This window comes from Paenibacillus turpanensis, assembly GCF_011421635.1.
GTDB classification, from domain to species: domain Bacteria; phylum Bacillota; class Bacilli; order Paenibacillales; family YIM-B00363; genus Paenibacillus_AK; species Paenibacillus_AK turpanensis.
Genome location: NZ_WTLI01000016.1, coordinates 57,672 through 115,342 on the forward strand (window position 1 = coordinate 57,672; position 57,671 = coordinate 115,342).

General features: G+C 50.4%; 55 protein-coding genes and 1 other annotated feature (2 of these 56 cut by a window edge). Of the genes, 53 read left to right on the forward strand and 2 right to left on the reverse strand.

Translation table 11 applies throughout. The annotated features are described in order from the left end of the window. Positions 1-16, forward strand: partial view of a class I SAM-dependent methyltransferase gene (locus tag GQS10_RS15530; RefSeq protein ID WP_166243791.1) — the final stretch only. It extends 1,142 nt beyond the left edge of the window; only the last 16 of its 1,158 coding nucleotides appear in the window; its start codon lies beyond the left edge, outside the window; it ends in the stop codon at positions 14-16. 37 nt (positions 17-53) lie between these two features. On the opposite strand, the gene GQS10_RS15535 is transcribed toward GQS10_RS15530, so the two are convergent. Next, positions 54-287: a DUF2626 family protein gene (locus GQS10_RS15535; protein WP_166243793.1), complete on the reverse strand. Its 234-nt coding sequence runs from the start codon at positions 285-287 to the stop codon at positions 54-56. 261 nt (positions 288-548) lie between these two features. Here GQS10_RS15535 and GQS10_RS15540 point away from each other — a divergent pair, with 261 nt between their 5' ends. From GQS10_RS15540 to GQS10_RS15730, 39 genes are all read left to right on the forward strand, one after another. After that, positions 549-1,178 (forward strand): RsfA family transcriptional regulator, encoded by a 630-nt coding sequence (locus tag GQS10_RS15540; protein WP_166243795.1) that lies wholly within the window; start codon positions 549-551, stop codon positions 1,176-1,178. A gap of 114 nt (positions 1,179-1,292) precedes the next feature. Beyond that, a complete protein-coding gene (locus tag GQS10_RS15545) occupies positions 1,293-2,267 on the forward strand; it encodes a 2-dehydropantoate 2-reductase (RefSeq protein ID WP_166243797.1) in 975 nt (324 codons plus the stop codon). Then, entirely contained in the window at positions 2,264-2,650 is a 387-nt protein-coding gene (locus GQS10_RS15550; RefSeq protein WP_341805081.1) for a DUF3397 domain-containing protein, read from the forward strand. Before GQS10_RS15545 ends, GQS10_RS15550 begins: the two co-directional genes overlap by 4 nt. Positions 2,651-3,219: 569 nt before the next feature. Beyond that, entirely contained in the window at positions 3,220-4,893 is a 1,674-nt protein-coding gene (locus GQS10_RS15555) for a peptide ABC transporter substrate-binding protein (RefSeq protein ID WP_166243799.1), read from the forward strand. 95 nt (positions 4,894-4,988) lie between these two features. Then, complete coding sequence (locus GQS10_RS15560) at positions 4,989-5,909, forward strand: ABC transporter permease (protein ID WP_166243801.1); 921 nt, start codon at positions 4,989-4,991, stop codon at positions 5,907-5,909. 5 nt (positions 5,910-5,914) lie between these two features. Then, positions 5,915-6,835, forward strand: coding sequence for an ABC transporter permease (locus tag GQS10_RS15565; protein WP_166243803.1), 921 nt, complete (start codon positions 5,915-5,917; stop codon positions 6,833-6,835). Positions 6,836-6,846: 11 nt separating this feature from the next. Continuing rightward, a complete protein-coding gene (locus tag GQS10_RS15570) occupies positions 6,847-7,887 on the forward strand; it encodes an ABC transporter ATP-binding protein (protein ID WP_166243805.1) in 1,041 nt (346 codons plus the stop codon). Then, positions 7,880-8,836: an ABC transporter ATP-binding protein gene (locus tag GQS10_RS15575; RefSeq protein ID WP_166243807.1), complete on the forward strand. Its 957-nt coding sequence runs from the start codon at positions 7,880-7,882 to the stop codon at positions 8,834-8,836. The genes GQS10_RS15570 and GQS10_RS15575 overlap by 8 nt, the downstream gene beginning before the upstream one ends. Positions 8,837-8,969: 133 nt before the next feature. After that, the gene (locus GQS10_RS15580) at positions 8,970-9,200 is read left to right on the forward strand and encodes a hypothetical protein (RefSeq protein WP_166243809.1); all 231 of its coding nucleotides are present in this window, start codon (positions 8,970-8,972) and stop codon (positions 9,198-9,200) included. A 160-nt stretch (positions 9,201-9,360) separates the two neighbouring features. Continuing rightward, positions 9,361-11,022, forward strand: a complete 1,662-nt coding sequence (gene bshC / locus GQS10_RS15585; RefSeq protein WP_166243811.1) for a bacillithiol biosynthesis cysteine-adding enzyme BshC — start codon at positions 9,361-9,363, stop codon at positions 11,020-11,022. A gap of 27 nt (positions 11,023-11,049) precedes the next feature. Continuing rightward, a complete protein-coding gene (locus GQS10_RS15590) occupies positions 11,050-12,312 on the forward strand; it encodes an adenosylhomocysteinase (protein ID WP_166243813.1) in 1,263 nt (420 codons plus the stop codon). Between the two features lie 319 nt (positions 12,313-12,631). Further along, positions 12,632-13,069, forward strand: a complete 438-nt coding sequence (mraZ, locus tag GQS10_RS15595) for a division/cell wall cluster transcriptional repressor MraZ (RefSeq protein ID WP_166243814.1) — start codon at positions 12,632-12,634, stop codon at positions 13,067-13,069. 45 nt (positions 13,070-13,114) lie between these two features. Beyond that, positions 13,115-14,074 (forward strand): 16S rRNA (cytosine(1402)-N(4))-methyltransferase RsmH, encoded by a 960-nt coding sequence (gene rsmH, locus GQS10_RS15600; RefSeq protein ID WP_166243816.1) that lies wholly within the window; start codon positions 13,115-13,117, stop codon positions 14,072-14,074. 42 nt (positions 14,075-14,116) lie between these two features. Continuing rightward, positions 14,117-14,632 (forward strand): cell division protein FtsL, encoded by a 516-nt coding sequence (locus GQS10_RS15605; RefSeq protein WP_166243818.1) that lies wholly within the window; start codon positions 14,117-14,119, stop codon positions 14,630-14,632. 12 nt (positions 14,633-14,644) lie between these two features. Further along, the gene (locus GQS10_RS15610) at positions 14,645-16,918 is read left to right on the forward strand and encodes a penicillin-binding transpeptidase domain-containing protein (protein ID WP_166243820.1); all 2,274 of its coding nucleotides are present in this window, start codon (positions 14,645-14,647) and stop codon (positions 16,916-16,918) included. Between the two features lie 100 nt (positions 16,919-17,018). Next, positions 17,019-18,965: a stage V sporulation protein D gene (locus tag GQS10_RS15615; RefSeq protein ID WP_166243822.1), complete on the forward strand. Its 1,947-nt coding sequence runs from the start codon at positions 17,019-17,021 to the stop codon at positions 18,963-18,965. 47 nt (positions 18,966-19,012) lie between these two features. Further along, positions 19,013-20,503 carry a UDP-N-acetylmuramoyl-L-alanyl-D-glutamate--2,6-diaminopimelate ligase gene (locus GQS10_RS15620; RefSeq protein WP_166243824.1) on the forward strand — a complete coding sequence of 497 codons (1,491 nt, stop codon included), beginning with the start codon at positions 19,013-19,015 and terminating at the stop codon, positions 20,501-20,503. Then, on the forward strand, positions 20,500-21,891 hold the full coding sequence (locus tag GQS10_RS15625) for a UDP-N-acetylmuramoyl-tripeptide--D-alanyl-D-alanine ligase (protein ID WP_166243826.1): 1,392 nt from the start codon (positions 20,500-20,502) through the stop codon (positions 21,889-21,891). Before GQS10_RS15620 ends, GQS10_RS15625 begins: the two co-directional genes overlap by 4 nt. 41 nt (positions 21,892-21,932) lie before the next feature. Beyond that, positions 21,933-22,880 carry a phospho-N-acetylmuramoyl-pentapeptide-transferase gene (gene mraY, locus GQS10_RS15630; RefSeq protein WP_207952302.1) on the forward strand — a complete coding sequence of 316 codons (948 nt, stop codon included), beginning with the start codon at positions 21,933-21,935 and terminating at the stop codon, positions 22,878-22,880. Positions 22,881-22,883: 3 nt separating this feature from the next. Next, positions 22,884-24,284 (forward strand): UDP-N-acetylmuramoyl-L-alanine--D-glutamate ligase, encoded by a 1,401-nt coding sequence (murD, locus tag GQS10_RS15635; RefSeq protein ID WP_166243830.1) that lies wholly within the window; start codon positions 22,884-22,886, stop codon positions 24,282-24,284. Positions 24,285-24,353: 69 nt separating this feature from the next. Beyond that, positions 24,354-25,451, forward strand: a complete 1,098-nt coding sequence (spoVE, locus tag GQS10_RS15640; protein WP_166243832.1) for a stage V sporulation protein E — start codon at positions 24,354-24,356, stop codon at positions 25,449-25,451. Positions 25,452-25,458: 7 nt separating this feature from the next. Then, the gene (murG, locus tag GQS10_RS15645) at positions 25,459-26,571 is read left to right on the forward strand and encodes an undecaprenyldiphospho-muramoylpentapeptide beta-N-acetylglucosaminyltransferase (RefSeq protein ID WP_166243834.1); all 1,113 of its coding nucleotides are present in this window, start codon (positions 25,459-25,461) and stop codon (positions 26,569-26,571) included. 118 nt (positions 26,572-26,689) lie between these two features. Then, entirely contained in the window at positions 26,690-27,595 is a 906-nt protein-coding gene (gene murB / locus GQS10_RS15650; protein ID WP_166243836.1) for a UDP-N-acetylmuramate dehydrogenase, read from the forward strand. 15 nt (positions 27,596-27,610) lie between these two features. After that, entirely contained in the window at positions 27,611-28,906 is a 1,296-nt protein-coding gene (gene murA, locus GQS10_RS15655) for a UDP-N-acetylglucosamine 1-carboxyvinyltransferase (protein WP_166243838.1), read from the forward strand. 97 nt (positions 28,907-29,003) lie between these two features. Then, the gene (locus tag GQS10_RS15660; protein WP_166243840.1) at positions 29,004-29,819 is read left to right on the forward strand and encodes a cell division protein FtsQ/DivIB; all 816 of its coding nucleotides are present in this window, start codon (positions 29,004-29,006) and stop codon (positions 29,817-29,819) included. Positions 29,820-29,979: 160 nt separating this feature from the next. Then, positions 29,980-31,215, forward strand: a complete 1,236-nt coding sequence (ftsA, locus tag GQS10_RS15665) for a cell division protein FtsA (protein ID WP_166243841.1) — start codon at positions 29,980-29,982, stop codon at positions 31,213-31,215. Between the two features lie 24 nt (positions 31,216-31,239). Continuing rightward, complete coding sequence (gene ftsZ / locus GQS10_RS15670) at positions 31,240-32,355, forward strand: cell division protein FtsZ (RefSeq protein ID WP_166243843.1); 1,116 nt, start codon at positions 31,240-31,242, stop codon at positions 32,353-32,355. Positions 32,356-32,569: 214 nt separating this feature from the next. Further along, positions 32,570-33,493 carry a sigma-E processing peptidase SpoIIGA gene (spoIIGA, locus tag GQS10_RS15675; protein WP_166243845.1) on the forward strand — a complete coding sequence of 308 codons (924 nt, stop codon included), beginning with the start codon at positions 32,570-32,572 and terminating at the stop codon, positions 33,491-33,493. Positions 33,494-33,549: 56 nt separating this feature from the next. Next, complete coding sequence (gene sigE / locus GQS10_RS15680; protein WP_166243847.1) at positions 33,550-34,272, forward strand: RNA polymerase sporulation sigma factor SigE; 723 nt, start codon at positions 33,550-33,552, stop codon at positions 34,270-34,272. Between the two features lie 74 nt (positions 34,273-34,346). Next, positions 34,347-35,129, forward strand: coding sequence for an RNA polymerase sporulation sigma factor SigG (sigG, locus tag GQS10_RS15685; protein ID WP_166243849.1), 783 nt, complete (start codon positions 34,347-34,349; stop codon positions 35,127-35,129). 160 nt (positions 35,130-35,289) lie between these two features. Then, complete coding sequence (locus GQS10_RS15690) at positions 35,290-35,595, forward strand: YlmC/YmxH family sporulation protein (protein ID WP_166243851.1); 306 nt, start codon at positions 35,290-35,292, stop codon at positions 35,593-35,595. 55 nt (positions 35,596-35,650) lie between these two features. Continuing rightward, a complete protein-coding gene (pgeF, locus tag GQS10_RS15695; protein WP_341805082.1) occupies positions 35,651-36,496 on the forward strand; it encodes a peptidoglycan editing factor PgeF in 846 nt (281 codons plus the stop codon). 5 nt (positions 36,497-36,501) lie between these two features. Then, positions 36,502-37,212 carry a YggS family pyridoxal phosphate-dependent enzyme gene (locus GQS10_RS15700; RefSeq protein ID WP_166243855.1) on the forward strand — a complete coding sequence of 237 codons (711 nt, stop codon included), beginning with the start codon at positions 36,502-36,504 and terminating at the stop codon, positions 37,210-37,212. A gap of 52 nt (positions 37,213-37,264) precedes the next feature. Continuing rightward, positions 37,265-37,699: a cell division protein SepF gene (locus GQS10_RS15705; RefSeq protein WP_166243857.1), complete on the forward strand. Its 435-nt coding sequence runs from the start codon at positions 37,265-37,267 to the stop codon at positions 37,697-37,699. 7 nt (positions 37,700-37,706) lie between these two features. Next, positions 37,707-37,994: a YggT family protein gene (locus GQS10_RS15710; protein WP_166243859.1), complete on the forward strand. Its 288-nt coding sequence runs from the start codon at positions 37,707-37,709 to the stop codon at positions 37,992-37,994. A 29-nt stretch (positions 37,995-38,023) separates the two neighbouring features. Beyond that, positions 38,024-38,800 carry a YlmH family RNA-binding protein gene (locus GQS10_RS15715; RefSeq protein ID WP_166243861.1) on the forward strand — a complete coding sequence of 259 codons (777 nt, stop codon included), beginning with the start codon at positions 38,024-38,026 and terminating at the stop codon, positions 38,798-38,800. Between the two features lie 75 nt (positions 38,801-38,875). Then, positions 38,876-39,355, forward strand: coding sequence for a DivIVA domain-containing protein (locus tag GQS10_RS15720; protein ID WP_166243863.1), 480 nt, complete (start codon positions 38,876-38,878; stop codon positions 39,353-39,355). 157 nt (positions 39,356-39,512) lie between these two features. Then, positions 39,513-39,759 (forward strand) — a binding site (T-box leader). A gap of 103 nt (positions 39,760-39,862) precedes the next feature. Further along, complete coding sequence (gene ileS, locus GQS10_RS15725) at positions 39,863-42,631, forward strand: isoleucine--tRNA ligase (protein ID WP_166243944.1); 2,769 nt, start codon at positions 39,863-39,865, stop codon at positions 42,629-42,631. Positions 42,632-42,715: 84 nt separating this feature from the next. After that, on the forward strand, positions 42,716-42,991 hold the full coding sequence (locus tag GQS10_RS15730; protein WP_243735206.1) for a DUF5665 domain-containing protein: 276 nt from the start codon (positions 42,716-42,718) through the stop codon (positions 42,989-42,991). Here GQS10_RS15730 and GQS10_RS15735 read toward each other — a convergent pair. After that, a complete protein-coding gene (locus tag GQS10_RS15735; protein ID WP_166243867.1) occupies positions 42,988-43,749 on the reverse strand; it encodes a TraR/DksA C4-type zinc finger protein in 762 nt (253 codons plus the stop codon). The genes GQS10_RS15730 and GQS10_RS15735 overlap by 4 nt on opposite strands. Before the next feature lie 160 nt (positions 43,750-43,909). On the opposite strand from GQS10_RS15735, the gene lspA reads away from it, so the two are divergent. The 13 genes from lspA to GQS10_RS15800 form a co-directional block, all read left to right on the forward strand. Then, positions 43,910-44,437, forward strand: a complete 528-nt coding sequence (gene lspA, locus GQS10_RS15740) for a signal peptidase II (RefSeq protein ID WP_166243869.1) — start codon at positions 43,910-43,912, stop codon at positions 44,435-44,437. A 3-nt stretch (positions 44,438-44,440) separates the two neighbouring features. Next, the gene (locus GQS10_RS15745; RefSeq protein WP_166243871.1) at positions 44,441-45,388 is read left to right on the forward strand and encodes an RluA family pseudouridine synthase; all 948 of its coding nucleotides are present in this window, start codon (positions 44,441-44,443) and stop codon (positions 45,386-45,388) included. A 112-nt stretch (positions 45,389-45,500) separates the two neighbouring features. Then, complete coding sequence (locus tag GQS10_RS15750) at positions 45,501-46,736, forward strand: LL-diaminopimelate aminotransferase (protein ID WP_166243873.1); 1,236 nt, start codon at positions 45,501-45,503, stop codon at positions 46,734-46,736. A gap of 419 nt (positions 46,737-47,155) precedes the next feature. Beyond that, positions 47,156-47,698: a bifunctional pyr operon transcriptional regulator/uracil phosphoribosyltransferase PyrR gene (gene pyrR / locus GQS10_RS15755; RefSeq protein WP_166243875.1), complete on the forward strand. Its 543-nt coding sequence runs from the start codon at positions 47,156-47,158 to the stop codon at positions 47,696-47,698. Next, positions 47,698-48,609 carry an aspartate carbamoyltransferase catalytic subunit gene (locus GQS10_RS15760; RefSeq protein ID WP_166243877.1) on the forward strand — a complete coding sequence of 304 codons (912 nt, stop codon included), beginning with the start codon at positions 47,698-47,700 and terminating at the stop codon, positions 48,607-48,609. Before pyrR ends, GQS10_RS15760 begins: the two co-directional genes overlap by 1 nt. 57 nt (positions 48,610-48,666) lie before the next feature. Beyond that, positions 48,667-49,965 (forward strand): dihydroorotase, encoded by a 1,299-nt coding sequence (locus GQS10_RS15765; protein ID WP_166243879.1) that lies wholly within the window; start codon positions 48,667-48,669, stop codon positions 49,963-49,965. A 25-nt stretch (positions 49,966-49,990) separates the two neighbouring features. Beyond that, positions 49,991-51,166: a carbamoyl phosphate synthase small subunit gene (locus tag GQS10_RS15770; RefSeq protein WP_166243881.1), complete on the forward strand. Its 1,176-nt coding sequence runs from the start codon at positions 49,991-49,993 to the stop codon at positions 51,164-51,166. Then, positions 51,153-54,362, forward strand: a complete 3,210-nt coding sequence (carB, locus tag GQS10_RS15775) for a carbamoyl-phosphate synthase large subunit (protein WP_166243883.1) — start codon at positions 51,153-51,155, stop codon at positions 54,360-54,362. The genes GQS10_RS15770 and carB overlap by 14 nt, the downstream gene beginning before the upstream one ends. 26 nt (positions 54,363-54,388) lie before the next feature. Beyond that, the gene (gene pyrF / locus GQS10_RS15780; protein ID WP_166243885.1) at positions 54,389-55,120 is read left to right on the forward strand and encodes an orotidine-5'-phosphate decarboxylase; all 732 of its coding nucleotides are present in this window, start codon (positions 54,389-54,391) and stop codon (positions 55,118-55,120) included. After that, positions 55,117-55,779 carry an orotate phosphoribosyltransferase gene (gene pyrE, locus GQS10_RS15785; RefSeq protein WP_166243887.1) on the forward strand — a complete coding sequence of 221 codons (663 nt, stop codon included), beginning with the start codon at positions 55,117-55,119 and terminating at the stop codon, positions 55,777-55,779. Before pyrF ends, pyrE begins: the two co-directional genes overlap by 4 nt. Positions 55,780-55,930: 151 nt before the next feature. Beyond that, a complete protein-coding gene (locus GQS10_RS15790; protein WP_166243889.1) occupies positions 55,931-56,221 on the forward strand; it encodes a hypothetical protein in 291 nt (96 codons plus the stop codon). A gap of 116 nt (positions 56,222-56,337) precedes the next feature. Next, positions 56,338-57,066, forward strand: coding sequence for an ABC transporter ATP-binding protein (locus GQS10_RS15795; RefSeq protein ID WP_166243946.1), 729 nt, complete (start codon positions 56,338-56,340; stop codon positions 57,064-57,066). Further along, positions 57,002-57,671, forward strand: the 5' portion of a protein-coding gene (locus GQS10_RS15800) for an efflux RND transporter periplasmic adaptor subunit (protein ID WP_166243891.1). Its footprint extends 479 nt past the window's final position; the window shows 670 of its 1,149 coding nt (coding positions 1-670); it begins with the start codon at positions 57,002-57,004; the stop codon falls past the right edge of the window. Before GQS10_RS15795 ends, GQS10_RS15800 begins: the two co-directional genes overlap by 65 nt.

The window sequence follows — 57,671 nt, forward strand, 5'->3', positions numbered from 1 at the left end:
AGGCGTTTTCCGTTGACGGAAGCGCCTTTTACCATTCCCACAGGAATATGAAATTAATGAACGGACATTTGGAAAAAGGACCAGTACGTAAAGCCTGTGAATGAGAGAACCATGTACCCCCAGAACAGTAAAACGTACGTGCGTTCGGACAAATTCATATACCCTAGAACGAAGAATGCGGCTGTTTGGAAGAAGAACAAAAGCGCCATTTGCGTCATTCCTCCGGCAAGAGCCATAAGGCCGATTACCAGTGTCCAAAAGCCGAGTACCCGAAACATGCGTGCCACTACCCCACGCCTCCTCTCATCGTGCCCTTTTACATCAACTAACTTTCATTATAACGCCGAGCGTACATACTGTAAACCTAGCCTTGTGACGAAAATGCAAACTTTTCATATCCTAGTGTTTCCTGTAGTGCAGCTCACTATGTATGAGTTTTTAGGAATGTGGCAATACAAAATAGTATGAAATAGATTCTATGAAAATCATTTTAAGCATAGAGTAATTTGGAAAGAGTTGTTGAACATATGGATTTGGGAGGTTTAAACATGTCTGCAGTAAGACAAGATGCTTGGACAGCAGAAGATGATCTGATTTTAGCGGAGGTGACACTGCGGCACATCCGGGAAGGCAGCACTCAGCTTGCCGCGTTTGAAGAAGTGGGGGAACGCATTGGACGCACGGCGGCGGCATGCGGGTTCCGCTGGAACAGTGCGGTCCGGAAAAAATACGAGGCTTCAATCCAAATTGCAAAATCCCAGCGTCAAAAGCGCAATCAGTTGAAGAAAACGGTTGTCGTTTCGGGACTCGCAATCGCGGAAGCGGATGAGGCTGCGGAAGATCAAATGTCTGAGGATTCGATTTCCGTCGATGCCGTAATCCGGTTTTTACGGCAGTGGAAATCGACGAATCAAGAACTATATCGGCAGGTCCGCCAGTTGGAAAAGGAGCTGCGGGATAAGGATGAAGAGCTCGCGGAGCTTCAAGCGGAAAATGAGAAGCTGAGACGCGAGGTCAACAACGCGGAAAGCGATTACCGCCATATTAACGAGGATTACAAGGCGCTGCTGCAAATTATGGATCGCGCTAGAAAGATGGCTTTTTTAGTGGAAGAAGACGAAGAATTGAAAGCGAAGTTTAAGATGGATGCAAACGGCAATCTTGAGCGTATCGAGTAGACTGCCACCTGCTCCCGGAAAAGATCCCCCGAAGATGCTGAACAGGCAGCTTGAATCGGGGGATCTTTTGCATGCTGGTAGAACATGGTATAGTGAAAGAAAGGAGGTGGGCGGGTGGCTGTAACCGTTGTTGGCGCCGGATCGATCGGGCTGCTTGTCGCTGGTAAGCTTTCGATGGCCGGCGAAGACGTTGTCGTTATTACGAGAACTAAGGAGCAGGCGGAGCGGTTAAACCGCGAGGGCATCACCTTGATCGACGAAGGAAGCCGCTTTGCGGCAGGCCAAGCCGAGGCATTCTCCCTTAAGGAAATGGACAGGCTTCCTCCTAGCGAGTGGATTATTATTACAGTGAAGCAGAAGCATATCACCGACCGGTTTGCGGCGGCAATCAGCGCTGGGTGCACCGAGCAGACGCGCGGTGTAGTTTGCTTTCAGAACGGCATGGGGCATCTCGAAAAAATGAGAGAACTAATTCCGGAACATCTCCTGATCTCGGCTGTAACAACCGAGGGCGCTCGCAGAGTGAATGAGGTGTCGGTTGAGCATACGGGAAAAGGCGGCACACAGCTTGGCTTTGCAGCATCGGTTTTGGACAAGCAGCAGGAATTGCGGTTATCGCAGCTTGAAGCCATGCTGGTGAAGGCCGGATTTACAGCGCATATTAACCGGCACATTGAAGCTGCAATCTGGGAGAAGCTGGCCGTCAACGCAGCAATTAACCCGGCCACTTCAATCCTTCAGGTATCGAATGGGGAGCTGCTGTTATCGAAACGACTCAAAGAATGGATGAGCCGTGTAATTGAAGAGGTTTGCTTGGTCGGCCGCAAGGAAGGGGTATTCCTTGACGTAGACCAGCTTTTAAGTCGAACGCTCGAGGTGTGCCGGTTGACATCGGCCAATCGTTCTTCTATGCTGCAGGACCGGCTGAGAAGTCAATCGACTGAAATAGATTGGGTGAACGGAGCGGTCGTTCGGCTGGCACATAAGCATGGCCTTCAGGTTCCTTATAACGAAGCCTGTATGCTGCTAGTAAAGGGATTTGAAGAGATCAATGAGAGAGAAGAAGAGGGGGAGGGGGGAGAGCAGTGATACAAATATTTTCTCAAGTGTATGCGTTTCTTGCAGCGCTGCCGTTTATCCCATTCGGGTTGGCGTGGATTATCGCTTACGCTGCCCTGAGGAACCGAAGATCTTCTATGCTGCTGGCAATGGATATTACCGTTATTTTTCTAGTAGGGGCGGTTACGGCTTTATTCAACGACGTTTTTTCCTCCGGCTTTGGTTTTTATTTGCTGCTGCTTCTGTTTCTCATCATATTTGGTTTGCTAGGGAATGCGCAAATGAGGTTAAAAGGGCGGTTTCACCCGGCCAAAATCCTAAAATCGATTTGGCGGCTTGGTTTTTTTGCGCTGTGCGGGGCCTATGTATTGCTATTGATTGTAGGGATTACCCTCCAGATGGGGGAGCAGTAACCTTTATTCCCAATATGGGTTGCTCCTCCTGAATGAATCTCTTGGACATTGTTCCATTCGAATATCCTTCCCTAAACCCATCCTTGTGATTTCCTTTTTTTCTGCGAAAATGCTTTTCTGTAATAAAATCATGGGATTCGATATAAGCCTATAACAATGAGAAAACGTTTCCAATTTTATCGAGCAGGTGAATTCAATAATTTGCCATGACAAAGTCGATAAAAAAACTATGGATTTTATTAACCTACGGTTGTATAATTGACTTGATTTATGTATTAAAAGCGCTTACATTCCGAACAATAGATAAGCCTAAAAATGGATAAAGGGCTTTCAATCAAAATCTCAGTAAACACGGCTGTTTTCTAATGTTTTTTTCGGGATTAATTAAACAATGGTTATTGCAAGTCGGCAACAGTTGTTGTAAGATAATCCACATGAAAGGTCTTTGTTAAGAAATGTTACATATCCATAACAAGGATCTTAGCCTCTCTATCGGGTCTATGGCAGTGCGCAAGCAAGCCTTTACCATAATTGTTATTTAACTTGGTTTTATTAGAAGGAGGATGTCCATGAAGGCAAAAACATGGCTGAATGCTACATTGACGCTTGCGGTAGCAGGTTCGTTGGTGGCGGGCTGTACAACAACAGGGGATAATGCGGGGGAAAAAGCTGGAGAGACAAAACCGGCTGATAACACATCTGCAAAGAAAGAGACAGTCGTTAACACGTACATTAACGGCGAAATTCCGACAATTGACCCGACAATTGCAAAGGACAGCGCATCCAGCTGGGTGCTTGACCACGTTTTCGAAGGTCTCTACTTCCAAGACAAGGACGGCTTGAAGCCGGGCCAAGCGAAAGAAGTTAAAGTTAGCGACGACGGCCTCGTGTACACGTTCACGTTGAAAGATAACCTGAAGTGGTCTAACGGGGATCCGGTAACGGCAGCGGATTTCGAATTCTCTTGGAAACATGTTTTGAATCCGAAGACGGCTTCCGAATACGCATATCAAATCGCCGATTATATTAAGGGCGGTAAAGAATACAACGGTGCGGACTCTAAGCTTAGCGAAGCTGAAATGAACAAGCTGCGCGATGCTGTGGGAGTTAAAGCGCAAGACGAGAAGACGCTTGTCGTTACACTTGCAAGCCCGACTCCATACTTCCTGCAGCTTACTTCGTTCTATACGTACTACCCGGTAAATAAAAAGGTTGTTGAAGCGAACCCGAACTGGGCTGCTGAGGCTTCGACTCATGTTGGTAACGGTCCGTTCAAGGTTACGGAATGGGGCAAGGATAAGCGCCTAGTTGTTCAGAAGAACGAAAACTACTATAACAAAGATGCAATTACGGCAAGCGAAGTAGTTTGGAATAACATCACTGATGACAACACTGCATGGCAAATGTTTACAGCCGGTGATTTGAACGTTTACCGTTCGGTAACGCCTGCAGCGGTTGATCAAGCGAAAGCAAGCGGCGAGCTTGTTGTTACTCCTAAGCTTTCTACTTACTTCTACCGTATCAATGTGAACAAGGCGCCGTTCAATAATGCAAAAGTGCGTAAGGCGCTTGCAATGGCGATTGAGCGTCAGCCGATCATCGATAACATCTTGAAAACTGGTCAAAAGCCGGCATTCGCATTCGTATCCCCAGGGATTCAGATGGGCGGCAAAGACTTCCGTGATGGTGAGCCTGGATACTTCAAAGAAGACATGGCTGAAGCGAAGAAGCTGCTTGAAGAAGGTTTGAGTGAATTGAACCTGACTTCGATGCCGAAGTTCACTGTGAGCTACAACACGAACGAAGGCCACAAGAAGATCGCAGAAGCGATTCAAGAAATGTGGAAGAAAAACCTTGGCGTAGAAGCGACACTGGAAAATATCGAGTGGAAGGTATACCTCGACAAAGTACAGAAGCTTGACTACCAAATTGCTCGCGCTGGCTGGATCGGTGACTACCTTGACCCGATGACGTACATTGATATGTTCGTAACCGGCGGTACGAATAACGAAACAGGCTGGAGCAATGCGAAGTATGACGAGCTTGTAGCTGCAGCGAAGAAAGAGCAAAAAGAAGATGTTCGTATTCAGCTGTTCCGCGACGCAGAGAAAATCTTGATGGACGAAATGCCGATCATCCCGATTTATTTCTACACTTCGGCGAACGCTTATAAGACCAACCTGGAAGGGTACTACTCTCCTGCAAACCGTGAACCGATCTTCCGCTACGTTACTTCTAAATAATAGGCTGTAACTACGCATGAGGTATGCCGGCACATGCCGGCATACCTCATGTTTCTAATGAAAAACGTTGAAAGGCATAAGAAAGGGGTTGTTTTATGACTTCGTTCATCGTTAAGAGGGGGATTAATGCGCTGCTGACGATATTGGTGATTATCACGCTCACCTTTATGCTCATGCACCTAGTTCCCGGCGGGCCTTTCACGGGCGAGAAGCCGGTACCCCCAGCTGTATTGGAAAACTTAAACAAGTACTATCATTTGGATGAACCGCTTTGGAAGCAATATTTGCGTTATGTAGGCTCGCTGCTGCAGGGTGATCTTGGACCTTCGTATAAGTCCCAGACACGCGATGTAAATCAAATGCTTGCCGATACTATGCCGGTATCAATTCAATTAGGTTTACAAGCTCTCATTGTTGCGGTTATTGGCGGATTATTTCTTGGTATAATCGCTGCATTATATCACAACAAAATTCCTGACCGCTTTGCAACGATTCTTGCGGTTGTTGGAACAGCCGTGCCAAGCTTTGTAGTGGCTACGCTGATGATTAAGTTTTTAGCGGTCGAGCTCAAATGGTTCCCGATCGCACAGTGGAAAACCTGGAAACACACGGTCATGCCAACAATTGCATTGGCCGCCTTGCCAATGGCGCAAGTGACCCGGTTAATGCGTTCCAATATGCTGGAAGTGTTGAACCAAGATTATATCAAAACAGCGAAGGCAAAAGGCTTGGCGAGGGTTACTGTTATCGTACGTCATACAATCCGTAATGCGATTTTGCCTGTTGTCACGATTCTTGGTCCAATTACAGCGAATCTCTTAACAGGCACCTTTGTTATTGAAAAAATATTTTCTATTCCTGGGGCCGGAAAAATGATCGTTGAAGGGATCGGAAACCGGGATTATCCGGTTATTATGGGTACGACGGTCGTTTACGGGGTGATGCTGGTCATCATTTTGTTTATCGTTGACCTGCTGTATTCCTTAATTGACCCTCGAATTAAATTGAAGGGGTGAAACGGATGTCGCTCGATATCAACAAAGGGATGTTTACGCCCGTGTCAAAAGATACCGACAGCGAGAGAATCGTTCGCCCGAGCTTGTCGTATTGGCAGGATGCTTGGCGTCGGCTGAAGAAAAACAAGATAGCTATGGCATCCCTTTTTCTTATTATTACACTTGGGCTGCTCGCGATATTCGGACCATATATGCGTCCGTTCTCGTATTCGGACCAAAGTTTTGCCGATGCGAACAAGTGGCCTTCGTTGGTACACTGGTTCGGCACGGATGATCTCGGCCGCGACTTGTGGGTACGGGTATGGATGGGTGCTCGTTATTCGTTGTTTATTGCGATTATGGCTGCAACGATTGACCTCATTATTGGGGTTATCTATGGCGGGATTTCCGGTTATAGGGGCGGAAAAACCGATAATATCATGATGCGTATCGTTGAAGTGCTATATGCGATCCCTTACCTGCTCGTTGTCATTTTGCTGATGGTCGTAATGGGGCAAGGGCTTCTTACGATTATTATTGCACTTGGTTCACTGGGCTGGATGGGGATGGCGCGTTTGGTGCGCGGCCAAGTTATGCAGCTCAAGGAGCAGGAGTTTGTATTGGCTGCTCGTACGCTGGGCGCAAGCAACAACCGTATTCTCTTTAAGCATCTCGTTCCAAACACATTGGGCGTTATTATCGTTAATATTACGTTTACAATTCCGAGTGCGATTTTTGCCGAAGCCTTCCTATCGTTTTTAGGGCTCGGTATTCCGGTGCCGAAGGCGAGTCTAGGTACGCTTACGAATGATGCCTTAGCGAGCCTTATCACGGGACACACTTATCAAATGTTTATTCCGGCTGCAGTCATCTCGCTGATCATGCTGGCGTTTAACCTGCTTGGCGACGGTCTGCGCGACGCACTCGACCCGAGAATGCGTAAATAAGGAGGTGTGCCATGACGAAATCATCTACACAACCGATTCTCGAGGTGAAAAACCTTGAAGTATCGTTTCAAACGTATGCTGGTGAGGTGCAAGCGGTTCGCGGTGTCACCTTCACTTTGAATAAAGGCGAAGCATTAGCTATTGTAGGAGAATCCGGCTGCGGAAAGTCAGTTACCGCCCAAACGATCATGCGCCTCATTCCGATGCCGCCGGGTAAAATTAAAAACGGCGAAATTCTTTTTGACGGCGAACACGATTTGGCGAAGCTGACCGATAAACAAATGGAGCAAGTAAGGGGCTCGGAAATGGGGATGATTTTCCAGGATCCGATGACCTCGCTTAATCCGACGATGACGGTAGGCAAGCAAATTGCCGAAGGCTTGATTAAGCATCAGAACATGCCGAAGGAAGCAGCAATGAATCAGGCTGTTGAAATGCTGAAGCTCGTCGGTATTCCGAGCCCGGAATCCCGCGTGAAGCAATATCCGCATGAATTTTCCGGCGGGATGAGACAGCGGGTTATGATTGCGATCGCCCTTGCGTGCAGTCCGAAGCTTCTCATCGCGGATGAGCCGACAACGGCCCTGGACGTTACCATTCAAGCGCAGATTATTGAGTTAATGAAGGATCTGCAGACGAAGACGAATGCTTCTATTATCTTAATTACTCATGACTTGGGTGTTGTTGCTGACTTGGCGCAGCGCGTTGTTGTTATGTATGCCGGCAAAGTCGTTGAGCAGGCAACCGTAGAAGAATTGTTCTACGAGCCGAAGCATCCCTATACATGGGGGTTGCTGAAGTCTGTGCCGCGTCTGGATCATGATTCCAATGAAGACTTGGAGCCGATTCCGGGTACGCCGCCGGATTTGTTCAAGCCGCCGGTTGGCTGCGCGTTTGCGGCGAGATGCCCATATGCGATGAAAATTTGTCTTGAGAAGGACCCGGAGCATACGACGGTTTCCGATTCTCATACGGCAGCTTGCTGGCTGCTGCATGAGGATGCGCCTAAAGTAGAAGCGCCGGTTGAGGTAAGGGGGCGTAAGCATGCCTGAGCAGTTTTTACTGGAAGTAAACGGGCTGAAAAAGCACTTTCAGCTGGGTTCGAATAAAGTATTGAAGGCTGTGGACGGAATTTCCTTTGGGATTAAAAAGGGAGAAACCTTCGGCCTAGTAGGGGAGTCTGGATGTGGAAAGTCGACGGCAGGCCGTACGCTCATCCGGTTATATGAACCGACAGAAGGCTCGATTACGTTCAACGGCAAAGATATTTCCCATGTGTCCGGCAAGCAGCTCCGCTCTGTAAGCCGCGACATGCAGATGGTGTTTCAGGATCCGTATGCATCGCTTAATCCGCGTATGACGGTCGGCAACATTATTGCCGAAGGGATCGACATCCACGGCTTGCATTCCGGAGCACAGCGGAAAGAGCGCGTTCACGAGCTGCTTCGCGCAGTCGGACTGAACGAAGAACACGCGAACCGTTTTCCGCACGAGTTTTCCGGTGGCCAGCGTCAACGGATCGGGATTGCCCGTGCGCTTGCGATTGAGCCGCAGTTTATTATTGCTGACGAGCCGATTTCCGCACTCGACGTTTCGGTTCAAGCGCAGGTTGTTAACTTATTTAAAAACCTGCAAAAAGAACGCGGACTGACGTATTTGTTCATCGCGCATGATTTAGCAATGGTAAAGCATATTTCAGACCGGATCGGTGTAATGTACCTCGGTAAGATGGTCGAGGTTACAACCTCCGATAAGCTTTATTCCAATCCGCTACATCCGTATACGCAGTCGCTGCTTTCGGCGATTCCGATTCCGGATCCGGAAATCGAGCGGACACGCGAACGTATTATTTTGCAGGGCGAGGTGCCGAGTCCGGTATCGCCGCCAAGCGGCTGTCCGTTCCGTACCCGCTGCCCGAAAGCGATGAAGGAATGTGCGGAGTCGATGCCGGAATTTAAGGAAATCGAGCCGGGCCATTTCGCCGCTTGTCACTTGTATTAAAAGGATTGTACAAAGACATACGCCGTCCAAGCGTATGTCTTTTTTTATGGGGCAACCTTACTATTTTGAAGCTGGGCTGCGTATTATATAGGGAATTCGGTTGTCATCTTGCTTCATGCGGGAGGTGGATCGAATGGAGCTGATCTGGGCGACGCTGCCGTTATTTTTTGCGATTGCAGCGCTCCTCGTCTATATGCATCATCAGCACCAGCTTCACTTGGCGGAACGAAAAGATCTTTTGGACCGAATTATGCGCTTAACCGGCGCCGAAAAAGAGGAGCCTGTTATGGTGATGCCTGAAGAAATGTATGGGCAGCTTAAGGAGTCCTCGAGCGGTAGCGAAGAAGGAAAGGTCATGGAATAGGAAGCGATAATGCTGAAATTTTGAGCGTGAGGGCTTTCCCTGTTTGGGAGACGCCCTCTTTTGTTTCGTTTTGACGGTCCGATGCGTGAAGTGTACAATAAGATAAGTGCTAACATTTTGTAAGTAGAAGAATTTATCGGGATGAGCGGAGGGGTAAAGATTGACTCGCAGAACGATTCGAATTGAACAGGCACCGGAGTTGACACGGGCGCCGCTTGCCGACGCTTATGTCCATTCTTTTGAACGTATAGCATCCCTATATGACTTCCATCCGTACCGGCCGGATGGCTGGCGGGAAAGGTTGGAATGGCTGGACAGCCGGAGTCATCCAAACGCTTCGAAAGAAGCGTTATCCGAGGTTCTTATCGCCTATAACGAACGGATTGGAAACTCGCAGGAGGCAATTCAGGGCGCGAAGGAGCTGGCCCAATCCGGTACGGTGGCTGTGGTCGGAGGACAACAGGCTGTCGCATTTACGGGACCGCTGCTTGTTCTTCATAAAGCAGTTACGATCCTCAGCGCAGCGCGAAGAGCGGAGCGTGAGCTTGGGCGCAGAGTTGTACCTGTATTTTGGGTTGCCGGAGAAGATCATGACTGGGATGAGGTCAATCATACATATGGCATAACGAAAGAGCAGGAAATCCAAAAAATTAAAATAAACGTTAAACAGGATGAGCCTCCGAGAACTTCCGTCTCGTATGTATCGATGAACCAATTGGCGTGGGAGGACGCGTTGGAGCAGTTTGAAGGCGGGCTTCTTGATACTGAATTTAAGCCTGATTTGATCATTACTTTGCGAAAGGCGTTTGCGGAATCAAGCAGCCCGTCGGACTGCTTCGCCCGGATCATGGCGAGCCTCTTTGGCAAGCATGGACTTGTTCTTGTGGATTCGGCGGACCCGGCTGTTCGCAGTCTTGAACGTGAGATGTTCCAGCAGCTCATTCGCCGGCGGGCGGACTATGGGAATGCGCTGGAGCAGGGGCGTTCGGCAGTCGAGCAAGCTGGTTTTACAGCCGAAGCCGAGGTGCGGTCCGATTCGCTGCAATTGTTTGTGCTGCACGAGGGGGAGCGGCTTCTCATGTACGGCCACGCGGGTGGGGGATTTTCCGACCGCAAGGGCAGACTGCCGCTTACGGAGGAGCAGCTGCTGCACTACGCTTCCGAGGAGCCGGAGCGGCTGAGCAACAACGTGCTGACCAGACCGGTCATGCAGGAATATTTGTTCCCGGTGCTGGCTACCGTGCTCGGACCGTCAGAGGTGGCGTACTGGGGGCTGCTGCGACATGCATTCCACTCCCTTGATATGAAAATGCCGATTGTGGTGCCGCGTACTTCGTTTACGATGATTGAAGGAACCGTCCACAAAAATTTGGAAAAATACGGGGTTGCGCTTGGGCAGGCGTTGAATGGACAGGAATTGGAAAAGTTGAAGATGGATTGGCTTGCCCGGCAGGATCAATGGGGGGTTGAAGCGCGGTTTGCGGCGGCCGAGGATGCGGTGAATACCCAATATGGACCGCTGCTGGAGATGATTGAGGAGATTCAGCCAGCTCTCCGGAAGCTGGGTGATACCAATTTGCTCAAAATCCAGGAACAGATCGCCTTTTTAAAGCAAAAAACAATGGATGCTCTGCAAAGCAGACACGAGGCCGGCGTAAGACAGTTCGAGCGTATCGGACGCTCGCTTCTTCCGCTCGGCAAACCGCAGGAAAGAGTGTATAATGGATTTGTTTATTTGTCCAAGTACGGGACGGATTGGCTTGATCAGCTGGTTGAACAGGAGCTCGATCTTCATGGCGGCCATTATGCCGTTTACTTGTAGAATGGAAACAGGAGGATATACATACGCATGAATACAAAAATTGAAAGCATAATTGCGGATCCAGGTCTTGCGGCCGAGGGCAAGCTGAAAATTGATTGGGTGCAAGCGCATATGCCGGTTTTGAACCGCATCCGCGAGCAATTTGAGAAGGAGCAGCCGTTTAAAGGTCTGCGTGTTGCGATTTCGCTTCATTTGGAAGCGAAGACAGCGTACTTGGGGAAAGTGATTCAAGCAGGCGGAGCCGATGTGGTGATGACGGGCAGCAATCCGCTTTCAACCCAGGATGACGTATGTGCAGCCTTGGTGGATAGCGGCATTACGGTATTTGCCAAGTACAACCCATCGCCGGAAGAATACAAGAGCCTGAATGTTAAGGCGCTGGAAACAAAGCCAGATCTGATTATCGACGACGGCGGCGATTTGGTGACGATCCTGCATTCCGAGCGTCAGGACTTGCTGGCCCAGGTGCGCGGCGGAGCGGAAGAAACGACAACCGGCATTTTACGTTTGAAGTCGCTGGAGCGCGAGGGGCAGCTGAAATTCCCAATGGTAGCCGTTAACGACGCCTTCTGTAAGTATTTGTTCGATAATCGTTACGGTACAGGCCAATCCGTTTGGGATGGCATTAACCGGACTACAAACCTTGTTGTTGCAGGGAAAACGGTCGTTGTCGTAGGCTACGGCTGGTGCGGCAAAGGGGTGGCTATGCGTGCGAAAGGGCTTGGCGCCAAGGTAATCGTAACGGAAATCGATGCGATTAAAGCAGTGGAAGCTTATATGGACGGCTTCGAAGTGATGCCGATGATTGAGGCGGCGAAGCACGGAGATTATTTCGTTACGGTAACCGGCAATCGTGATGTCATTCGCGGCGAGCATTACAAGGTCATGAAGGATGGAGCGATCCTATCCAACGCGGGCCACTTCGATGTCGAGGTGAACAAGCCGGAGCTTGAGGAGCTGGCGGTGTCTAAACGCACGGTTCGCCGCAACATTGAGGAATTCCAGCTTCAGGATGGACGTAAGATTTATCTTCTTGCAGAAGGACGCCTGGTGAACCTGGCGGCTGGCGACGGTCACCCTGCAGAGATTATGGATATGACGTTTGCGCTTCAGGCCATGTCGTTGAAATATGTAAACGACCATTATAAGGAAATCGGCAATAAAGTGGTAAATGTGCCTTATGAGCTGGATGAGCAGGTGGCGCGTTATAAACTGGAATCTTTGGGTACGTCCATCGACTCGCTTACTGCCGAGCAAAAATCGTATTTGGATTCGTGGGCGGAGCATTAAGCATAAGTTGATGATTTCTGTGATTCGTAAGGTTCAAACGATTGTATAGGAAGCTCAAGTAAGGTGATTTGCCCTTTCGTGTGTATCGGGTGAATTCTTTGTTACGTGAGTTGACGTTTTTATGGATTCCAACGAGAGGCGGCCGGATGGCTGCCTCTTTTTTTGCAAATAACCAAGCCTAATATGAAAAATATTTACGAAAATCCTGCCAATAAGCAGGATTTTCTTTTTGGACGGCGAATCAACCTATCTTAGTGGTGAAAAGTGGTGTAAAGTGGTGGAGAATGGGTTATAAGTGGAGAGCAGGGGGTGACATACGATGTTCATGGGTGAATATGGACACAGCATCGATGAAAAAGGTCGTATGATCATTCCGGCGAAATTCCGCGATGAGCTCGGCGCCTCTTTTGTCATTACGCGTGGTTTGGACAACTGTTTGTTTGTATATCCGATGGAAGAGTGGAAAGTGATGGAGCAAAAGCTGAAGTCGCTCTCCTTAATGAAGTCGGATGCACGCGCCTTTACCCGTTTTTTCTTCTCGGGCGCCACGGAATGCGAGCTGGATAAACAGGGCAGAGTAAATATACCGCCCAATTTAAGGGAACACGCTAAGCTTGAAAAGGATTGCGTCGTTATCGGCGTTTCCTCCCGCGTGGAAATCTGGAGTAAGGACATTTGGGATGAGTACAACAACGCATCCGAAGAATCGTTTAACGAAATCGCAGAAAAGCTGGTTGATTTCAATTTCGATTTGTAGTCTGTGCCGGATCTCGGAAAGCAAAAGCTGTAAGGAGGAACACGATTGTTTCATCATATCACCGTACTGCTGAATGAAGCGGTGGACGGACTTCAGGTTAAACCGGATGGAATTTATGTGGATTGTACATTAGGCGGGGCGGGACACAGCTCACTTATCGCTTCTAAGCTGGGTGAAAAGGGAACGCTCATTGCTTTTGATCAGGATGATACCGCTCTTAATCATGCGAAGCAGAAGCTGGCCGGATTTAACTGCCGTATTGAGCTGGTTAAAAGTAATTTTCGGCATTTGCGTGAAAAACTGTTGGAGCTGGATGCTGTCCCGAAAAAGGACGGAATTCCGCAGGTTGACGGAATCCTCTTTGATCTCGGTGTGTCATCGCCGCAGCTGGACGAAGGAGAGCGGGGCTTCAGCTATAATCAGGACGCTCCCCTTGATATGAGGATGGACCAGACGGCTCCGTTTACCGCGTACGAGCTCATTAACGAGTGGCCAGAAGAGAAAATTTCCCGTGTGCTCTATGAGTATGGGGAAGAGAAGTTTTCAAGGAGAATCGCTTCCCGAATCGTTCAGGAGCGCTCTGAAAAGCCGATTAAGACGACTTTTGAGCTTGCGGAAATTGTGAAAAATGCAATCCCGGCAGCTACACGCCGTTCGGGTCCGCATCCGGCACGGAGAAGCTTTCAGGCGGTTCGGATTGCGGTTAACGACGAGTTGGGTGCGTTCGAGGATGCGCTGGACCAAGCCGTAGCCTGCTTGGCGCCGGGAGGCCGTGTGGCCGTCATTACTTTCCACTCGCTGGAGGATCGCATCTGCAAACAGAAATTTGCGGAGCTGCTTGAAAAATGCACATGCCCGCCGGGCCTTCCGGTATGTATGTGCGGAACCAAAGGGACGCTTAAATTGACTCCGCGAAAGCCGATTGAGCCAAGTGCCGAGGAGCTCGAGCATAATTCGAGAGCACGCTCAGCCAAGCTTCGCATTGCGGAAAAGATTACCAATTGAATTTGTAATCGCTTTTGATTATTGTATTAGGGGGTTTTGCTAGTGCCAGCTTATGTTCGAGGCAGTGTAGCCTTGGCTGAAACCGAGGTTCAGCAGCAGAGTAAGACAAAAGAGGTCCGTAAGATCGCGTACCGGAGAAAGTCGCTGCCCACTCAAGAAAAGCTGCTCTATTTATTTACGATAGTAATCTGCTGTGTCGTTGCGGGCGTTATTATTTGGCGCTATGCCCAAATCTACGAGATGGGTGTGCGAATGCAGCAAATTGAGAGAGATATAAAAAGGTTAGAGGTCGAAAACAACGAGCTGAAGCTGATGGTAGACAAGCTGCAGTCCCCGGAACGCCTTATCGATGCGGGGAAACAGCTTGGTCTACTGCAGCCAAGCGAACTGGCCAAGCTTTCTGCTGAGAATAAACAAACAACAACTGTTGTGAAGAAAACGCAGAGCCAGCCGGTAAAAGTAGCAAAAGAACAGGCGCCTACAACGCGAAAAACAGACGGAAGAACTATTGCGGCTGCAGATGGCTTACGAAACTCCGAAAATCAAGCTAAGAGGTAGGGTTTTCTTCCGATGACAAAAAAAATACGAGCACGCACATTATTAATTGGGGGGATCTTTACCCTCTTTTTTGCTGTTTTAGTCGCTCGAGTCTATTGGGTTCAAATCGTAGAAGCTTCGCAGCTGGTAGAGGAAGCGGAACAGATGTGGAAAACACAGAAGACGCTTCAGCCGAAGAGAGGCACGATTTTCGACCGTAAGGATCAAATTTTAGCAAAAAATGCACAAGCTTTTACTGTTGCCGTCAATCCGCAAACCGTCAGCAATGAAGGGATCGCCGATGAAATCGTCAAAGGCCTCGCTCCGATCTTAAACAAACCGGAAACCGATTTGCTGGCTTTGGTGACCAAACGCAACAGTAATGGAGAGCTGCTTCGGCATGTGGAAATCCGAAGAGAGGGCTGGAAAATCGATCCGGAGACGGCCGATAAAGTCCGTGAGTTGATAGCCGAATTGAAAGAAGAGCATAATATTCAGTCAAGATGGTGGGACGGATTGTTCTTAATCGAGGATGAGCGGAGATATTACCCGAAGGACTCGCTCGCTTCCCAAATTCTAGGCTTTACATATTTAGAGGATGAACGAAAGCCGGATTACGGGCTTGAAGCAGCCTATGATTCTTTCTTAAGAGGTGTACCGGGCAAGCTTCTCTATGAACGCGACGGCGGCGGTATGCGTGTTCCCGGTTCTAAGATGACGATAGAGCCCCCGGTGGACGGGAAGGATATCCATTTAACCATCGATCAAAACATTCAGCATTATTTGGAAGCGGCGCTGCAAAAGTCGTACTTAAAGTATCAGCCGAAAAGCTTGACGGGAATTGCAATGGATCCGAAAACCGGTGAGATTTTGGCAATGGCCAATTTTCCAAACTTCGATCCTAATCAATACTGGTCGATCCCGGGTGAATCGGTGTTAAAAAACCATGCGATCGCTTCCGTATATGAGCCAGGCTCAACGTTCAAGCTGGTTACCCTTACAGGTGCGATCAACGAAGGAGTGTTCCAGCCCGGAAGTGACTTTCAGTCTGGAAGCATAAAGGTTCCGGGCGCGGTCATTCATGACCATAACTATGTAGGCTGGGGGAAAATTTCATACTTGGAGGGTCTGCTCCGTTCGAGTAACGTAGCCATGGTCAAGCTGGGATATGAGACCTTAAAAGAGGAAAAGATGCGCAGTTATATCGATTTGTTCGGTTTTGGGCAAAAAACCGGACTCGATTTACCGGGAGAGGCGAGAGGTCTTGTGCGCTTTAAGTACCCTGCCGATATCGCAGCTGCTACCTTCGGTCAAGGCGGTATCTTGGCGACTCCGCTGCAGCTCGTTTCGTCTTATGCGGCGATTGCGAACGGCGGTAAATTGATGGAGCCGCATATCGTACGAAAGGTAACCGATCCGGCGACTGGGCAAATCATCGAAGAGCATCAGCCGAAGGCGATCCGTGACGTTGTTTCTCCTGAGGTGGCGGCTACCGTTTCGGGCTATTTGGAAAAGGTTGTTTCCGATCCGAACGGAACAGGGCGCAAGGCGGCAATTGAGGGCTACAAGGTAGCCGGTAAAACCGGTACGGCAAGTAAGGTTATTAATGGTAAATACGATGAAAGCGGCCTTTATATGATTTCTTTTATCGGGTATGCTCCTGTCGAGGATCCGAAAATCGTCATTGGTATCTTTGCAGATGAACCGGATATCGGTGGAAATTATCATAACGGCGGCGGGGTGACGCTTCCTGCTTTCCAGGAAGCGATGAGCCGAAGCCTTCACTATTTAGGCGCGCAGCCGACACTCGCGGCGGCGGGTGACCAAGCTGCAGCCGGTACGAACGCCGTATCTGCTTCTAATGCTGTGATCGAAATGGTGAAGGTCCCTGATTTTAAAGGGAAAACGCCTGGGGAAGCAAAGAAGGAAGCAGGGGTAAGCGAGCTTTCGATAGAGGTGCTCGGGAAAGGCGGAACGGTGATCAGTCAATATCCCGTTCCTGGAAAAGAGCTTGCGAGCGGCTCAACGGTGTATGCCTTGACGGTCGATAAAGCGGAAGCGCCGATCCCGGATATGACGGGTCAGTCGATTCGCGATGCGCTGGAGATCTGTACATTCCTAGGAATTTCTTGCGAAGTAACGGGAGAAGGTTACGTATATAATCAAGAAACGGCTTTTGGCGCAAGCGATGTTGAAGCAAGCGATCCGGCAGCGGAATCCCAGGGCAGCGCTGTGCGTGCACTGCGTTTGGAGCTTCGTCCGGCGGGGGAGTGGCTGCAAAAGAAGGGTAAGGAAGAAAAGCGCTGACAGCTTGTTCTAACCCCTGTTTGTCCAGAATAGGCTGGATATGAAACGGTAACATCCTTCCGTTACCGTTAATCCATCGGACAAACGGGGGGCGCAATATATGAAGGTTTCAAGTGTGACGATTCGCCGGAGGCTGTTTATAGCTTTGATTGGCGCAACGGTTTTGTTTTTAGCCCTCATCATTAGGCTTGGCTATGTGCAATTGGGGATGGGGACGTGGCTGTCGAATAAGGCGGAGGAAAACTGGCGGCGTGAAATCCCGTTTGCCGCCAAGCGGGGTGAAATTTGGGACCGCAATGGGGCACGGCTTGCTTATAACGTAACCACCCCTTCGGTTATGGCTGTTCCCGCGCAAGTAAAGGAGCCGGAAGCGACAGCGGCGAAGCTTGCATCGGCACTGGGGATGTCTGAGGAGAAGGTGCTGCAGACGATCACGAAAAAGAAGCTGATCGTCAACATTAATCCGGGCGGACGGAAGATCACCCAGGAGAAGGCGGAGGAAATCCGCGCCTTGAACCTGCCAGGGATTGTTGTCGCCGAGGATAACCAAAGATACTATCCTTACGGGGGACTAGCGGCTCATGTACTCGGCTTTACCGGCATTGACAATCAAGGCCTGACCGGTGTGGAAGCGGCTTATGATAAGGAGCTGGCGGGCCACAACGGAAGCATCTCCTTTCTGTCTGATGCTCGCGGGCAAAAGATGGAGGGCTCATCCGATACGTTTCAGAAGCCGACGGATGGACTCAATCTTCAGTTGACCATCGATAAGCATATCCAAACGATTATGGAGCGTGAGCTTGATCAAGCGATGACGAAATATCAGGCGAAGCATGTAATTGCCATTGCGATGGATCCGAATTCCGGTGAGATTTTGGGAATGGCCAGCAGGCCGGGCTACGAGCCTGACAAGTTCAGAGAGTATTCTTCAGAGGTATATAACCGCAATCTGCCTATTTGGATGACTTATGAGCCGGGCTCGACCTTTAAAATCATTACGCTTGCGGCGGCATTAAATGAAGGGAAGGTCGACCTTCATAACGAAAGATTCCATGATCCCGGCGCGATTGAGGTCGGCGGCGCCCGTCTTCGCTGCTGGAAGCGCGGAGGGCACGGCAGCGAATCGTTTTTGGAGGTTGTACAAAACTCCTGTAACCCTGGCTTTGTCGTATTGGGACAGCGTTTAGGGAAAGAGACGCTTTTTAACTACATAACGAATTTTGGCTTCGGCCGAAAGACTGGTATCGATTTAGGCGGCGAGGAAAACGGCATTTTGTTTAAGCTGGATCGTGTAGGTCCGGTCGAGCTGGCGACAACTGCGTTTGGTCAAGGGGTATCGGTTACGCCGATCCAGCAAATATCGGCCGTATCCGCGGCGATTAACGGCGGAAAGCTGTATCAGCCGCATGTAGCTAAGGGCTGGGTCAATCCGGAAACCGGAGAAATGGTAAAAGAAGTGAAACCGACGCTCATCCGTGATAACATAATAACGGAGGAAACGTCGAAGCAGGTTCGCGAAGCCCTGGAAACAGTCGTTGCGAAGGGAACCGGACGAAATGCGTTTATCGACGGTTACCGGGTAGGAGGCAAGACCGGGACTGCGCAAAAGGTAATCAACGGACGCTACTCGGCTGATGAACATATCGTATCCTTTATCGGGTTTGCGCCGGCTGACGATCCGAAGCTTATCGTGTACGCTGCTGTCGATGATCCGAAGGGATTGCAGTTTGGGGGATTAATCGCAGCGCCTCTGGTTAAGAGCATCATGTCCGATTCCTTGCGATATATGGGTGTTGAACCGAGTAAAGAACAGATCGAACGAACATATACATATGGGGAAACCCCGATTGTGGTGGTTCCGAACCTTGTTGGAATGACCGTAACGGAAATTTATGAGGATTTAAACATGAATTTTAATTTGGCGCGGGCCGGTTCCGGCAGCACAGTCATTTCGCAGGCGCCGAAGGCCGGTACTCGGGTAGAGCGAGGCTCGACGATTCGTGTATATCTCTCCGATCCGAAGCAAGATTCCACAACATCGGAGTAATGTTTCGTCGATATCCGAATATGGATCGTTATGAACGGAGGGATTTTATGCAGCTGCAAGAATTAGGGGATTTGCTGTATGTTTCCCGTATTACGGGGGACAGCACAGTTTCATTTAACGGAATTGCTACCGACTCGCGTAAAGTCGCGGCAGGCCAGCTGTTTATTTGTTTGCCCGGCCATACTGTGGACGGACATCAGTATGCGCCTGATGCGGTTGCACAGGGGGCGGCAGCACTTGTTGTAGAACGGGAGCTTGAGCTTGACGTGCCGCAGCTAATTGTACCGGATGCCCGGTATGCAATGGCGGTTATTGCTAATCATTATTACCAATACCCGTCCCGATCGGTAAACGTTATCGGCGTGACGGGCACAAACGGGAAAACAACAACGACTTATTTAATAGAGAAGATTTTGGAGGATCATGGTGCCCGTGTCGGATTGATGGGAACCATTCGTGTCAAAATTGGCGATGTCTCCTATGAAGCAGAGCGTACAACGCTGGACGCGGCTGATCTGCAGCATAATTTGCGGAAAATGGCTGATGCCGGTTGTACATACTGCGTTATGGAGGTCTCCAGTCACGCGTTGGAGCAGGGTAGAGTGAAGGGAGTTCGCTTCCGTACGGCGGTGTTTACGAACCTGACGCAAGATCATTTGGATTATCACCAGACGATGGAGAATTACCGTGAGGCTAAGGGACTTCTATTTTCCCGCCTTGGAAATTCCGACGCAGCGGACCCGGCTGACCGCAGATGCGCGGTTTTGAATGCGGATGATCCGGCGAGTGCATACTTCGCCGGACTGACATCGGCACAGCTCATCACGTACGGCGTTGACCGCACAGCCGATGTTCGGGCATTGGATGTAAAGCTGAGCGCGCAAGGGGTCGAATTTATAATGTCGACCTTCGCCGGCGAGGTTCCGATGCGCCTGAACATGCTTGGTAAGTTTAACGTCTACAACGCCCTTGCCGCAGCTGCGGCTGCACTGGCCGAGGGCGTACCGCTTGAGCATATTAAAGCAAGCTTGGAGTCGATACCGGGCGTGGAGGGCCGTGTCGAAGCGGTTAACGAAGGCCAGTCCTTTGCCGTGCTCGTGGATTATGCACATTCGCCTGACGGGCTTCAAAATGTGCTATCAACCGTAAAAGAATTCGCGGAGAAGCGGATCATTACGGTGTTTGGCTGCGGGGGGGACCGCGACCGGACGAAGCGCCCGATTATGGGACGGATCGCCGCCGAATACAGCGATTACGTCATTGTTACTTCGGATAATCCCCGTTCGGAGGAGCCGAATGCGATTCTCAAGGATATTGAGCAGGGCATTGCTGAGTACGGATATCCGAAGCAGCGTTACGAACTAATCGAAGATAGACGTCAGGCGATCGAAAAGGCTATTGAAATGGCAGGCCCGGAGGATGTAGTATTAATTGCGGGAAAAGGCCATGAAACGTACCAAATTATACAAGGCGTTACCCATGACTTTGATGATCGGGTTGTGGCTGCGAACGCGATAAGGAGAATAACGAATCGATGAAGCGCACCTTTGGGGAAGTGCTGCAGATGGTGAACGGATCGTCCTTATGGGATGGGGATGGGAAAGCTCTAACGATTAAGGGAGTTTCCACCGATTCTCGCACGATTCGTCCGGGCCAGCTGTTTGTTCCGTTGGTCGGTGAGACCTTCGACGGGCATACTTACGTGCAGCAGGCCCTTGAACAAGGCGCTGCCGCCGCGTTCTGGCAAAAGGACCGCGGCGAGGCTCCGGCCGGCCCGGTTATCCTAGTAGAAAACACGCTTGACGCCCTTCAGCTTCTTGCACATGAATACCGGAAGCAGCTGAACGTTCGAGTGATCGGCGTTACTGGAAGCAACGGCAAGACCTCGACTAAGGATATGATCGCCGCAATTTTAACGACGACCTATAGGGTTCACAAAACCCAGGGCAATTTTAACAACCACATCGGTTTGCCGCTGACATTGCTGCAGCTGGAGGAAAATACCGAAATGGCCGTTATCGAAATGGGGATGAGTGGACGCGGTGAAATTAGTCTGCTCAGCAAGCTGGCCGAGCCGGAGGTTGTTTTAATTACGAACATCGGCGAGGCTCATCTTGAGCAGCTCGGGTCACGCGATGAGATCGCCAAAGCAAAGCTTGAAATTCTCCATGGATTGCGCGGCGATGGCTTGTTTATTTATCCGGGCGAGGAGCCGCTTATCGCTCAATATTTACCTGAGGCGGAAAAACCGGAGTCCATGCTCCGTTTGACTTACGGCGAAACGGGAGAAAATGATTTTTATCCCTGTGCAATTTTACAAGATGGCGAAGGCAGCTATTTCGCGCTGAACAACTCTCCGCGGACCACGTATTATTTGCCGGTGCTCGGACGGCATAACATTGTCAATGCGATCGGAGCCATTGCCGCAGCAAAGTACATGGGAGTGAGCGAGGCGCAAATCGTTCGCGGCTTGCGCGAGCTGAGGCTTACTGGGATGCGGATCGAGCGGCAGAAGGGCGTCAGCGGCATTACGGTGCTGAACGACAGCTATAACGCCAGCCCGACCTCCATGAAGGCAGCCCTGCAGCTGCTGCATGATTTGCGCGGATTCCGGAACAAAATCGCGGTTCTCGGCGATATGCTGGAGCTTGGGCCGAACGCGGAGGAATATCACCGGGAAATCGGCAAATATATCGATCCGCGGCAGGTTCATGCGGTATATGCCTATGGACCGCTGTCGAAACAAATCATTACCGGCGCCTCCGAAGTGCTTCCTAAGGATCGCGTGTTTTGGTTTGAAACAAAGAAGGAGCTGTGCGACGCATTACTTCCGGAGCTTCGTCCTGAGGATGCCGTGCTGGTGAAGGCGTCCCGTGGGATGAAGATGGAAGAGATCGTAGAACGGCTGTTAAAGGCATATCTTTAAGTAGGAGAGAGGGGTACGGCAAAGTGGAACTCAATGCGATTATGCTCACCTTAGGGGTGTCGTTTCTTTTGGCCGTAATCGTCGGTCCGCTGCTCATTCCGGTGCTCAGAAGACTGAAATTCGGGCAGCAAATCCGGAACGACGGACCGCAAGGGCATCTGAAAAAAGCCGGGACGCCGACGATGGGCGGAACGATCATCCTCCTTGCGCTTTCGCTTGCGTTTCTCAAATTCGCCGATCGTTCGCCGGAGTATTACGTCTTGCTGGTTGCTTGTCTTGGATACGGATTAGTCGGATTTTTAGACGATTACATTAAGATCGTATTTAAGCGGTCGCTTGGCTTGACGGCCAAGCAGAAGCTGTTCGGTCAGCTTTTATTCGGCATCGTCGTATGTATTTTGCTTGCGAACAACGGCCATGAAACGTATATTTCCGTGCCGTTAACGAACATTACGCTCGATCTTGCATGGTGGTTGTATTATCCGTTCATCGTGATCATGATGCTCGGCTTTTCTAACGCGGTAAACTTTACCGACGGTTTAGATGGTCTGCTTGCGGGAACGAGCGCAATCGCATTCGGTGCGCTCACGGTTATATCACTGCTGCACACGGAACCGGAAGCGGCAATATTTTCGGCAGCCATGGTTGGCGCTGTGCTGGGCTTCTTGGTGTTTAATGCTCACCCGGCTAAGGTCTTTATGGGGGATACAGGCTCCCTGGGGATCGGCGGGGGACTTGCTGCAGTTGCTATCATTACCAAGACGGAGCTGCTGCTTGTACTGATCGGCGGCGTGTTTGTTATCGAGATTTTGTCCGTTGTTATACAGGTTATTTCCTTTAAAACAAGGGGCAAGCGTGTGTTTAAAATGAGCCCGATTCATCATCACTACGAGCTGCTCGGCTGGTCGGAATGGCGTGTCGTCATTACGTTTTGGGTTGTCGGATTGGTGTTGGCGGGACTTGGATTATACATCAACGAGGGGTTGTAAAGCATGGAGCATCCACGCGCCTATCAAGGACGGCAGGTTGTCGTTTTAGGTCTTGCGCGCAGCGGCGTTGCGGTAGCGAAGCTGCTGCATCAATTTGGCGCAGTCGTTACGGTGAACGATAAAAAAGAACGGAAAGAATGCCCCGAGGCGGACGAGCTGGAAGCCTTGGGTATTTTTGTTATTTGTGGTGGTCATCCGGATAACCTGATCCACCAGGATGTTGCTCTGGTCGTTAAGAATCCGGGAATCCCTTATTCCGTACCTCCCGTGGCCAGAGCGCTGGAGCTGGGCATTGAGGTCGTAACGGAAGTGGAAGTGGCCTATTGGATATCCAAAGCTCCGATTATCGGCATAACGGGCTCTAACGGCAAAACGACCACGACGACGTGGGCGTATCGGATGCTGCAGCGTTCCGGGATCTCAGCCATCATCGCAGGCAACATCGGAAGAGCGCTGACCGAAGCGGCTATTGAAGCGAAAGAAGGCGATTGGCTGGTTGCCGAGCTGAGCAGCTTTCAACTGAAGGGAACCGCCGCGTTTCGGCCGCGTATTGCCGCGCTGTTAAATCTAGCGGAAACGCATCTGGATTATCATGGCACGATGGAGGATTACTCCGCATCCAAGCGAAAGCTGTTTGCCAATCAAACGGCGGAAGATACGGCTGTGCTGAATGCGGATCATCCGGTAACGGAGGCCCTTGCCGCAGGTGGCGAGCTCAAGGCAAAGATCATGCGCTTTTCCCGTAAGCAGAAGCTGACTTACGGCGTCTATTCAGACCCCGATACATGCGTGCTCTATTATGCTGATGGAAGCGGAGGCGTTCATCGTCTTGTGCACGAAGAGGAGCTCAGTATACCGGGCAAGCACAATGTAGAAAACGCGCTGGCTGCTGCTGCGCTTGCGATCGCTTCCGGGGCCGCGATTAGCGCGATTATTGAGGAATTGAAGGAGTTCCGCGGCGTCGAACACCGATTAGAGTTTGTCCGTGAGCTGGACGGGGTGCTCTACTATAACAACTCCAAGGCGACGAACGCAACGGCAACCATTAAAGCAGTGGAGTCTTTCCAAGCTCCCATTGTCCTTATTGCAGGAGGCTTGGACCGTGGTGCGGAATATGAGGACTTGATCCCTTATTTCCGTACAGGCGTCAAAGCGCTTGTGGCGCTTGGCCAAACCCGGCATAAGCTGGAGAAAGCAGCGAAGCAGGCCGGTTTGAATACCGTTAAAGTCGTCGATACTGTAGAAAATGCTGAGGCAGCGATTGCCGAGGCGGTTTCTGCAGCCTTTGATTTTGCCGAGCAGGGGGATGTCGTTTTACTTGCTCCCGCATGCGCAAGCTGGGACATGTTTCCTTCCTATGAGGAGCGTGGACGCATGTTTAAGAAATCGGTGCATAACCTTTAATAAGGTTGTACAAATGGGGACGCGGAACCGCCATTCGCGTCCTACATCGATTTCGGCGAGGTGTCAAACATGTCTAAGGTTCGCTCGGCCCCGGATGTCCTAATCATTTTTTCAACACTAGCACTTCTTACGATCGGTGTCGTGATGGTTTACAGCGCGAGCGCCGTGAACGCATTTCACAATTACGGAGACTATTTCTTTTATTTGAAGCGGCAGTTGATTTTTGCGGGGCTTGGCGTCGCTGCCATGTTCTTTACGATGAACGTCGATTATATGGTTTGGAAAAAGTATGCGAAAATCGGCCTCATCATTTGCTTTGCCCTGCTGGTTATCGTACTCATCCCGGGACTCGGCGTTGTGCGCGGCGGTGCGCGAAGCTGGCTTGGGATCGGTTCGTTTGGCATTCAGCCGTCCGAGTTTATGAAGCTTGGGATGATATTGTTTCTTTCCAAAATGCTGTCCGATGATAAATCGAAAATTACGAATTTTACGCATGGGCTGTTGCCTCCGCTTGGCTTGATGGGGCTTGCCTTCGGTTTAATTATGCTGCAGCCGGACCTTGGCACAGGCGCAGTGCTGTGCGGCGCATCGCTTCTTATCATTTATACGGCCGGTGCGCGTATGCTTCATTTAGGCGGCTTAGCAATGATCGGGGTAGCGGGCTTTGTCGGGCTTGTGCTGGCGGCGCCATACCGACTGAAGCGAATTACTGCATTTATGGATCCATGGTCCGATCCGCTCGGCTCCGGCTACCAGATTATACAATCGCTGTATGCGATTGGCCCGGGAGGGCTTGCAGGACTAGGTTTAGGAATGAGCCGGCAAAAATACAGCTACTTGCCCGAACCGCAAACCGATTTTATTTTTTCGATCGTAGCGGAAGAGCTGGGCTTTATTGGCGGAGCCTTCGTATTGCTTTTATTCATGCTGCTCGTATGGAGAGGAATGCGGACGGCCATTACGGCTCCGGATTCGTTCGGAAGCTTTTTGGCTGTTGGCATTGTCGGTATGGTGGCGGTTCAGGTCGTCATCAATATCGGCGTTGTTATCGGGATGTTTCCGGTTACCGGGATTACCCTGCCTTTTATTAGCGCCGGCGGTTCATCGCTTACGCTGATGCTGACAGCCATGGGCATATTGTTAAATATTTCACGATATTCGAGGTGAGCGTTCCATGCGGGTTGTGCTGACAGGCGGAGGGACGGGCGGACATATTTACCCCGCGCTATCCGTAGCGAAGCAATGCTTGGTTGAAGAACCCCAGTCGGAATTACTATACATAGGAACAACAAAGGGCTTGGAGCAGGATATTGTTACTAAAGAAAATCTGCGATTCGAAGCAATCGAAATTTCCGGGCTGCGCCGTAATGTATGGTCATTGGAAAATATAAAAACGTTGATCCGCTTTGTAAAGGGGGTTCAGCGCTGTAAAAAGCTCCTGCGTGAGTTCAAGCCGGATGTCGTTGTCGGTACGGGCGGGTACGTGTGCGGACCGGTCATGTATGCGGCATCAAAGCTCGGGATTCCTACGCTAATCCATGAGCAGAACGTTGTGCCGGGCTTAACGAATCAGTTTTTGAGCCGTTACGTTTCGACGGTGGCGGTCAGCTTCCGCGGTTCGGAGCTGGAGTTCAAGCGGGCAAAGCATGTGATTTACTCCGGCAACCCGCGAGCGAGCTCCGTAGCGGAAGCCGATGCGCGGAAGGGCTTCGAAACACTTGGACTCCCCCAGGGGAGCAAGGTTGTGGTCGTGGTCGGCGGAAGCCGGGGGGCCAAGGCGGTAAATGATGCAATGATCGGGTTAAAGCCCTTTGTGGGCCGTATGCCGAACGTCCATTTTGTATTTATTACCGGAAAGCCTTATTATGATTCAACGATGGAGCAGTTGAGTGCGGGAGAAGGGAAGCTCCCCCCGCATGTTCATGTGCTGCCTTACGTGCACAATATGCCGGAGGTGCTGGCGGCAACCTCCCTTATCATAAGCCGCGCGGGCGCTACCTTTATTGCCGAAATAACCGCGCTCGGCATTCCTTCCGTCCTTATTCCTTCTCCGAACGTGACGAACAATCATCAGGAGAAAAATGCACGGATCCTCGAAGAAGAGGGCGCTTCCGTTATGGTGAAGGAGAATGAGTTGTCCGGAGAAGGGCTGTATACAGTTATTGAAAGCATTATGACGGATCCGATCCGTTGGGAGTATATGTCGAAGCAGGCCGTACGGCTTGGACAGCCGAACTCCGCAAAATTGCTTTTTAAAGAAATGCGCCGTTTAATCGATGTAAATTAACATAATCCGAAATGTTCATACCGGGCCTTTGTCACACACCTGTTCTGTACGACATACGATATCGTATAACCGTGGCAAATACCCATATTTCCCTCGAGTTATGTAAGGAGGTTTCCCCATGCAGCATATCATTACCGAGCTTTCCGAAGCGAATGTCGGAAAGGTTGCGGCAAACGAAAGGCTTTCCGGTCATACCACATGGAAGATCGGTGGTCCCGCAGACATTTTTGTAATTCCCGGCAGCAAAGAGGGACTGCAGACCACGATTCGTTTGCTGCATAAACACCAATTGCCGTGGAAAGTCATCGGCAGGGGGTCCAACATGCTCGTTTCCGACAAAGGATTTCGCGGCGCCATCATTAAGCTTGGCGGCGGCATGGAAGGGCTTCGGTTTGAAGGGACCGATGTTATAGCGGGCGGTAGTTACTCGTTTATTAAGCTGTCCGTTATGGCAGGCAAGGAAGGCTTAACCGGTTTGGAATGGGCCGGCGGCATCCCGGGTACTGTCGGGGGAGCCGTTTACATGAATGCGGGGGCGCTTGGGTCTGATGTGTCACGAATACTCAAATCGGCTGAAGTATTGCTCGAAACAGGGGAATTGGTTCGGTACGAGGCACAAGATTTTGAATTTGCTTACCGGCACTCCGTTTTGCATGGCAAAAAAGGAATTGTGACGGAAGCGACATTCGGCCTGGCCTACGGCGACCGCCGGGAGATCGCCGCAGCAATGGCCGCCTATAAGGACCGCAGACTTCGGACTCAGCCGCTGCAACTGCCCAGCGCGGGGAGCGTATTCCGCAACCCGGAAGGGAATTATGCAGCAAAGCTGATCGAAGAGGCCGGGCTGAAAGGCACAAGTATCGGTGGTGCGGAAATATCGACGCAGCACGCCAATTTCATTGTCAATCATGGGCACGCGACAGCCGAAGATGTGCTCTCTCTCATCCGCTTAATTCAACGGACCGTGTACGAGAAATTTGGCGTACAGCTTCATCCGGAGGTGCTGGAGGTAGGAGAGCGCTAATTCGGAGGTGGGACATTGGATAAACTGGTTATCGAAGGCGGAAAGCCGCTGACGGGAACAATCCGAATCCATGGCGCAAAAAACGCAGCATTACCGATTTTAGCCGCTAGTGTAATGGCATCAGGCATTCATTCAATCGACAATGTGCCGGATTTGAAGGACATTGATACGATGATGAAAATTTTGAACGCAATTGGCTGCCGTGCGGAAATGCGCGAAGGGCGTATTGTTATGGACACGTCCGGTATTCATTCGTCGCATATTCCTGAGGATCTCATGCGGCAAATGCGCTCTTCGATCTTCCTGATGGGGCCGCTGCTCGCGCGTTTCGGCGAGGTGCGGGTGTATCAGCCGGGCGGCTGTGCGATTGGAGATCGAAAAATCGATCTTCACCTAAGAGGGCTTGAAGCGCTTGGGGCTACAATTGAAGAAACCGAGACGATGATCGTTTGCCGGGCGGAGCAGCTGACAGGAACGGATATCCATCTGGATTTCCCAAGCGTCGGCGCGACGGAAAATCTAATGATGGCCGCTGCCATGGCCGAAGGCACAACGATGATTACGAATGCAGCAAGAGAACCGGAAATTCAAGATTTGCAAAATTTCTTGAATGCAATGGGAGCAAACATTATCGGGGCCGGTACAGATACGATTACGATTAAAGGTACGAAGGAGCTTCACCCTGAGCCTTATCGGATCATTCCAGACCGGATCGTCGCGGGGACGCTGATGGTGGCCGCTGCAGTTACCAAAGGAAACATCACTTTAGAGGATGTAAACCCGGCTCATCTATCGTCAGTGATCCATGTGCTTCGGAGAATGGGTGTTCAAATTACGATCGACAATGATATAATGAACGTGAGCTACGCAAGCCGTCCAAAGGCGGTGGAGCGCATCGTAACGGCGCCATATCCGTCTTTTCCAACCGATATGCAGTCCCAGGTTATGGTTCTGATGAGCATTGCGGAAGGAGCAAGCGTCATTAAAGAGACGGTGTTTGACGGAAGATTCAAGCATGTCGATGAGCTTTGCCGTATGGGAGCCGATATTCGGGTAGATATGAGCTCGGCAATTATTCGCGGGGTTCCTCGACTTTACGGAGCGACGGTTGAAGCAACGGACCTTCGCGCCGGTGCGGCCATGGTATTAGCAGGTCTGGCCGCGAACGGAACGACGGTTGTTGAACAAGTGCATCATATCGATCGCGGCTACGATCGAATTGAGCATATGTTCCAAAGCCTCGGTGCCAGCATAGAACGTGTGAAGCCGGCAGCGAAAAGCAAGACCAAACGCATTGTTTTGATGGACTAATCCCTTTTATTTGAAATCGCCGAGTATTCCCTTCCTTCCAGGAAGGGAATTAAGGCGTTTTTGCTTGTTTTGGAGATTTACGAAAGAGGTGAGCCGTATGCCTGAGCTTGAATCCATACCGACGTTAAAGAAGGGAGCGGCGAAAAAGCGGAGCAGCCGCAGATTGTTAATGCTTCTATTTGTGTTCTTTATCATCCTGCTTGCTGTCTTGTTTTTTCAATCCTCGGTTAGTAAAATTTCAGCCATTGAAATTCAAGGGAATAAATGGGTGGAAACTTCTCGAATTCAAGAGGCGATCGGCATCAAACCGGGAGATCATTTTTTTTCTATAAGTGCAGAACAGCTGGAGCTGAGACTGAAAACCTTTGAAGTTGTTGAAAAGGCGACGGTGTCCAAACGGTTTCCTGGACGTATTTTCATCGAGGTCTACGAATATCCTGAAGTGGCGTTCCAGTTGAACGAGGCTGGAGCAATGAACGTCATTTTGCAGAACGGTACAGCACTTCCGCTTACGGCCGGAATGGTAGTGGACAAGCCGATTCTGACCGGCTGGGACCTCAATGAACAGACCGAGGCACTGAAGGCCAAATTGACCGAAACGCTGGCAAGCATCGATCCCGCTTTGATGGAGGACGTTTCAGAAATTCGTCCCGATGTAAGCGAATCGTACCCGGACAAGATCAAGCTGTATACACGTTCCCATTATGAGGTGACCACAACCATTGGGTACCTTCCTAAAAAAATTGTGTACCTGCGTGATTATATATATGAAATGAAGCAGCAGAACATGACGATGCGCAAAATCATTATGCTGGAGTCCGATTATAGCGAGGAGCTCGATGCTCCAAAGCCTGAGACACAGGATAGTCAAAAAGTGGAAACGAAAGATGGTCAAAAAGAGACTACTCAATAGTTTAAAAGAATGTTAGAATTTAACTTACGTATGTTTTTCATGTTATCGTCAATTTTTTTGTCGAGAAAAAAAGGGAAACCGTAATCAGTGTTGAATATGAAACAGAAGCTGTTAGCCGATGCAGTCGTTGCATTTGTATAACGTTCAGGGGGTGCCAGGGTTGGCCGGCAATGACATCATCGTCAGTTTGGACATCGGAACGTCCAAAATACGTGCCATCATCGGAGAAATTACCGGTGGAACCATTAATATCATAGGGGTCGGTTCCTCCGATTCTGAGGGAATCCGCAAGGGAGCTATCGTCGATATCGATCAGACCGTACAATCGATTCGGAATGCAATTGAAACCGCCGAGCGTATGGTCGGAATACAAATATCGGATGTGTATGTCGGTATTTCCGGCAATCACATTCAACTGCAATCCAGTCATGGGGTAGTAGCGGTATCTAACGAGGATCGGGAAATTGGTGAAGAGGATATCGACCGCGTGCTTCAAGCCGCCAAAGTGGTTGCACTGCCTCCGGAGCGAGAGATCGTTACCGTTGTGCCGAAGCAATACATTGTTGACGGTTTGGAAGACATTCAGGATCCGAGAGGAATGATCGGTGTTCGTCTGGAAGTAGAGGCAACGATCGTTACCGGGGCGAAAACCGCGATACATAACTTAATTCGTTGTGTGGAGAAAGCGGGAGTTAAGGCGGCCGGATTGGTGCTCATGTCTTTAGCATCCGGACAGCTCGCCTTGTCCAAGGACGAGAAATCGATCGGCACTGTACTAGTTGATATTGGGGCAGGCGCGACAACGCTGTCTGTATTTGAGAATGGCCATCTTATGGCTACGTCAACGATACCGATCGGCGGGGATTTTATAACGAATGACATTTCAATCGGGCTGCGGACGACTACAGAGGTTGCCGAGAAGGTAAAGCTGAAGTATGGCTGCGCGAAGGAAGCCGATGCAGCTCCGGATCAGCTCTTTAAAGTGAACCGGATCGGCAGCAATGTGGACAAGGAGTTTAATCAGGTTGATATTGCAACAATTATCGAGCCTAGGGTGCAGGAAATATTCCAAATGATCCGCAGCGAAGCACAGCGGCTCGGATATTTGGATGTTCCCGGCGGTTATGTGCTGACGGGTGGAACGGTCTTAATGCCGGGAATGCTTTCCGTAGCGCAGGACGAGTTGAAAACATCAGTCAGGATCGCGGTTCCCGATTATATCGGCGTACGCGACCCATCCTATACAAGCGGAGTAGGCATTATTCAATATGCCAGCAAGTATTCGAGAGGGACGAAATCGGCTGGTACGGTAAAAAAATCGGCCGCCAAAAAATCCGCCACCGGGCAGCAAAGCCTGTACGAAAAATTTAAAAATTGGTTGAGTGAATTCATCTAAGCCGATGGGGAGGATAAACACCATATGTTTGAATTTGATATGGATATGGATCAATTAGCACAAATTAAAGTCATCGGCGTCGGCGGCGGCGGCAGCAATGCGGTAAACCGAATGATCGAGAACGGCGTTAAAGGCGTTGAATTTATAACCGTGAATACGGATGCACAAGCACTGCATTTATCGAAGTCGGAAGTCCGTCTGCAAATTGGGGACAAGCTGACTCGCGGTCTTGGAGCTGGAGCGAACCCGGAGGTTGGAAAGAAGGCCGCTGAAGAATCCCGCGATCAAATTATTAACGCGCTTCGCGGGGCGGACATGGTGTTCGTTACTGCAGGCATGGGCGGCGGCACTGGAACGGGCGCGGCACCGGTTATTGCCGAGATCGCAAGAGAATGCGGCGCGCTGACTGTCGGCGTTGTCACTCGTCCGTTTACATTTGAAGGACGCAAGCGTCAAATGCAGGCGGAGCAAGGGATTGCTGCATTGAAGGAAAAGGTCGATACCTTGATCATTATCCCGAATGACCGTCTTCTCGAGATCGTAGATAAGAAAACACCGATGTTAGAGGCGTTCCGTGAAGCGGACAACGTACTTCGTCAAGGTGTACAGGGTATTTCCGATTTGATCGCGGTACCTGGTCTTATCAACCTCGACTTTGCCGATGTAAAGACGATTATGACAGAACGCGGTTCCGCTTTGATGGGAATCGGGATTGCAACAGGTGAAAACCGTGCGGCAGAAGCGGCGAAGAAGGCAATTTTAAGCCCCCTGCTGGAAACGTCCATTGATGGTGCCCGCGGTGTCATTATGAATATTACCGGTGGTATCAATCTCAGCTTATACGAAGTCAATGAAGCGGCAGATATTGTCATTTCCGCTGCAGATCCGGAAGTGAACATGATTTTCGGTGCGATTATTAATGAAGACCTGAAGGATGAAATTAAAGTTACCGTAATCGCGACTGGGTTCGATTACAAGGCTGCTCCACAGCAGACACGCAGACCTGGAGCACAGCCGGAAAGCGCATCGGGAAGCGACAACCGTCTTTCTAATCTGCGGCCGTTCGGCAACCAGCCAAGTAATGATCAGCTTGATATTCCGACATTCCTGCGGAACCGCAATAAATTTACCGATAAATAAGACAAGACTTGTAAACACCGGAGCGTGCGCTCCGGTGTTTTTTTATATTGCCCGGGCAACCGCATCAGTCGACAAAAATAGATCGAACCGGACGGCATGTTTAGACAGACTTTGAAATAGGATTATTTTATACTGATCTCACTGGCGGTATAAGGCGCGGGACTAGCAGGGCGGATCAGCCGGCTTGAACCGGCAGGAATGAGGTTGGTCTCGATTGATCGTCTATCTGGATCTATTGTTTTTTACAAATCTATTTATCGATGCGGTGACATTAAAGACAACAGCGTGGGTCGTTAAGAAGCGTGTAAAAGCCTGGCGGCTGCTGCTAGGCGCAGCAATCGGCGCGTCTTATGTAGTCATGATGTTTTTTCCATCGTTATCGGCGGCCTTTACATTCTTGGTTAAATGTTTATTTTCCGCTGTAATGATTATGACCGTATTCGGGTTCCAAAGCCTGCAAAATTTCTTAAGACAAATCGGGGCCTTTTATGTTGTTAATTTTGCCGCTGCCGCCGCCATTATCGCCCTGCATTTTTTACTGCAAACACCACAGGAAATCCGCAGTGGAATGTGGTTTGCGCAAAGCGGAGGAGTTACACACGGCATCCAAGTGAGTATGTGGTTTGTGCTGCTCGTGTTTGCCCCGGGAATCTTTCTTTTCAAGCAGGTGTTTAAAGGCTCCGAACGCAGGCAGCGGCAAAGTGGTTATCTGGCAACTGTACAAGTTTGGATCGGTGACGCTCAAGCGGAATGCAGGGGGATCATCGATACAGGCAATAAGCTCTACGATCCGCTCACGAGAACCCCGGTTATGGTTATGGAAGCCTCCCTATGGGAAGAACGCCTTCCGCCGTCATTTATGGATCGCATACGCGATCATGCTGTGGATCGTATCGTAAGCGATAAAGAGATGGAGTCATTCGCGTGGCAGGATCGGCTCCGGCTGGTTCCTTATCGCGGAGTTGGAGCAGGTACGAAGTTTATGCTGGCGTTAAAGCCTGATCGCGTTGTCATTGATCGGGAGGGTACGGTTACCGAAAGCCGAAAAGTTCTAATTGGACTGGATGGAGGCACGCTCAGCTCCGATGGGGATTACCGCGCCATTATTCATCCTGAACTGGCTGAACAAGCCGGTTAGTTGATAGAAACCTAAACCTTCATACCGTTTCGCTAAGTGCTGAGGAGGATCTGCGAATGTTGTTGAAATGGAAGCTATCGTTGCAAATCTATTACTATCGTTTCTTGATGCTGATCGGTCTTAAAAGCGAGGAAGTCTATTACATAGGAGGAAGCGAAGCGCTTCCGCCGCCGCTGACCAAAGAAGAGGAAGAGTTTTTGCTCGCCAAGCTGACGACGGGGGATGCTGCGATCCGAGCGATGCTCATTGAACGCAATTTGCGTCTCGTCGTTTATATTGCACGCAAATTTGAAAATACGGGCATTAATATAGAGGATTTAGTCTCCATTGGAGCGATTGGCTTGATCAAAGCGGTGAACACGTTCGATCCGGAGAAGAAGATCAAGCTGGCCACCTATGCTTCGCGCTGTATCGAGAATGAAATATTGATGTATTTGCGCCGGAACAGCAAGGTCCGCACGGAGGTGTCCTTTGATGAGCCGCTAAATATCGATTGGGACGGCAATGAGCTGCTTCTCTCCGATGTACTCGGTACCGAAAACGACACCATCTATCGCAACATTGAAGAACAGGTAGACCGAAAGCTGCTGCACAAAGCGCTCGACAAATTGTCGGAGCGGGAACGCACCATTATGGAGCTGCGCTTCGGTCTTACAGACGGAGAAGAAAAGACGCAGAAGGACGTTGCAGACATGCTTGGCATCTCGCAATCTTATATTTCCAGACTGGAAAAACGAATTATTAAACGGCTTCGAAAAGAGTTCAACAAAATGGTCTAAACGTATGTTCGGGAATAAAAACGGCCTCCTCGGGGATAATTAACATTAATGTTTCTCCTTGGGAGGTAATCACGTTGACCCGAAATAAAGTCGAGATCTGTGGAGTGGATACTTCGAAACTGCCTGTCCTGACCAATGCGGAAATGCGCGAGCTTTTTAAGCAGCTGCAAACCGAGAACGACAGGGCCGCAAGAGAGAAATTGGTGAATGGAAATCTGCGACTCGTATTAAGTGTTATTCAGCGTTTCAACAATCGCGGTGAGTTCGTAGACGATTTGTTTCAGGTCGGCTGCATCGGTTTAATGAAGGCGATCGACAACTTCGATTTAAGCCAAAATGTAAAGTTTTCTACATACGCAGTACCGATGATAATCGGTGAAATCCGCAGATACCTGCGGGACAACAACCCGATCCGCGTATCCCGTTCCTTGCGGGACATTGCTTACAAAGCCCTTCAAGTGCGGGACAACCTTACGAACAAAAATTCCCGCGAACCGACCGTGTTTGAAATTTCCGAGGCGCTCGGTGTACCGAAAGAGGACGTTGTTTTCGCGCTGGACGCCATTCAGGATCCGGTATCGCTCTTTGAGCCGATATATCACGACGGCGGCGACCCGATTTATGTGATGGACCAAATTAGCGACGATAAAAACAAGGATATTTCCTGGATTGAGGAAATTGCCCTTCGGGAAGCGATGCGCAAGCTGAATAATCGGGAAAAAATGATCTTATCCATGCGCTTTTTTGAAGGAAAGACGCAAATGGAGGTAGCCGAGGAAATCGGCATTTCCCAAGCCCAGGTATCCCGTTTGGAAAAATCCGCGATTAATCAAATGCAAAAGCACGTCAAGGTGTAGCGAGCAGCTTAACGCTCCGAAACACCCCTGTCTTTCAAAAAAGGACAGGGGTGTTTTTTGTCCTCTTTTTGACGGAAAGGACATTTTGAGCGAAATGGGCATAAACATAGAGTAAGAATGATAAACCATTCATACTCAGTGCGGATTGTGTGGTGAAACGATGAAAATATCCGATTTTCAAACCAAGGATGTTATTAATATTGTTGACGGAAAAAAGCTCGGACAAATCAGCGACTTAGAGTTGGATTTGCGTCAGGGACGCATTGATTCAATCGTTGTGCCTAGCCAAGGACGCTTCTTTGGGTTGATTGGCGGAGGAACTGATGTGGTGATTCCGTGGAGAAATATTGTTAAAATCGGTATGGATGTCGTTCTCGTACGTTTAGATGATGCGCGAATGTACCGGGCGTCGGAGGAAACGGATATGGGAAACGGTTATGGGAAAGTTTATAGAGAGCAGCAGTAATTACTTGGATCGGCTGGAAGGCCTGTGTTACACTGAACGTTACGGAGGTGTCGGTGTGGCGGAACCATTTGTATGGAATGAACGGGCGGAAGGCCCTTCTTTATTTTATTTGCAAGCATGGATGGAGCAGTCGCCGGGCTTGACGGCGGGCTTTACCTCCAGAATCGGGGGAGTAAGTGCGGGCTGGAATGACTCGCTAAACTGTGCCCTGCACGTGGGCGACCGTCTGGAGGATGTTCTTGAAAATCGCAAAAGGGTGGCGGAGCAGGTAGGCTTTTCCTTTGAGGACTGGACCTGTGCGGAGCAGGTTCATGGCAATAAGGTGCAGCTGGTTACGGCCGCTGAGAAGGGCAGAGGGCGCAGCTCGCGGGAAGATGCCGTTGCCGAGGCCGACGCATTGACCACACGTGAGAAGGGCGTGCTGCTTACGGCATTTTTTGCCGATTGTGTGCCCATTTGGCTGTTTGACCCGGTAACCGGAGCTGTCGGATTGGCACATGCCGGATGGAAGGGAACGGCATTTTCGGTGGCAGCAGAGGCTGTTCGTTCGATGCAGGATACGTTTGGCGCAAAGCCGGAGACGATTCGGGCGGCTATCGGACCTTCCATCCGCTCATGCTGTTACGAGGTGGATGGTCGTGTTATCGGCGAGCTGAAAAAGCATTCATTAGGCAGCGAGGCGGAGGCTTCCGCGTGGACGCCTAAGGCAGATGGCAAGTTCATGCTTGATTTGCAAATTGTCAATCGACAAATTTTGAGAAAAGCAGGAATTTTGCCGATTCATATCGAAATAACATCGTTATGCACGAGTTGCGATACCAAGCGCTTTTATTCCCACCGCAAGGAACAAGGGAAGACCGGTAGAATGGCGGCTTGGATCGGCTGGTCCGACAAGGAGTGAAGAGAATGGATGAACGCAAGCTGGCGGAACAACAATTCGATGCGAGAATAGCAGACGTTGAAGCACGGATCTCGGCTGCTTGCAGCCGCAGTGGCCGTACGCGGGAAGAAATTCAGGTCGTCGCAGTAACAAAGTACGTATCTTCCGATATGGTTAGGCTTGCTTTGGATAAAGGTTATAAAGTGCTTGGGGAAAACCGCTGGCAGGATGCCAAGGAAAAGGTGGAACGCTTTGGCGATGAAGCGGTTTGGCATTTTATCGGTCACTTGCAGACGAATAAAGTGAAGGATGTACTCGGGCGCTTTGCCTGTATACATTCTGTTGACCGAATTTCTTTGGCAACGGAGATTCATAAAAAAGCGGAAGCGCTTGGAATCTCGGTTCCCTGCTTCATTCAGGTCAATGTGTCCGGAGAAGAAAGCAAGTACGGGCTGCCCCCGGAGCAGCTGATGGAGTTCGCTGAACAAATCCGAGGTCTTCAAGGTTTATCGGTAGCAGGATTAATGACGATGGCACCTTACGAGGCCGAACCGGAATCGACCCGTCCGGTATTTCGCGGTTTGCGTCAGCTGCGAGATGAGTTGAATGCCAAATCGATATTGGACAAGCCGGTGACGGAGCTGTCAATGGGAATGTCCAATGATTTTGAAGTGGCGATCGAAGAGGGAGCCACGATGATTCGGTTGGGCTCGGTTTTGGTTGGAACATCGTCCTAAACTTTTGGACATGAACGGTTTTGGGACATAATAGAATAGGGAGGAAAGGGAAATGAGCGTTGTCAACAAATTTATGAACTTCTTAGGTCTGCAGGAAGAAGAGGAGATTGTGGAAAGAACAGTGGAGCAGCACGAGGAACAGGAGCCTGCCTCCCAAGAGCTACGCAAGAACAAAAACAACGTCGTAAGCATTCACGCGCAAAAAAATTCAAAGCTTGTACTTAGCGAGCCGCGTTCTTACGAGGAAGCACAGGATATTGCCGACCATCTACGCTCCCGCCGCGCCGTATTAGTGAATTTACAGCGTGTTCGTCCCGATCAGGCTCTGCGCACTGTTGATTTTTTAAGCGGTACAGTGTATGCCTTGAACGGAACGATTTCGAAGGTTGGCGCCAATATTTTTATTTGTACACCGGACAATGTAGAGGTTACAGGATCGATCACCGAGATGTTTGCCGGAGACGACGATACTATGAATTCGAGGTGAGAAACTTTTGCTTGAAGCTCAAATTGTGACGTACATAGGCTGGCTCTATCAAATTTATTTGTATATGATTATTGCCTATGTTCTACTTTCTTGGCTCCCGAACGCCCGGGAGAGCTTTATTGGCGAACTGCTTGGAAAGTTGGTCGAGCCGTATTTGAACCCCTTCCGCAAGCTGATTCCGCCGATCGCCGGCATGATTGACATTTCGCCGATCGTTGCGATTATTGCGCTTCAATTTGTGGCTATGGGTCTGCAGGCGGTCGTTCGATTTATTTTAGGAATAATTATTCCTTAAGCCAATTTCTCGCAAAGGAATAGAAACGGATGGAACTATACGCTCATTTTCACCCGGATGAACGTCCGTTTGTAGATCGAGCCTTGGACTGGATCGAGCAGGCCTCCGAGTTTCATACATGGAAAACGACAGACTTTCTCGATCCGCGCCAGGCCTTTATCGTTGAGTCATTGGCCCGTCGTGACGGCAATGTGCAGGTTTACTTGTACGGCGGTTATCCGGAAGCGGAGCGAAAGCGTGCATGTATCGCGCCGGATTATGCGCAGCTCACGGATGAGGACTTGCCTATGGTCGTGCTTGCGATTGAATCGGATGATGAGAAGATCGGCTCGCTTGATCATGGAGATTACCTTGGGGCACTCCTCGGGCTGGGGATTAAGAGGGACAAGGTCGGGGATATTCATGTCCGTCCGGACGGCTGCCACTGTATCATTTCAGGGGAGATGGCTTCCTACGTTGATCTGCATTTAAGACAGGTGCACCGGGTTCACGTGCACACCGAGGTTGTTTCCCTGGACAAGCTGCAGCCAACTCAGACCGCATTCGAGGAGCTGAATTTGTCTGTAGCTTCCTTGCGTCTTGACGGAATTGTCAGCGATGTCGTACGCATGAGCCGGGCTAAAATTTTAGCTCCGATTAAGGCTGGACGCTGTAAAGTGAATTGGCGCGTCGTTGAGGATCCGTCGTTTGCTTTACACGAAGGAGATGTTGTCTCCCTTCAAGGCTTCGGCCGCTTTAAAATTTTTGAATTACAGGGCCAGACAAAAACAGGCAGAATTCGGCTCAAGATCGGGAAATATGTGTAGGCAGAAGCAGGATTTTCCGTCATCCTGTCGAATATTCTAGAATCAGACTAAGACAGTGTGGAGGTGCGTCCTAGCATGCCTTTAACGCCGCTGGACATACATAACAAAGAATTCGGGAAAAAGCTTCGCGGTTACGATGAAGACGAAGTTAACGAGTTTCTAGATCAAATTATTAAGGATTACGAAGCATTAATTCGTGAAAATAAAGATCTTCAAGGCCAGATCCACTCGATGCAGGACAAGCTGAATCATTTCGCAACGATCGAAGAAACGCTTAGTAAGACGATCATCGTTGCGCAGGAAGCAGCTGACGAAGTGAGAAATAACGCCAAGAAGGAAGCTCAGCTGATCATTAAAGAAGCGGAGAAGAACGCAGACCGGATTATTAACGAATCGCTTGCAAAGTCCCGCAAAATCGCTCTGGAGATGGAGGAGCTTAAGAAGCAGGCTTCCATTTACCGCACCCGTTTCCGGACGCTGCTCGAAGCTCAGCTTGAAATGCTAAACCAAGACAGTTGGGATTCTTTGGAGAACATCCGAACGGAACAAGGGTAAAATAATCAAGGACACAACAGACTCGTGAGGGTCTGTTTTTTTCATGATGTAACCGAGGTTTCCCGCGTTGACAAGAAACGTAGCTTCCGATATACTCCGTGTTAAGATCTTTCGTTTGGGAAGGCTTGCCGCATGCAAGCCTGATATGAAAAAATATAGGAAAGCGAAGACCAGGACAAGTAAGCCGCAGTGCGAAGTCAGCGAGTTAGGGATTGGTGGGAGCCTAACCTTCAGCGTCGGCCGAATATCACCTGGGAGCGCCACTCGAACGCTGCAGAAGCAGCAAGTAAAGCGGGCCGGGTCATTCCGTTATGAATGTCGAGTGAATCAAGCCATAGGTTCCGACTTGTGGTCTTTGATTTAGTAGGGTGGTACCGCGGAAACGTAAGCTTCTCGTCCCTTTTGGGGACGGAAGCTTTTTTTTATTTTGACATAGAAAATGGTAAGTTTTCAGCGGAGCTTAGGGAAAAGGTTTCTTATTCTGTAAGGAGGTATAGGAGCATGAGTGTGGATTACAGCAAGACGATTAATTTGATGAAGACCGATTTCCCGATGCGTGGGGGCCTGCCGCAGGCAGAACCGAAAATGCAGGCGTGGTGGGATGAAATCGATATTTACGGAAAAGTGGCTGAGGCGCGGAAAGGCAAGCCGAAGTTTATTTTGCATGACGGTCCGCCGTACGCGAACGGAAGCATTCACATCGGGCACTCCCTCAACAAAATTTTGAAGGATTTTATCGTTCGTTTCAAATCGATGCAGGGCTTTGATGCACCTTACGTCCCGGGCTGGGATACACACGGACTGCCTATCGAGCAGGCCATTGCCAACAGCGGGAAAGTTGATCGCAAGAAGATGAGCGCACATGAATTCCGCACGTACTGTCAGCAATATGCAGAGAAATGGATCGGCGAGCAGAAGACACAATTCCGCCGTCTGGGCGTTCGCGGCGACTGGGATAACCCGTATGTCACATACCATCCAACGTATGAAGCGGAACAAATTCGTGTCTTTGGAAAAATGGTAAACAAAGGTTATATCTATAAGGGCTTAAAGCCGGTTTATTGGTCTCCATCCTCGGAAAGTGCCTTGGCGGAAGCGGAAATTGAATACCAGGATAAGACATCCCCTTCGATTTACGTTGCGTTCGATGTGAAGGACAGCAAGGGCAAGCTTCCGCAGGATGCGGCCGTCGTCATTTGGACGACTACGCCATGGACGCTTCCGGCCAACGTGGCGATCAGCGTTCATCCGGCATTCGATTACGTCGTTGTGGAGGCGCAGGGACGCAAGCTCGTCGTGGCGCAGGGGTTGCTGGAGACGGTTGCCAAGGAGCTGGGCTGGGAGGAATACAATGTTATCCAAACCCTCAAAGGCTCCGACCTGGAGTATGTGACCTGCAAGCATCCATTCTACGATCGCGACTCTTTGATCATAAACGGGGAGCATGTCACGCTGGATGCCGGTACGGGCTGCGTTCATACCGCACCAGGCCACGGGGAAGAGGACTTTGCGGTAGGCCAGGCATACCAGTTGCCGGTGCTGTCGCCAATTGACGATCAGGGTAAATATACGTCCGAAGCACCGGGCTTTGAGGGTGTGTTCTACGATAAAGCGAACAAAATGATTACGGACATGCTGCAGGAAAGCGGCCATTTGCTGAAGCTGAGCTTTTTCCAGCATCAGTACCCGCACGACTGGCGGACGAAGAAGCCGGTCATCTATCGGGCAACCGAGCAGTGGTTTGCTTCCATCGATATGTTCCGCAAGGATATGCTGGAACAAATCAAAAAAATTAACTGGACGCCTCATTGGGGCGAGGTGCGTCTGCACAACATGATCGCTGACCGCGGCGATTGGTGTATTTCTCGGCAGCGTGTATGGGGCGTGCCGATTCCGATTTTCTACTGCCGCAGCTGCAACCATCCGTTAGTTAACGAGCAGACGATCGAGCATGTGGCCACGATTTTTGAACAAGAAGGCTCCAACGCTTGGTTTATCCGCAGTGAAAAGGAGCTGCTTCCGGAAGGAACAGTGTGTCCGGAGTGCCAGCACAGCGAGTTCCGCAAAGAAACCGATATTATGGACGTTTGGTTTGATTCGGGCTCCAGCCACGCCGCAGTACTTCGTACACGTGACGAGCTGCAGTGGCCAGCGGATCTTTATTTGGAGGGCTCTGACCAATATCGCGGCTGGTTTAACTCATCTTTAATTACGGGAACAGCCGTGTTCGGGGAATCGCCGTATAAGAGTATTCTAAGCCATGGCTTCACGTTGGATGGCGAAGGAAGAAAGATGTCCAAGTCGCTTGGAAACGTCGTGGACCCGCTCAAGGTTTGCGATTCGCTCGGGGCAGACATTCTTCGTCTATGGGTGGCGTCCACCGATTATCAACAGGACCAAAGGCTTTCTGATAATATTTTGACGCAAACGGCCGAGGTATATCGGAAAATCCGCAACACGCTCCGCTTCCTGCTCGGCAATTTACATGACTTTGATGTAACGAAGGACCGTGTTGCGTTCGAGCAAATGCCGGAGCTGGACCGTTATGCTTATATCCGTCTTAATCGGGTTATCGAGCGTGTGCTGAAAGCTTACGACAATTATGAATTCCATACGGTATATCAAACGATTCACCACTTCTGCTCGGTGGAGCTGAGTGCCTTCTATCTTGATATTTTGAAGGACCGCTTGTACATCAGCGCACCGACTGATCCGAAGCGTCGAGCTTCCCAAACGGTATTATATGAAGCATTAACGGCAATAACTAAGCTAATCTCGCCAATCTTGCCGCATACCGCTGACGAAGTGTGGAAGTACATTCCAGGAGAAAAACTGGATAGCGTACAGCTTGAGGTGTTCCCGGAAGTGAACACTTCGGTGTTCGATGAAGCGCTTGAAAGAAAATGGGACCGATTCATTGATGTTCGCGACGAACTGCTGAAGGCATTGGAAACCGCCCGGAAGGATAAAGTGATCAACAGTGCGCTGAATGCCGCAGTTCATGTGTATCCGGGGAAAGAAGCGGCCGAAGCGCTTGCGCCGTTCAAGGATGAACTATCCGGTCTGCTCATTGTTTCCACAGTCGAAGTTCATGCCGAAGGCGAAGCTGCACCAGCTGATGCTCAACAGTTAAAAGGAGTATCCGCGAAGGTAATTCCGGCGGAAGGCGAGAAATGTGAACGCTGCTGGAACATTACTCAAGACGTTGGAAGCCATGAAAAGCACTCGTCTTTATGCGGACGCTGCGCAGACATCGTAGAGACTATGGCAGAATAAGGTTGACCGATTGGAGGTGAAGCTGTCGGAATGGCCGACAAAAAACCTTTGAATACGGAAACGGAGCAGCATACGAGCAAGGTGATGGCTGAGTTGAACAAAAGGCTTGCCAAAGTTGCCGAGGACATGGAGCGGACGCAAATTGCCGATTATGTCCAGCTGTTAAACAGCCCCCGCAAGCTCGTCTTCACGAATTTGCTTGCGGGCACTGCTCGAGGGGTCGGCATTGCAATCGGATTTACCATCTTCACCGGTACCATTGTTTATCTTCTTAACCTGCTGGGAGCGCTCAATTTGCCGATTATCGGCGATTATATCGCCGAGCTTGTCAAGCATGTTCAGCGCGATCTCAACTATTAATACGCACCATCATCGGCGCCGCGAAGCTCATCGGCCTCCGCTTCCCAATCGGGCTCAAGCAGGGGCTCACCTTCGCGGTTTGCCATGTATTTGCGATATTCTTCGTTTCTCACAATGGAAACCTGGTTGCCGTAAATATCTGTCGCGATAAAGCTTTCAATGGCTTCAACATAGCCTTCGTTTTCTTCCGTTTCGAAGGCCATATCATTGTAATCGTCGACATTGCGATCTTCCGAAAGAGCAGGCGTATTTGACGTTCCCCAGCTTTGAACGATCTGCCAAGCATCCTCGCCGTCAAATGCGGGATCCTCGGTTTCGTCTGTGCTGGAGCGCCCGAATCCCGGGTACAGGAAGGTTTCTTCCAGCGGACGTTCAAAGCCTTGTTCTTCGTATTTAGCGGCATGATCAATGCAGTAAACCGTTGACGGTACAACTTCCAGTCGTTCAAATGGAATTGGCTTGCCGCACTCCGTGCAAGTTCCGTAGGTGCCATCTTCCATGCGCTGCAGAGCAAGCTTGGCACGCTCCAGCTGCTCCTCGGCGAGCTCGTTCAAGGCGATATCCTTACCTCGCTCGTACAGCTCAGTCCCGATATCTCCCGGGTGATTATCGTACAGGGACAACTCATTGTTGCCGAGAGTGGAATCCTCCAAGCCGAAATTTTCGTTTGCTTCAATTTGCTTTTCTAAATCATGAAGTTCATCACGAAGCTGTCTGCGCAGAATCTTGAACTGCTGCTCTGAAAGGGTCGTATTCATTCGCTCTTCTCCTTTCTGTTAAACCTCGTTCTTACATGTAGCTTTCTCGGTTCGAACTACTTTTACGTGTGGGGTTAACTGGCGCAGGGGGAAGCGATTGGAGTTGAAAGTAACATATGTTACAATGTGCTAAGATTTTAAGGAGCCGGAGGCGTTCTCATTGGTATTTTTTTATTTTATTATTGCGGCAGTCGCAATTGCTGTAGACCAATTTTCCAAATGGCTGATCGTCAAAAATCTTGAGCTTTATGAGACTCATTCCGTCATCGGGACATTTTTTTCCATTACCTCTTCCCGGAATAAGGGGGCTGCTTTTGGCATTTTGCAAAATCAGCGCTGGTTCTTTATCGTCATTACCATTGTTGTTATTGCCGGCGTGATCTGGTATATGCTGAAAGCCGCCAAAGAGCGGAAGCATTTGCTGCTTACGGGGCTTGCGCTGCTGCTTGGCGGAGCAATCGGCAATTTTATCGACCGGGCGCGGATGGGTGAAGTGGTTGACTTTTTGCAATTCCATTTTAAATTTTCATTTTTAGGATATCCTGTAGATTACATCTTTCCTATTTTTAATATTGCCGACAGCTGTATCGTAATCGGAGTTGGGTTGTTACTGATCGATTCGCTGCTTGCGTGGCGGGAAGAACGGAAGGCTGCCGGAAATCAAAATATAGAACGCGAGGAATTGTAAAATATGTATGATTGGTTGTTGGAACGTGAAGAAGTTGGAGAACCGATCGATTTTCCGGTAGATGCGGAGACGGCCGGAGAACGGATTGACAAAGTGGTTGCCGAGCTTTCACCAGAAGGGATTTCCCGCTCGCAGGTGCAGCAGTGGATTAAGGACGGAGCCGTCACGGTTAACGGACAGGCGGTCAAGGCGAATTACAAGCTTGCAGCTGGTGACCACGTTTCTGTAAAGCCCCCGGCACCGGAGCTGCTGGATATCCAGCCTGAGCCGATTCCTTTGGACGTTTATTACGAGGATGCCGACGTCATTGTCATTAATAAGCCTCGGGGGCTGGTTGTTCACCCTGCACCGGGACATACATCGGGCACACTCGTTAATGCGCTCCTGCATCATTGTAAAGATTTGTCCGGGATCAACGGAATGCTTCGTCCGGGCATTGTCCACCGGATTGACAAGGATACGACAGGCCTTTTGATGGTTGCAAAAAATGACAATGCACACATCTCTTTGTCTTCACAGCTTAAAGAGCATACGGTTACGCGAAAGTACATTGCCTTGGTTCAGGGAATAATTCCGCATGACAATGGCACGATTGAAGCTCCCATTGGCCGGGATGAACGGGACCGCAAAATGTATACCGTTACGAATAAAAATAGCAAGGATGCCATAACGCATTTTCAAGTGCTGGAACGACTTGATGAGCACACTCTCGTTGAGCTGAAGCTGGAAACCGGCCGGACGCACCAGATTCGTGTACATATGAAATTTATCGGGCATCCTTTAGAAGGCGATCCGATGTACGGAAAAAGCAAGCGCGCTTTGCTTGAAGGACAAGCGCTTCACGCAGCAGTACTCGGCTTCGAGCATCCGCGCACGAAGGAGCAGATGAGCTTCGAGGCGCCGCTTCCAGACGATTTCAATGAACTATTGCAGCGCCTCAGAGGGATGTAACGGAACTGTAACAAGTTACAAATAAGCTGCATCGGAATCCATTGATTTTTCGGACATGCTCCGTTAGAGTAGAACAAGGCAAATATTTTTTAGAAATTAGTGGGAGGCAATCATGGCAAAGATTAATCAAAATTACCTTCAGCTTCAAGGGAGCTATTTGTTCGCGGAAGTTGCCCGCAGACGCAATAAATTTATCAGCGAAAACCCGAATGCACAAGTGATCTCGCTTGGTATTGGCGACGTGACAAGACCGCTTCCGGAAGCTGTTGTGAAGTCCTTGCATGATTCCGTTGACGAAATGGCGGAAGCGAACACATTCCGCGGTTACGGTCCGGAGCAGGGTTATGAATTCCTGATTAATGCAATTATTGAAAATGACTATAAAGCACGCGGCATCGAGCTGAAAACAAGCGAAGTATTCGTAAGCGACGGCTCCAAGTGTGACGTGGGCAACATCCAGGAAATTTTCAGCGCGGACAGCATTGTGGCTGTTCAAGACCCGGTTTACCCTGTATACGTGGACACCAACGTAATGGCAGGCCGCTCCGGCGCATTCGATAAAGAGAAGAACCAATACAGCAATATTGTTTACTTAACGTGCAACAAGGAAAACGGCTTTGTGCCGGAGCTTCCAAAATCGAAGGTTGACATTATTTATCTTTGCTACCCGAACAACCCGACGGGTATGACATTGTCTAAAGAAGAACTGAAGAAGTGGGTTGACTACGCTCGTTCAAACAAGTGCGTCATCCTTTACGATTCGGCATACGAAGCGTATATTCAAGAAGATGATGTACCTCGCAGCATCTATGAAATTGAAGGCGCTAAAGAAGTAGCGATTGAATTCCGCTCCTTCTCCAAGACAGCGGGCTTTACTGGAACTCGCTGCGCATACACAGTTGTTCCTAAAGAGCTGCTTGCTTATGACGAGGACGGCAACTCGGTACCTCTGAATGACCTCTGGAACCGTCGTCAAACGACGAAGTTTAACGGCGTTTCGTACATTACCCAAAAAGGCGCTGCTGCCATTTATTCCGAGCAGGGTAAAGCGCAGATTGCTTCGCTTGTTGACTATTACATGACGAATGCAAAAATTATCCGTGAAGGCGTTGCATCGCTCGGCATCGAAGTGTTCGGCGGCGTGAACGCACCGTATATCTGGCTCAAAACACCGAATGGTCTCGGCTCCTGGGAATTCTTCGATAAGCTTCTTACAGAAGCGAACATCGTAGGTACACCTGGTGTTGGCTTCGGACAAGCGGGTCAAGGCTACTTCCGTCTGACGGCGTTCGGCAGCCGTGAAAACACGGAAAAAGCGGTTGAGCGTTTGAGCAAGCTGCAGTTTTAAGGATGTAATGTAGAGCACCCTCATACGGTGCTCTTTTTTATTGAGTATAACCATCCTCAATTCCGTAGTAGTCTTCACATTACGACCATGATTCATGGAATGCATAAAATTAAACGTTTATTTATTTTTATACACTTTTTTTCTTCTCAAAGTGTTGACACCATTTGTCGAACTGTGAGATAATCCCTTTAATAACCGAATAGACCTTTAAATCAGTCCCGTGAGGCTGATAAGGTAAACGTGATGATTAGCTTCCAGGTTCGAGGCTGCGGCCTTTAGCATACCCGAAAGCGGGTTTTGCTGCGGTCCAAGCCCCTGGTTCAGCTTGCAGAAACGATCTCCTTGTCTCTCCGGCAAGGAGATTTTTTTATGCCCGTTTACCGGCTGCGTTCGGAATTTTTGAAGGAGGGCGTCCTACAATGAGCGAAGCAACTCATGTCATTATGGACGAAGCGGCAATTCGCCGGGCACTAACTCGTATTGCACATGAAATCTTAGAAAAACATAAGGGTGTAGAGGGTTGTGTTCTGGTAGGCATTCGGACAAGGGGCATTTACCTGGCACAACGAATTGCCGAGCGAATTAAAGAAATCGAGGGGGTTCCGGTACCGGTGGCTGAGCTCGATATAACCTCCTACCGGGATGATGTTTCAAGCGAAACCCGACCCTCTTCGATTCCATTTGAAGCGAGAATAGAAGACCGCAAAGTAATTCTTTTTGACGACGTGCTCTTTACCGGTAGAACGGTACGCGCCGCACTCGATGCCATCATGGACATCGGCAGGCCGCAAATGATCCAATTGGCAGTGCTTGTTGACAGAGGTCACCGCGAGCTGCCGATTCGTCCCGATTATGTCGGAAAAAACGTTCCCACCTCCCGAACGGAAAACATTGAAGTTTCCTTAGTGGAGTGCGATGGCAGCGACAGTGTAACGATCATGAATCCAAGGGGGAAGGCATAATGGCAGTAGCGATGGAGAAAAGCCGTGGATTGATCGGACTCAAGGGAATGAGCAGAGACGAGCTGGAATCGATTTTGAACCGTGCGGCCTTCTGGGAGGCTTGTCCGAACAAAGTAGAGCCGGTGCTGCAGGGGAAATTTGTGGCCAATATGTTCTTTGAGAACAGCACGCGCACCAGGTTTTCCTTTGAAGTTGCTGAGAAAAGGCTGGGTGCGGAGGTGCTCAACTTCGCGGCGGCGGTTTCTAGCGTACAAAAGGGCGAATCGATCTACGATACGGTAAAAACATTGGAATCGATGGGCATTGACGCTGGAGTCGTACGCATTAAGGCAATCGGTGTGATGGAGGAGCTCGCTCGGACGATCAAGGTCCCGATCATTAATGCAGGGGACGGAAACAACGAGCATCCGACGCAAGCATTGCTTGATTTATATACAATGCGCAAGCAGTTCGGTTCGATTGCGGGCCTGACGGTCGCCATTATCGGAGATATCAAGCACAGCCGTGTCGCTCGGTCCAATCTTTGGGCGCTGCGTGAATTGGGTGCAAAGGTGATGTTCTGTGCGCCGGACAACATGCATGCTCCGGAGCTGGAAGCTTATGCGCCTTACGTTTCCATAGATGAAGCGGTAAAAGCAGACGTCGTAATGATGCTGCGGGTTCAGCTTGAGCGTCACGACACAGGCTTGATCCGATCTGCAGAGGATTATCGGGAACACTATGGATTAACGGTTGATCGGGCGGCGGCAATGGCTCCGCATGCAATCATTATGCATCCGGCGCCGATCAACAGAGGCGTCGAAATTGACGATGAGCTGGTTGAATGCGAGCGTTCGCGGATTTTTGCACAAATGGCGAACGGCGTTCCGGTCCGAATGGCAGTCATTGAAAGAGCTTTGCTAAACGGGTAAATAAGTTGCCGATTAGGCGAATGAACATAAGATGATGAGAGGTTTAAAGGAGGAGCTATGGGGAACTGGATCATAAATGCAGGTTTGGCAGTAGAAGACAGTGCCGAGCTGACGCTATCCGCAATCTTTTACGAAAATGGCTTCATTTCAAAAATTGTACTAATGGGAACTGTTACACAGGCAGAGCTCGACGGACATGAAGTGTTGGACGCAGAAGGAAAGCTGGTTACAGCGGGGCTCATCGATATGCATGTCCATTTCCGCGAGCCGGGCTTTGAGTATAAAGAAACGATTGCTACGGGAACGCACTCTGCAGCACGCGGAGGCTTTACAACGGTAGCGGCCATGCCGAACACCCGTCCGGTGATCGACAATGTAGATACGCTCAAAACCGTATACAGCAAGGCGGAAGCGGAAGGAATCGTTCGCGTTCTCTCCTACGCGTGTATTACCAAAGGAGAGCTCGGTCGTGAGCATACGGACTTCGCCGCTTTGAAGGAAGCCGGTGCAATCGGATTTACCGATGATGGCGTAGGGGTGCAAAGCGCGGCGATGATGCGGGAAGCGATGAAACAGGCGGCTGCGCTCGGCTTGCCGATTATTGCGCACTGCGAGGATGACACGCTGATCCACGGCGCTCCGGTGACGGAAGGTGTGTTTGCTGAAAAGCACGGCCTCAAAGGGATCCCGAATGAGTCGGAAGCGATTCATGTCGCGCGGGACAGCATGCTGGCAGAAACAACGGGAGTTCATTACCACGTCTGCCACGTAAGCGCCGAGCAGTCGGCAAGACAAATTCGCTTGGCAAAACAGCATGGCGCTAAGGTAACTGCCGAAGTTTGCCCGCATCACCTCCTGTTGTCCGATGAAGATATTCCGGGATTAGATGCGAACTGGAAAATGAATCCACCGCTCCGTTCCCCTAAAGATGTTCAGGCGATGATCGATGCAGTAGAAGACGGCACTATCGATATATTCGTTACGGACCACGCTCCGCACAGTGAAGAAGAGAAGGCAAAAGGGATGATGGCTGCACCGTTTGGCATCGTCGGCCTAGAAACAGCCTTCCCGCTTTTGTATACAAAGTTTGTTGAAACCGGGAAATGGAGCTTGAAGTTTGTCCTTGACCGGATGACCAGCAAGCCGGCTGAGCTTTTTAACCTTCCGACCGGTGTGCTTGCACCGGGACGCCCGGCGGACATTGCGATTATTGACTTAAATAAAGAAAAAGAAGTGGATCCATCTGAATTCGCCAGCAAAGGCCGCAATACTCCATTTACAGGATGGAAGCTTAAAGGCTGGCCTGTCGCAACGATCGTCGGAGGCAAGCTGGTTTGGTCGGAGAGCCGGGTTTAACCGGAAACTAAGGAGGGAATCGTACATGGAAGCAAGATTATTACTTGAAGACGGAACACTTTTTACAGGCCGCAGCTTCGGCAGTGATGGTGAATCCATCGGCGAGGTTGTATTTAATACAGGAATGACAGGATATCAAGAGGTTATTTCAGACCCTTCGTACTGCGGGCAAATCGTCACGATGACTTATCCGCTGATTGGAAACTACGGCATGTCGCGTGACGACTTTGAGGCGGTTCGTCCATATATTCACGGCTTTGTCGTGCGCGAGCACGAAGAAGTGCCGAGCAACTGGAGAGCGGAGTACAGCTTAGGCAACCTTTTGCAGGAGTACGGTATTGTGGGCATTTCGGGTGTGGATACACGGATGCTTACAAGGATTTTGCGCCGCCACGGCACCATGAAGGCGATCATTACAACTTCGACGGACTCCTATGAGGATTTAATGGAACGTCTTCGCGGCGGCGACATTGCCACAAATCAGGTGGCAACCGTCTCGACGAAGCAGGTATTCAACGTGCCGGGCGACGGTCCGCGCGTTGCGCTGATCGACTATGGCTCAAAGAGCGGTATTTTACGCGATTTGAAAAAGCGCGGCTGTGACGTTGTCGTTGTTCCGCATGACACGACGGCTGACCAGATCCGCCGCTTAAAGCCGGACGGCATTATGCTCTCCAACGGTCCGGGGGACCCGAAGGACGTTGCGCCGGCAATCGATACGGTTCGTGAGCTCGTCCAAGAATTCCCGCTGTTCGGAATTTGCCTTGGACACCAGCTGTTCGCGCTTGCTTGCGGTGCGAATACAGAAAAGCTGAAGTTCGGACACCGCGGAGGAAACCACCCGGTGAAGGAGCTGGAAAGCGGCCGCTGCTACATTACTTCGCAAAACCATGGGTACACGGTGACGGAGGAGTCCATCCCGGATTGCCTGGAAATTACCCATATCAACAATAATGATAAAACGATCGAAGGTCTTCGCCATAAGACGCTGCCGGCATTCTCCGTGCAATATCATCCGGAAGCGTCGCCGGGTCCTTACGATTCCGGATACCTGTTTGACCGTTTCGTAGATATGATGATTCGTGTCAAGGAAGAACGCAGCGTAACGCCAAAGCAAACGATTATTGCCAAGGAAGCGGCAGAGCGTGCAGCCGCAGCCGGTGCAGAAGGAAAGGGAGAGCTGAGCTATGCCCAAAAATAATAAACTCAAAAAAATTCTCGTCATCGGCTCCGGTCCGATTGTCATCGGCCAGGCCGCAGAGTTTGATTATGCAGGCACACAGGCCTGCCAAGCGCTGAAAGAAGAAGGCTACGAGGTTATTCTGATTAACAGCAATCCGGCCACCATTATGACCGACGCGAATATGGCGGATAAAGTATACATCGAGCCGATTACTCTAGATTTTGTTGCGCAAATTATTCGCCAAGAGCGTCCGGACGGCTTGCTTCCGACGCTTGGCGGACAAACGGGCCTTAACATGGCGGTGCAGCTGGCAAAAGCCGGTATTCTTGAAAAGGAAAATGTAAAGCTTCTTGGCACACAGCTTTCCGCCATTGAAAAAGCGGAGGACCGCGACCTGTTTAAGGAGCTCATGAAGGAACTTGGCCAGCCGATTCCGGAAAGTACAATTGTTACGACGGTTCCGCAGGCGGTTGAATTTGCTCGCGGCCTCGGCTATCCGATCATCGTCCGTCCGGCGTATACGCTTGGCGGTACCGGCGGCGGTATTGCTCAGACGGAAGAAGAGCTGGTTGAAATCGTATCCTCCGGTATTCGCTACAGTCCGATCGGACAGTGCTTGGTGGAGCGCAGCATCGCCGGCATGAAGGAAGTTGAATACGAAGTTATGCGCGATGCGAACGACAACTGTATCGTCGTGTGTAACATGGAAAACTTTGATCCGGTTGGCGTTCATACCGGTGACAGCATCGTTGTAGCGCCAAGCCAAACCCTGTCGGATCGCGAGTACCAGATGCTGCGCAGCGCTTCGATTAAAATTATCCGCGCCCTGAACATCGAGGGCGGCTGTAACGTACAGTTTGCGCTGGATCCGCACAGCTTCCAATATTATGTAATCGAAGTAAATCCGCGCGTATCCCGTTCCTCGGCGCTTGCCTCCAAAGCGACGGGTTACCCGATCGCCAAGATGGCGGCGAAGATCGCGATAGGGTATACGCTTGATGAGCTGGTCAACCCGGTAACAGGTCAAACCTACGCCTGCTTTGAGCCGGCGCTTGATTATATTGTTTCCAAAATCCCGCGTTGGCCGTTTGATAAGTTTACAGCGGCAAACCGCAAGCTTGGCACACAGATGAAAGCTACGGGAGAGGTCATGGCGATCGGCCGTTCCTTCGAGGAGTCGATGCAAAAGGCGGTTCGCTCGCTCGAAATCGGCACGCACCACTTGTTCCTGAAGGACGCGCCTTCCTTGACCGATGAAGTGCTGACGACCCGTCTGCAAAAGCCGGATGACGAGCGTATGTTCCTCGTTGCAGAAGCATTCCGCCGTGGCTGGACGCTGCTGCACATTCAAGATTTGACCAAGATTGACTGGTGGTTCCTGGCTAAGATCGAAGGGCTGGTTGCTTTCGAAGATACGCTTCGCAAGCAAGAGCTTACTCCTGCGCTGCTTCGTGAAGCGAAACGCAAGGGCTTTACAGATCGCGCAATTGCTGAGCTTCGCAAGGAGGGCAACAAATCCGACCTCGTGAACGAGCAGGACGTCCGTTCTTTCCGCCTTGCTCAAAATGTGAAGCCGGTTTACAAAATGGTAGATACGTGCGCGGCTGAATTCGAAGCGTCGACACCGTACTACTACTCCAGCTACGAAACAGAGAACGAGGTTATTCCGAGCGATAAGCCGAAGATTGTCGTGCTTGGCTCCGGTCCGATTCGGATCGGCCAAGGCATCGAGTTCGACTACTCCACGGTGCACGCCGTTTGGGCGATCCGTGATGCCGGCTATGAAGCGGTTATTATCAATAATAACCCGGAAACGGTATCGACGGACTTCAACACCTCCGACCGTCTCTACTTCGAGCCGCTTTTCTTCGAAGATGTGATGAACGTTATCGAGCAGGAGCAGCCGGTAGGCGTAATCGTACAATTCGGCGGACAGACAGCGATTAACCTTGCAGCGCCGCTGGCGAAAGCCGGCGTGAAGATTCTCGGCACGGGCCTGGAAAACATCGATGCAGCGGAAGACCGCAAGAAGTTTGAAGCGCTGCTGCGCGAATTGGATATCCCTCAGCCGCAGGGCAGCACGGTAACAAGTGTTGACGAAGCGGTTGGGACCGCGCAAAAGCTGGGCTACCCGGTGCTCGTTCGTCCGTCCTACGTATTGGGCGGCCGCGCGATGGAAATTGTGTATTCGGATAAAGAGCTTCTAAGCTACATGGAATACGCCGTGAAAATTAATCCGGAGCATCCGGTATTGATCGACCGCTACATGCTCGGCAAAGAAGTGGAAGTCGACGCGATCTGCGACGGTGAGACGGTCTTAATTCCAGGTATTATGGAGCATGTCGAGCGCGCCGGCGTACACTCCGGGGACTCCATTGCGGTATATCCGCCGCAAACGATCTCGGATGATGTGAAAAGCCAAATTATCGATATTACGACGAAAATCGGCCTGCGTTTGAACGTGATCGGCCTTGTAAATATCCAGTTCGTTATCTTCCAAGAGAAGGTATATGTGATCGAGGTAAACCCGCGTTCGTCCCGTACGGTTCCGTTCCTCAGCAAGGTAACGGACATCCCGATGGCGAATGTGGCAACGAGAGCGATTCTGGGTCAAAGCTTGAAGTCTCAAGGCTACAATTCTGGCCTGTGGAGAGAAAGCAATTTTGTCGCGGTAAAAGTGCCGGTGTTCTCGTTTGCGAAGCTGCGCCGCGTCGATACGACGCTCGGCCCGGAAATGAAATCGACGGGCGAGGTTATGGGCCGCGATCAAAACTACGCGAAGGCGCTGTATAAAGGCCTCGTAGGCTCGGGCATGAAAATCCCGACAACCGGTGCGGTGCTTGCTACCGTAGCGGACAAGGACAAGGATGAGGCGGTTGAGCTGCTGCGCCGCTTCAAAGCGCTCGGTTACAAGATCATTGCAACCGGCGGAACGGCAAAAGCGGTCGAAGAAGCGGGAATTCCGGTCGATACGGTAAATAAGCTGAGCGAAGGCTCGCCGAACATTCTCGATTTGATCCGTACTGGCGAAGCGCAGTTCGTCATCAACACGCTGACGAAAGGCAAAGAGCCGGAGCGTGACGGCTTCCGCATTCGCCGCGAAGCGGTAGAAAACGGCGTAGTATGTATGACCTCGCTGGATACGGTTCGTGCCCTTGTCGAGATGATGGAAGCAATCAATTTGTCCCCGGCACCAATCGCCGGCGGAATATAAAAGATATTTGAGGGAGGCATCGCCGGATGAATGCGAATGGAGCAGGCTCAGCCGCGGAGCGGATTATGGTGGCACTCGATTACCAGGAAGCCGGAAGTGCCTTGGATGTTGTTCGGAAGCTGGACGGAATTCCGTGCTGGATGAAGGTTGGCATGGAGCTGTTTTACGCGGAGGGACCGGCCTTCGTTAGGGAGCTTAAGGATCGGGGACACAAGGTGTTCCTCGATCTGAAGCTGCATGACATTCCGAACACCGTGCGGGGGGCTGCACGCAGTGTAACCCGTCTCGGTGCGGATATGTTTAACGTACATGCAGCCGGCGGTTCGGCAATGATGCGCGCGGCGATGGAGGGCGTTGTGCAGGGCGCAGAGGGCGGCGCACTCCCGCAGGTCATTGCCGTAACACAGCTGACGAGCACGTCGCAGGACATGCTCAACGAGGAAATTGGCATTGCCGGCAGCGTGGCGGATACAGTTGTGCGTTACGCACAGCTAGCTAAGGCATCCGGTCTGCAAGGGGTTGTCGCTTCCGCACAGGAAGCCGGAATTCTTAAGGAAGCATGCGGCAGCGGGTTTGTGCTTGTGACTCCGGGCATCCGGCCGGCCGGCTCCAGTATGGACGACCAATCCCGCGTGCTAACTCCGGCTCAAGCGCTTGCGGCCGGCTCCGACTATTTGGTCATCGGCCGGCCGATCACGGCGGCGTCTGACCCTCGCGCTGCGCTGGAATCTATTGTGAAGGAGCTCGTCCATTCATGAACGGAACGATAACAGTTGATTTACAAAAGCTGCCCCAGCAAATCGCTGAGGCACTGTTGAAGATTAAAGCGGTCTCGCTGCGGCCAGACCCGGCCAACTCGTTTGTATGGACGTCCGGCCTCAAATCGCCGATATATTGCGATAACCGGTTAACGATCTCGTATCCGGAAGTGCGCAATTTGCTGGCGGATGGGTTTGCGGCGCTTGTAAAGCATCTGCATCCGGACGCCGAGGTCATTGCGGGAATTGCCACAGGAGGAATTCCGCATGCCGCTTGGGTAGCGGACAAGCTGGGGCTGCCTATGATTTATGTCCGCGATAAGGCAAAGGGTCACGGGAAGCAAAATATGATCGAAGGCCATCTAAGCGCAGGGCAAAAGGTCGTGCTGATCGAGGATTTGATTTCGACCGGCGGCAGCTCGCTGAAAGCGGCGGTAGCGGTCCGCGATGCTGGCGCGCAGGCGCTTGGTGTCGTAGCGATTTTCACCTATGAGTTCCCGCAGGCGGAGCAGGCGTTCCGCGAAGAAAACATCCCGCTCGCCACGCTGTCGAATTATTCCGCGCTGCTGGAAACGGCAGCTAAGCTCGGGGCGATTGCTGAAAGTGATATTAAAACGCTGCAAAGCTGGCGCGAGCATCCGCAGCAGTATGGAGTGTAAAGCAATTCAATGAAAACCGTATCTCGTTTTTCTCCTTTACCAAGGGGGAGCGAGGCACGGTTTTTTTTGTATGGACAGCCTCTTAGGGATGAACCAAAAGGGAAGCTAACGAATAAGATGAGGAAAAGACGGTATAGAAGGGAAGTTCGCTATGCTGCTCGTACTCGGTATTTTTGTATATGTATATTTGTTCATTTTCGTATGGGTTGTAGAGACGCTTCTTGAAGCAGCTGTTCATTGGCAAACTTGGGAGGGTGTTGTTTCGTCCTTGCTGGATGCCGGCAATCCTATACATGCATTTTTGATCGACGGACGCTTTTGGCCTGCTTTTCTTATAGCAACTGCCGCTGTAATTCCGTGTACACTTTGGGTAGACTCCACATTGGAGGAAAGAGCAAGACAATTAAGTGAATCTACCGATGAAACGTTCAAAAAGCCTTAGCATTTGCTGAGGTTTCTTTTTTTGTAAAAAAAAGTTGTTGAACCTTGTAACTTTTCCCTAAGTTGCTTCGTCTAAGTGTAAAGGAGTCATAGAAAGGAGGAGAGGCATTGGACGAAATGCAATCACAAACAAGCGAGCCTCTCGAGGAACCGCTGCTTACTGTTCACGATGTCGTGCGGTCTTTTCAAGTCGGTTCCGTCCAGCTGGACGTTCTGAAAGGAATCCACATGCAGGTCATGCGCAAGCAGCTGGTGATGCTGAAAGGGCGTTCCGGTTCGGGGAAAACGACTTTGCTTAACATGCTGGGCGGCTTGGATGTTCCGACGAAGGGGGAAATCCGCTTTAACGGGCTGTCTTTCCATACAATGAGCGATGACGAAAGAACAGCAGTAAGACGCAGGGATATAGGCTTTATTTTTCAAACCTACGCTCTGCTTCCGCTGCTCTCGGCATGGGAAAATGTCGAGCTGTCTCTAAGGCTTGCCAAAACGCCAAAACATCTATGGAAAGAACGGGTCGGCCACTGCTTGGAGCTGGTCGGGCTCGGCAAGCGCATGCACCATCGCCCTTTCGAGCTTTCCGGCGGGGAACAGCAGCGCGTGGCCATAGCGAAAGCGATTGCGCATCAGCCGACACTGATTTTGGCGGATGAGCCGACAGCGGAGCTGGATTCGCAAATGGGTGCACAGGTGATGGCGGTGTTCCGGGAAATTATTCGCACAGAAGATGTAGCTATTTGTATGACCACGCATGATCCAACGATTTTGGAGGTAGCCGATTATGTTTACGAAATGGTGGACGGACGATTTGACCGAAGTTCAAACCACACAAACCAAGCGTCCTAAATTCCGCTCTGCCATTGCTCTGATTGCTGCGATATCGGTAGTGACCGCAAGCGGATGCTCTCTCTTGCCGAAAGAGGATGAGGAGGAAGTGCTTCCGACAATTACACAGCCTACGATTTCAAAGAAACCGGAGTATACTGCAAAGACGGAGACGCTGGAAACGAAGGTGCGCGGCTCAGGAAAGCTGATGAGTGAGAAAGAGGAGACGTTGTTTGTTGCGGGCGATGAGTCGGATACGCAAACGAGCAGAGTAAAAGACGTCTATGTGAAGTCAGGCGATACAGTGACTGCAGGGCAGCTGCTGGTGGAGCTTGATGTCAGCGAGGTGGAGCGGGATTTGCGCCGTAAGGAATTGGAATTCCGCAAGCAAGAGCTGACGATGATTGAAAACCTGCGTAAAGCCAATGAATTGGCTCCGGAAAAGCTGGAGGAGCTGAAGATCGATTTTGAGCTTGAGCGGACAAAGCTGGTTGAACTCCGGGAGCAAATCGCCAACGCGAAAATTACGGCTCCTTTTGACGGAACGGTTGTCAAGGTACATATTGAAAAAGGCGATTCGGTTAAGGCATACGATGAAGCTGTGACGGTTGCCGATCTTTCCATGC

Coding starts and splice junctions, on each gene's coding strand:
- GQS10_RS15540 (WP_166243795.1), top strand. CDS start 549: ATGTCTGCAGTAAGACAAGATGCTTGGACAGCAGAAGATGATCTGATT.
- GQS10_RS15555 (WP_166243799.1), top strand. CDS start 3,220: ATGAAGGCAAAAACATGGCTGAATGCTACATTGACGCTTGCGGTAGCA.
- GQS10_RS15560 (WP_166243801.1), top strand. CDS start 4,989: ATGACTTCGTTCATCGTTAAGAGGGGGATTAATGCGCTGCTGACGATA.
- GQS10_RS15565 (WP_166243803.1), top strand. CDS start 5,915: ATGTCGCTCGATATCAACAAAGGGATGTTTACGCCCGTGTCAAAAGAT.
- GQS10_RS15570 (WP_166243805.1), top strand. CDS start 6,847: ATGACGAAATCATCTACACAACCGATTCTCGAGGTGAAAAACCTTGAA.
- GQS10_RS15575 (WP_166243807.1), top strand. CDS start 7,880: ATGCCTGAGCAGTTTTTACTGGAAGTAAACGGGCTGAAAAAGCACTTT.
- GQS10_RS15580 (WP_166243809.1), top strand. CDS start 8,970: ATGGAGCTGATCTGGGCGACGCTGCCGTTATTTTTTGCGATTGCAGCG.
- GQS10_RS15590 (WP_166243813.1), top strand. CDS start 11,050: ATGAATACAAAAATTGAAAGCATAATTGCGGATCCAGGTCTTGCGGCC.
- mraZ (WP_166243814.1), top strand. CDS start 12,632: ATGTTCATGGGTGAATATGGACACAGCATCGATGAAAAAGGTCGTATG.
- GQS10_RS15610 (WP_166243820.1), top strand. CDS start 14,645: ATGACAAAAAAAATACGAGCACGCACATTATTAATTGGGGGGATCTTT.
- GQS10_RS15615 (WP_166243822.1), top strand. CDS start 17,019: ATGAAGGTTTCAAGTGTGACGATTCGCCGGAGGCTGTTTATAGCTTTG.
- GQS10_RS15620 (WP_166243824.1), top strand. CDS start 19,013: ATGCAGCTGCAAGAATTAGGGGATTTGCTGTATGTTTCCCGTATTACG.
- GQS10_RS15625 (WP_166243826.1), top strand. CDS start 20,500: ATGAAGCGCACCTTTGGGGAAGTGCTGCAGATGGTGAACGGATCGTCC.
- mraY (WP_207952302.1), top strand. CDS start 21,933: ATGCTCACCTTAGGGGTGTCGTTTCTTTTGGCCGTAATCGTCGGTCCG.
- murD (WP_166243830.1), top strand. CDS start 22,884: ATGGAGCATCCACGCGCCTATCAAGGACGGCAGGTTGTCGTTTTAGGT.
- spoVE (WP_166243832.1), top strand. CDS start 24,354: ATGTCTAAGGTTCGCTCGGCCCCGGATGTCCTAATCATTTTTTCAACA.
- murG (WP_166243834.1), top strand. CDS start 25,459: ATGCGGGTTGTGCTGACAGGCGGAGGGACGGGCGGACATATTTACCCC.
- murB (WP_166243836.1), top strand. CDS start 26,690: ATGCAGCATATCATTACCGAGCTTTCCGAAGCGAATGTCGGAAAGGTT.
- GQS10_RS15660 (WP_166243840.1), top strand. CDS start 29,004: ATGCCTGAGCTTGAATCCATACCGACGTTAAAGAAGGGAGCGGCGAAA.
- ftsZ (WP_166243843.1), top strand. CDS start 31,240: ATGTTTGAATTTGATATGGATATGGATCAATTAGCACAAATTAAAGTC.
- sigE (WP_166243847.1), top strand. CDS start 33,550: ATGTTGTTGAAATGGAAGCTATCGTTGCAAATCTATTACTATCGTTTC.
- GQS10_RS15690 (WP_166243851.1), top strand. CDS start 35,290: ATGAAAATATCCGATTTTCAAACCAAGGATGTTATTAATATTGTTGAC.
- GQS10_RS15700 (WP_166243855.1), top strand. CDS start 36,502: ATGGATGAACGCAAGCTGGCGGAACAACAATTCGATGCGAGAATAGCA.
- GQS10_RS15705 (WP_166243857.1), top strand. CDS start 37,265: ATGAGCGTTGTCAACAAATTTATGAACTTCTTAGGTCTGCAGGAAGAA.
- GQS10_RS15715 (WP_166243861.1), top strand. CDS start 38,024: ATGGAACTATACGCTCATTTTCACCCGGATGAACGTCCGTTTGTAGAT.
- GQS10_RS15720 (WP_166243863.1), top strand. CDS start 38,876: ATGCCTTTAACGCCGCTGGACATACATAACAAAGAATTCGGGAAAAAG.
- GQS10_RS15730 (WP_243735206.1), top strand. CDS start 42,716: ATGGCTGAGTTGAACAAAAGGCTTGCCAAAGTTGCCGAGGACATGGAG.
- GQS10_RS15735 (WP_166243867.1), bottom strand. CDS start 43,749: ATGAATACGACCCTTTCAGAGCAGCAGTTCAAGATTCTGCGCAGACAG.
- GQS10_RS15745 (WP_166243871.1), top strand. CDS start 44,441: ATGTATGATTGGTTGTTGGAACGTGAAGAAGTTGGAGAACCGATCGAT.
- GQS10_RS15750 (WP_166243873.1), top strand. CDS start 45,501: ATGGCAAAGATTAATCAAAATTACCTTCAGCTTCAAGGGAGCTATTTG.
- pyrR (WP_166243875.1), top strand. CDS start 47,156: ATGAGCGAAGCAACTCATGTCATTATGGACGAAGCGGCAATTCGCCGG.
- GQS10_RS15760 (WP_166243877.1), top strand. CDS start 47,698: ATGGCAGTAGCGATGGAGAAAAGCCGTGGATTGATCGGACTCAAGGGA.
- GQS10_RS15765 (WP_166243879.1), top strand. CDS start 48,667: ATGGGGAACTGGATCATAAATGCAGGTTTGGCAGTAGAAGACAGTGCC.
- GQS10_RS15770 (WP_166243881.1), top strand. CDS start 49,991: ATGGAAGCAAGATTATTACTTGAAGACGGAACACTTTTTACAGGCCGC.
- carB (WP_166243883.1), top strand. CDS start 51,153: ATGCCCAAAAATAATAAACTCAAAAAAATTCTCGTCATCGGCTCCGGT.
- pyrF (WP_166243885.1), top strand. CDS start 54,389: ATGAATGCGAATGGAGCAGGCTCAGCCGCGGAGCGGATTATGGTGGCA.
- pyrE (WP_166243887.1), top strand. CDS start 55,117: ATGAACGGAACGATAACAGTTGATTTACAAAAGCTGCCCCAGCAAATC.
- GQS10_RS15790 (WP_166243889.1), top strand. CDS start 55,931: ATGCTGCTCGTACTCGGTATTTTTGTATATGTATATTTGTTCATTTTC.
- GQS10_RS15795 (WP_166243946.1), top strand. CDS start 56,338: ATGCAATCACAAACAAGCGAGCCTCTCGAGGAACCGCTGCTTACTGTT.